The sequence below is a fragment of the Rhodococcus sp. IEGM1339 genome, assembly GCF_050321925.1.
In the GTDB taxonomy this organism is placed as follows: domain Bacteria; phylum Actinomycetota; class Actinomycetes; order Mycobacteriales; family Mycobacteriaceae; genus Rhodococcus; species Rhodococcus pyridinivorans.
In genome coordinates this window covers 341464-399134 of sequence record NZ_JBNQFT010000002.1, presented here as the reverse complement: position 1 = coordinate 399134, position 57671 = coordinate 341464, and the positions used below count along the sequence as shown (strand labels likewise).

Here is a 57671-nt window from a genome sequence, read left to right as displayed (position 1 = left end):
ACCGCCGTGGAGACCGAACCGGCGAGCAGGCCCTTCACCTCGCCGAGGCCGCGCGAGCCGACGACGAGCCGGTCGGCGTGCTCGGCCTGTGCGATGAGCGTGGGAACGACCTTGCCTTCGAGCTGTTCGGTGGTGATCTCGACGTTCCCGTGACGGTTCTCGTCGATGATCTGCCGGGCGAGCACGGCCGCGTTGTCGAGCCGGTCGCGGGCCGTCGCCTTCATCTCCTCGTGGAAGCTCTGCGCGAGGTAGGGCTCGGAGTAGTAGAAGGCGGGGATGTGCACGACGGTGACGATGCGCAACGGCAGGCCGCGGATCGCAGCCGTCCGTGCCGCCCAGTGCACCGCGGTCGTGGACGCGTCGGATCCGTCGACGGCCACGACGATCGGCTTGTTCTCGGTCATCGCACGAGGAACCTTTCTCGGTGGGTCAGCCGCAGATCTGCCGCAGCTGTTCGATCAGTCGCACACGACCTGCGGTGTCGGCCGCGAAGGGGGTGACGTTGAGGGTGGTGACCCCGGCCTCCGCGAAGGCAGCGATTCGCTCCCGCACGAAGCCCTCCGAACCGATCAGGGAGATCGAGCGGAGCAGTTCGACGGGCACCGCCGCGGCCGCCTCCTCCTTCTTGCCGGCCAGGTAGAGCTCCTGGATGGTCTCGGCTTCCTTCGCGTAGCCGTAGCGGATCGCGAGGTCGTTGTAGAAGTTCTTGCCCTTGGCGCCCATGCCGCCGACGTACAGCGCGACCATGGGCCGGACCCAGTCGAACATGTGGTCGACGTCGTCGCCGATGGCGAGCGGGGTCTGCGCGTAGATCTGCAGGTCGCCGAGTGCGGGATCGCGCTTGGCCTTGCCCTTCGCGATCGATTCGCCCCACACGTCGGCGGCCTTCTCCGGGTAATAGAACAGCGGCTGCCAGCCCTCGGCGATCTCGGCGGTCATCTCGACGTTCTTCGGGCCGAGCGACGCGATGATGATCGGGATACGTTCGCGCACAGGCTTGTTGATGATCTTCAGCGGCTTGCCGAGTCCGGTGCCGCGGTCTTCGGGCAGCGGGATCTGGTAGTACTTGCCCTGATGGTCCACCTTCTCGCGGCGCCACACCTGCCGGCAGATGTCGACGATCTCGCGGGTGCGACCCAGCGGCGCGTTGTAGGGAACGCCGTGGAAACCTTCGATGACCTGAGGGCCCGACGCGCCGACACCGAGCACGAATCGGCCGTCGGAGACGAAGTCCAGGCCGGCCGCCGTCATGGCGGTGAGCGTCGGTGTCCGGGTGAACAACTGGAGGATGCCGGAGGCGAGTTCGACCCGGGAGGTCTTCGCCGCCAGATAGCCGAGCTGACTCACCGCATCGAACGAATAGGCCTCGGGTACGAACACGATGTCGAGGCCGGCCTTCTCCAGGTCGGCCACCTCCGCCGCGGTCTCCGCGAAACCTCCGCTGTAGTTCAGTCCCATCCCGATGCGCATGCGCCACCTTCGTCCCTGCTGCACACCCCCGTTCGGGGGCGCGATCGTCCATGTGCCCCGCACACTACCGCCGTCAGGAGGTGACCGGTCGCACCACCATCACCGGGCAGCGCGCCTCGCGCATGAGCGCGTTTCCGGTAGAACCGAGCACCATCCCCTTGAAGCCTCCCCTGCCGCGAGTCCCTACCACGACGAGCTGGGCTTTCTCGCTCCAGGACTGCAGATGGGCGCGGGGGCCGTCGACGTAGACCTTCCGGTGGACCGTCACGTCCGGATAGCGCTCGCCGTAGCCCGCGAGGCACTCGGACAGCAGGGAGTGCTCGTACTCCTCGAACGCGCGGGGATCGAAGTCGAGGGGCGACTCGTCGATCTCCCCGACTTTCAGGTCGCTCCAGACGTGGACGGCGACGAGGTCGACCCTGCGCCAGGATGCCTCCTCGAACGCCAGATCGACCGCTTGGCGGCTCGCGGGGCTGCCGTCCACGCCGACGACGACGGGTCGCTCGTCGGGGACGGGCCCTTCCGGTCCCCGCACCACGACGACCGGGCATTCGGCATGACCGGCGACGGAGACCGGGGTGGAACCGAGGAAGGCCTCCCCCATCTTGGTGCTGCCGGTGGCCCCGAGGACGATCATGCGCGACGTGCGGGACAGTTCGACGAGCCACTTGGCGCTTCCGGTGAGGGCGAGCTCGGCGGTGATCTCGAGGTCCGGCGCCACCGCCTCGGCGGTCTCTGCAGCCTCCTTCAGGAGTGCCTGAGCCTCGGCCTCGCTCCATTCGAAGACCTGCGAGGGGCGGAAGAAGGGAAGTTTCGTCCAACCCGACGGTGCGAAGTCCACCGCGTGGACGAGATGCAGTGGGATCTTCCGGCCGGCCGCGGTGGCGGCAGCCCACCTCACCGCCCGCTCGGAGGCCGGGGAACCGTCGGCACCGACGGTTACGTGGTTGTGGTCGCGGGGTGCTTCACCGAGAGGTTTCACGTCCGTGAGGCTAGTCGGATCCGGTACGTCCAGATACGGACTTTGGTCATCACATCGGGATTCCTTCGGTGGCAATGCATTCCATCGACAGCGATGTGCGTCACATAAAATTGTCATCGCGAATGCGAATTTACTAGCGTAGGGCCATGCAACTCACCAGGTTCACCGATCTCGGACTGAGAGTTGTGATGCATCTCGTCGCCGGCCCGGCGGGGAGTACGCCCGGTACCAGAACGATTGCAAACCAGCTCGATCTGTCGTACGCACATACGACGAAGGTCGTCGCCCGACTCGGCGAGCTCGGGGTGGTGGCCACCCGCCGCGGACGCGGCGGAGGCCTGACCGTCACCGAACTCGGCCGCACGGCGAGCCTCGGATGGCTCACCCGAGCCCTCGAAGGTGAAGAAGAAGTCGTCGAGTGCGAAGGAGCGAAGCCGTGCCCCCTGCGTCACGGCTGCACCCTGCGCTCGAAGCTGCGTACCGCACAGGACGCCTTCTACGCCGCTCTCGACGACGTCACGATCGCCGACCTGGCGACCCCTGACGCCGGTCCGGTCCTGCTCACCCTCGAACCACCCACCGGCCGCTGACCCACGGCGAGGCTGCCGGTGCAGCCCGTCACGACACACACGAGGAGACATACCATGCCGCTCTCACCCGAATCCAAGGACGTCATCGCCGCGACCCTCCCGGCGGTGGGAGCCGCCATCGGCGACATCACCCCGTTGTTCTATAGCAAGATGTTCGCCGCCCATCCCGAGCTCGAACGCGATCTGTTCAACCGCGGCAACCAGAAGCAGGGCGAGCAGCAGAAGGCACTCGCCGGATCGATCGCGGCCTTCGCGACGCTCCAGCTCGATCCCGATCCCGCCCGTGTCGAGGCGATCCTGTCCCGCATCGCCCACAAGCACGCCTCGCTCGGCATCAAGCCCGACGAGTACTGGATCGTCCACAAGCACCTCTTCGAGGCGATCGTCGAAATCCTCGGAGAGGCAGTGACTCCGGAAGTCGCGAAGGCGTGGGACGAGCTGTACTGGCTGATGGCCAATACCCTCATCTCGATGGAGGCCGATCTGTACCGGGCCGCAGGTGTCGAGGCCGGCGACGTCTGGCGCACCGTCCGCGTCGCCGACCGCGTCCACCAGTCCGCCGACACCGTCTCGTTCGTGCTCACCTCGCTCGACGGTTCCCCGCTGCCCACCTTCCGTCCGGGCCAGTACCTCTCGGTCGGCGTCCGCCTCCCCGACGGCGCCCGCCAGATCCGTCAGTACAGCCTGTCGAGCGCACCCGCGAAGGGCGACTGGCGTATCACCGTCAAGCGGGTCCTGGAGACCACCGCACCCGACGGCACCGTGCTTCCCGCCGGTGAGGTGTCGAACTTCCTGTACAACAACGTCTTCGAGGGCGACGAGCTGGAAGTCACCACTCCCTTCGGCGATCTCGTACTCACCGAGGACGACACCCCGATCCTGTTGGCGTCCGCCGGCATCGGATGCACCCCGATGATCGGCATGCTCGATCATCTCGCCGGCGTCGGCGACGAGCGTCCCGTCGCGGTCCTGCACGCCGACCGGTCGGTCGCGGCGCACGCCCACCGCCGCGAGCTCGAGACCCTTGCCGAGAAGATCCCGTCGGCCCAGCTGTACCGCTGGTACGAGGACCTCGGCAACCGCCGGCCGCTCGAGACGGTCCGCGTCGGACGTGCCGACATCTCCGATCTGCCGCTCGATCCGAAGACCCAGGCCTACCTGTGCGGCCCGCTACCGTTCATGCTCTCGCTGCGCGAGGCCCTGATCGAGCGCAACGTCCCGGCCGAGAACATCCACTACGAGGTGTTCGGACCCGACAGCTGGGCGCCTGCCTCCTGATCCGACCCGATCCGATCGCGGTGCCCCGGCCGAGTCTGCCGGGGCACCGCTGCATTCGCGGCTAGGCTGCACCCATGGACTCCGCCGCGGCTGTTCGCCACCCGGCCCCGTCCCCGCGTAGCCGATTCCAGGCACTGGGTAGCAGTGTCCTCGCGCTGATCGGAGTCCTTCTCATGGCGGGCCTCGTTGCGCTGTTCCCCGGGTCCGACGAGCCGCTCGGAACCGATGCACCCGCCGATGTCTTCAGCGCCGCCCGCGCCGGTGAACACATCGACGCGATCGCCACCGGCCCACGACCGCCCGGGTCGACCGCCCACGCCGCCGCCCGCGACCATCTCGTCGCCGTCCTCGAGGATCTCGGGTGGTCCACCCGCGTCGACTCCGGCGTGGGATGGATGGCGCGGTCCGGTGAGGCGACCCAGCGCGGTGCCCGCGTGCAGAACATCGTGGCGACCCGAGCCGGTACCGATCCCACCGGCACCGTCGTGCTCGCCGCGCACTACGACACGGTCCGGGGCTCCCCCGGCGCGAGCGACGACGGGATCGGCGTCGGCACGGTCCTCGAGGTCGCCCGTGCCATCGAGTCCGGTCCTCCCTCGCGGAACGACGTCGTCGTCCTGCTCACCGACGGTGAGGAGAACGGTCTGCTCGGCGCCCACCGGTTCGTGGGCACGGAGTCCGTGCGGGCCGGTCCGGTCGTCGTGCTCAACCACGAGGCGCGCGGGAACGCCGGTACGCCGACGACCTTCCGGACCACCTCACCGAACGGCGTCCTGATCGACAGTCTGGCGGGGGCACCGGGCGCGAACGCGGACTCCCTCACCGAACTGATCTTCGAGGCGCTGCCGAACGACACCGATTACCGCCGCTTCGCCGAGCACGGCCACCACGCCCTCGACACCGCGATCTCCGCGGGCTCGGCGTACTACCACAGCCCTCTCGACACCCCCGACCGTCTCAGCCGGACGTCGCTGCAGCACATGGGCGACACCTCCCTCGCGACGGCCCGCACCCTCGCCGGATCCGATCTCGCGACCGTCGGCGACGGCGGCGACCAGGTCGTGACGACCGCGCCCTGGGGACTGCTCCACGCGCCGCGGTGGGCCGAGGTCGTCGGGGCGATCGTGCTGGCAGGCGTCGTGGGGGCGATCGTCGTGCTGTGGGTGCGCCGCGGCCAGACGTCGGCCTGGCAGGCCGGCGCTGCCGTGGCCGTGTCGTTGCTCGCCGCCGTCCTCGCGGCGGGCGCAGCGTGGCTGCCGTGGTGGATCGTGCAGACCGTCGATCCGGGCATGGCCGCGCCGGTCGCCGACGAACCCTACCGGCCGGGTGTCTTCCAGTTCGCGGCGGTCGTCGCGGCCCTCGGTGTACTGCTGGTCGCGCGATCGTGGTGGGGTCGCGGCTGTCCGGCCGCCGCGCTCACGTGCGGAGCGTTCACGCTCGTCGCGGTGCTCGCTCTCGCCGGTATCCCCTTCGCCGGTGTGCCGCTGACAATGCTCGTACTCGTCCTGCCGACGGCGCTGGGTCTGCTGGTGGCGCTGCTTCTCCCACAGGACGACACGGTGTGGCCGCTCGTCGCGATCGCCCTCGGCGCGCTCGGCTCGCTGATCTTCGGCCTGCCCGCCGTGCTGGTGTCGTTCGACGCCGGACTCCTCTACGGGGCACCGGTGGCCGGTCTGTTCGTCACATTCACGTTCGCCGCGGTACTCCCGCTGTGCGAGCCGTTCGCGTCGACCAGCCGCGGGCTCGTCGTCTCCGCGACCGGCACGATCGCGATCGTCGTGGTGGGCACGCTGCTCGCCGGCTACCTCAACCGGGACGGGGCGACCGATCCCCGGCAGGAATATCTCTGGTACTCGCTCGACGCCGATCGGGGTGCCGCGGTGTGGGGATCGCCGGACGGCCCGAGATCCGACTGGAGCGAAGGGCTGCTCACCACCGGTCCCGAATCGCTCCCCACCGCCTTCCCGTGGCGGGAGCACCGGCCGATGTACCACGGGCCCGCTCCGGTCGCCGACCTCGAGGCGCCCGAGGTCGAGATCCTCGAGGACACGACCGGCGGAAGCGCCCGGAAGATACGACTGCGGTTGAGCTCACCGAGGAACGCCCAGGCTGTCGGGTTGTGGATCGACAGCACCACCGCCCACGTCCACGGCGCGACGGTGGACGGCTTCCGCGCCGAACCGTCCGACGACTTCGGTTTCCTGTTCTGGGCTCCCGGCGCCGACGGGATCGAGGTCGAGCTGACGTTGAGCATGCTCGAGAGCCGCCTAGGCGTCCGCGTCGCCGATCTCGGTGACGATCTCGGCGAAGTAGCCGGCTTCGAGCCACCCGCGGATCGCGTCGTCGTCCAGCCGACGGTGGCCGTGACGCGGACCCTACAACTGTAGGGCCGTCACTCCCACTCGTGAGCGGGAGTACCCGAGGCCATGTTCTGCACGTAGTCCTTCATCATCCCGAGCAGGGCGGTGCGACGGTTCTCGCCGGCAGCCTCGCGTCGGGCCACCTGCCGTCGTTGCCACGCCGCCCCGGTCTGCCGAGTCAGTGCACGCCCCTCGACGATGCCGAGATAGCGGTCGCGGACCGCCGCCGACAGTCCGTATGCCTCGAGGCCCTGGTGCGCAAGCGGCAACAGGCACCGCAGCACGAGTTCGTCGGCGCCGACCCATCCGGTGCGCGGCCAGTACAGCTTCGCGTCGAGACCGAACTTCGCACCGAGCACGAGGTTCCGCTCGGCGGCGTCGAAGCTGAGGTCGCGCCAGAGCGGCTCGTCGGCGTCGGTGAGGGCGCGCAGCGTCCCGTAGTAGAAGGCGGCGTTGGCCATGGTGTCGAGGACGGTCGGTCCTGCAGGGAGCACACGGTTCTCGACGCGCAGGTGCGGATGGCCGTCGCTGATGTCGTAGACGGGCCGGTTCCACCGGTAGATGGTGCCATTGTGCATCTGCAGTTCGCGCAGTTCGGGAATCCGGCCGGCGTCGAGTTCGGCCATCGGATCGACGTCCGAGACCTCCGGAAGGAGAGCCGTGAAGTAGTGGGAATTCTCCTCGAACAGGTCGAGGACGGAGTCGATCCACCGCTCACCGAACCACACGCGGGGACGGACACCCTGGTTCCGCAGTTCGAGCGGACGCGTGTCAGTGGCCTGCGCGAACAACGGGATCCGGCTCTCGTGCCACAGCGCCTTGCCGGCGAGGAAGGGCGAGTTCGCCGCGAGCGCGACCTGCGCTCCGGCCAGGCACTGGGCGGCGTTCCAGTGCGTCGCGAAATCTTCGGGGGCGATCCGCAGGTGCAACTGCAGGGACGTGCAGGCAGCCTCGGGGACCACCGAATTCATGTCTGCACGAAGGGTTTCCACGACATCGCTGCCGGGCAACGGCACACCGTCGAGATCGAGTTCGATGTCCTCGCCGCGCGCCGCGAAGATCTGCTCGTTGAGCGCTTCGTACCGTGGATTGGCGGTGATCCGGCCCCGTTCGAGATCGCCGAGTTCGAGCGTGGGCAGTATGCCGATCATGACCAGCTGCGCGTCGTGCAGGTGCATCCGCTCGTCGGCGCGCCGCAGCGACGACCGCAGCGACTCTTCGAGTTCGAAGGGTTCGTCGCCGGTGAGACGTCGCGGCTCGACGTTCATCTCGACGTTGAACTGGCCGAGTTCGGTCTGGAAGACCGCGTGATCGTCGATCGCCTGGAGCACCTCGAGGTTCGACATCGCGGGCGACATGTCGTCGCGGACGAGGTTGAACTCGATCTCCATGCCGAGATGCGGTTCGGGTGACGAGTGCACGTCGACGAAGACGTCCTCTCGAAGCATCCGCTCGAGCGCCTTCATGCAGTCGCGAACCTTGCTCCGGAACATCCGCCGGTCTTCCCCGGTGAACGAACGTGCGGATATCTCAGCTCCCAATGGAACCCCCGGGTCGGCGCGCGGTCTGTCGAGCCAAGCCTAGCGCGCGCTCATGCTGGCGGTGGGATCGACGGCGTGCCGTCGGGTGGGATCGAACACTGCGGCGGGATCGAACACTGCGGTGGGATCAGACGGCGCGGTAGCCGCCCCAGTCGGTGACGACGCCGCGATCGCTGAGCCACGCGTTGGGGTTGATCTTGGTGCCTTCGGTGTCCCAGACCTCGAAGTGCAGGTGCGGTCCGGTGGACCAGCCCTCGTTGCCGACGGTGGCGATCTGCTGGCCGGCGTTGACACGCTGACCGGCCGAGACCTGGTAGGTGCTCACGTGACCGTAGACGGCGGTGGTGCCGTCGTCGTTGAGGACGCGGACCCACTGGCCGAAGCCGGAAGCCGGTCCGGCGTCGAGGACCGTGCCGTTGGCCGCGGACTTGATGGGCGTTCCGATCGGGGCTGCGATGTCGATGCCGCCGTGGTGGGCGCCCCAGCGCGGACCCCAGTCGGAGGTGAGGGTGCCGGAGACGGGCTGGACGGCGGAGGGAGCAGCGGGGTTGAGCTGGTCGAGCCAGCTGGGACCCGAGAACTGATCGAGGAAGCCGGTGACCTCGGCCGGAAGCTCGGGTGCGCCCTGCTCGGCCGGGGTGGTGATGCCGGGGATGGCCGGGATCTCGACACCCTCGGGCAGCAGGCCCGCGGGGAGCTCGAAGGGCAGGCTGGGCGCGGGGGCCTCGGCCTGGACGTGGTCGTGGCCGGGATGCGCGGCAGCGGTGCCGGCGCCGATCTGCGAGCCGACCGCGAAGAAGGCACCCGTGGCAGCGGCGACGGTGGCGGCCTTGACCGGAGCGGACGTACCGGTGGGCTCGACGCGGTGACGGCCCTTGCCGGAGGACGGCACGCGAATCGTCTCGAGGTCGAATGCTTCGTCTTCGCGTGTGCGCTGATGGCGTCCCACAGTGTGCCCCTTGTTTCGTCCCGACTTCGACCGGGTATCCCCCCGGCCGCTCCTGGCGACCCAAGGTAACAAAACGGTATAGGGAAAGGCCAGTGTTACCTTTCCTTGATCTCAATCGGCGGGAACCTGCAGGTCGTACGCCCGGCCTCGAGAGCCTCGAGAACGGGCGCTTGGTTACGGCACGCGCCCGGCGGCTACACTCACAACGCGCCAAGGTCGGCTTCGCCCGGCCGGACGCCTCCGTAGCTCAGGGGATAGAGCACCGCTCTCCTAAAGCGGGTGTCGCAGGTTCGAATCCTGCCGGGGGCACACATCGGGTCCGCCGGCTCCGCGAGCACTCCCGGACCCCACCCCCGGAACGTCACGGGCACCGTCCCGTCCACGCATCACGGTTCGATCTAGTCAGCCCTCCACCGTTCGCGCGACAGTTAGCATCCACAACGATGCCGCTCGACGACGACGGAAATCGAGGACCCCGCATGGATATTCGGCCTCGTGCCCGACATCTCGCCGTGATCGTCTCGGCGGCGGTCCTCGGATTGTTCGTCACTCCCGCTCCCGCAGGAGCCGGGGGAGTCTCCGGCCTGGTCGAAGGACCCGCTCATCCCGTCGGGGCGGGCAACGCCCGCACATACGTCACCGTCGACGAGGCGGGCACGCCGGCCACCATCGGGGTGCGACTCGATGCGGCGGCCCTCGACGACCTGCCCGGTGCGCTGCTGCCGGTCACCGAGGCCTACGTGCTCGAGTTGCCCGAAGAGGCGGCCGCCACCGCGTTCGACCACGTCACGGTCGACTGGAACTCGCACGGCCACGACCCCCAGCACGGCTTCGACGTCCCGCACTTCGACGTCCACTTCTATCTCCTGGATCGGCCCACGGCGGAGTCGATCCATCCCTTCGCCCCCGGCTACATCCCGGCCGCGGCCCGCGTGCCCGACCCGCGTTACGTGCCGGAGGGGTACGCACCGTCCGGGGATCCGCTGACGTCGACCGTCGCGGGCATGGGACTGCACTGGGTGGACACCACCGAGGCGGAGCACGATCCGGCAGCGGGACACCACCTCACCGAGACCGTGCTCTACGGCACGTGGGACGGACGGCAGGCGTTCATCGAACCCATGCTGAGCCGCGAGTGGCTCGCGACGCGGCCCGCGCACCACGAGGAACTCCGTCTGCCCGAGGCGTACCAACGCGAGGGCCTCTACCCCACCACCTACTCCGTGTGGTGGGACGAGGCGTCGCAGACGTACACGGTCGAACTCGGTGGGCTCACGATGCGCGAGGCGTCGTAGGCCGGTCGGTCGAGCGGAGGCTCAATCCAGCGGGGAGGCGCGGATGAGGTTCCCGTCCGGGTCCGAGACCACGAACGTCCGCCCGAACACCTCGTCGTGCGGCGCCTCCACGACCGTCACCCCCTTACCGGCCCACTCGTCGTGGATCGCATCGACGGCGGCGGTCGAGCCCGGCACCATCACGCCCACCTCGGAGAACCGCGGAGCGGTCGCATCCACGGTCTCCGCGCGACCCGACCACAGTGCGAACAGCACTCCCGGCGCCACTTCGAAGGAGACGTAGCGCGGGGTCGTCATCTGCGGGGTCATGGCGAACAGGTCGCTGTAGAAGCGGGTCGCGCGTTCGACGTCGGTCACGCAGATCAGGAACAGGTTGGGCGACGACACGGTCATCGGTCCCTCCTTCCGGTAGGCGGTGAAGGCTTCGAGGACTACCGTGACACTGAAACCCGACAGTTCCTGTCGTGTTTTCGAAAGGAGATCGCGCATCCGATGAACCGGCCGCAGCGGTTGCTGAGCATGCTGGTCGTCCTGCGGGCCCGCAGCCGGGTCACGGCCGCCGAACTCGCGGAGGAGTTCGGCGTCTCCGAGCGCACCGTGTTGCGCGATGTGGAAACGCTTGCTGCTGCGGACCTTCCGGTGGTCGCCGAACGCGGCAGATACGGCGGCATCGTGATGCTCCCCGGCCGGCAGACCGACCTGAACCGGCTCAACGCGTCCGAGGTGGATGTCGTGCGCGCCCTGGGTGTCGACATGGGCCGGGCCCGCCAACTCGGTGTCGACGCCGCCGCGCGGGACGCCGTCCACAAGCTCACCGCACGCGCCCGGCGCACGCCCTCCACCGCACGCGAGAACGACCTGCTGCCACTGACCGAGGTGGTCACCGTCGACAATCGGGGATGGTTCGCCACCGAGGACCGGGCCGACGTCGCTGCCCTCACCCGCGACCTGCGGCGCGGACGGCAACTCGCCATCACGTACCGGTCGAGCGGGCACCGCGGCGAACGCGAGATCGTCGTCGATCCCTACGGTGTGCTCTCCCGCGCCGGCCGTTGGTATCTCGTGGCGGACGACGAGGGGCGACCACGACTGTTCGCACTGACCCGCCTGAGTGCGTGGACAGTGCTCGACCGGCCGCGCCGCCTGTCCCCCGGCCGCACCCTGCCCGCGCTGGCACGCGAACTCGGCGACGCACTCGAACGACGCGAGGACGTCGTCGTCACCGCCGATCTCGCGGCGAACCGCCTCGATCTCGCCCGGCGCATCCTCGGTGCCCGCCTGCGCGGGAGCACCGCAGGGCCGCGACCGGACGTCTCGCGGATCACGGTGGCCTACGACTCGATCGACGGTGTGCGGCAACTGCTGCAGTTCGGTGAGCACATCGAGATCGTCGGGCCACCCGAGGCACGGAACCTCGTGGCGGAACTGGCCGAATCCCTCCTCCGCCGTCACACCGCGCATCGCCGCCGCGAGTGAACTCCCGCTGATCCGAACCCTGTTCCGCTCGGACCGGGCTTCCTATCGTGGGGAGATGTTCGACGCCCACCTGCACATCATCGATCCGCGTTTCCCGCTCGTCGAGAACGACGGCTATCTGCCCGAACCGTTCACCGTCGACGACTATCTCGCGCGGGTCGCGCATCTGGGTGTCACCGGAGGCACGGTGGTGTCAGGGTCGTTCCAGGCTTTCGACCACGGCTATCTCCTCGACGCGCTCGACCGGCTCGGGCCCACTTTCGTCGGCTGGCACGCCGAGTTGTACATCGATTCGCGCGATCTGGCCGAGCTGCACACCACGATCGCGGCACTGCCCGCCGTCTCCGTCGACCACCTGGGACTGCCGCAGGACGGCTTGCCGTCACTGTTGCGGCTGGTGGAGAGCGGTATCCACGTGAAGGCAACAGGGTTCGGACGCGTCGACCTGCCTGTGGCCGACACGCTGCGCGCCGTTGCCGATGTGAATCCCGGTGCACTCGTGTTCGGCACCGACCTGCCGTCGACACGGGCACCGCGACCGTTCCGGGACAGCGACATCACCCTCGTCGAGGACGTCCTCGGCGACGAACTCGCCGACGCGGTACTGCGCCGCAATGCTTCCGAGCTGTATCGGATCGAGACCGAAACCGCTCCTGGGTCTTCGGTGTCTCGATAGACTCACGCACGTCATCGGTGCGCGGGACGCGCCGCGGTATTCCTCGCTGCGGTCGGCTCCCGGACGTGACCTTCCCTTTCCGAGGAGCAGCACCATGCCTGCACTGCGAATTCCACGTCGAGTTCTCGCCTTGGCGGCACCCGTCGCCGCCGCAATCGCATTCACCGGTGTGGCCACCGCTGCACCCCCTCAGCCTCTGGGCACGGCGATCACCATCGGCTGCATCAACCAGGGCAGCCTGGCGTCGTTCACCTCGGTCACGGCGCAACCCGGACCGGACGAGGGCATCCCCGGTGGCCACGTCCTGTTCTCCACACGGGAGGCCCTGTGGCCGGTCCCGGCAGCGGGGCAGGTCAGCGTCGCATGGCTCAACCGCAACAACGGCCGCACCGGCATCGTCGATCTGGTCGGTACGTATCCGAACCTGTCGACCCTGGTCGACACCGGTCCGGGCGAGGTCGTGGCGACGGTCTTCGGTTCGGTGAATCTCGGCAGTGGACCGCTGTGCAACTCGACTCCCGCAGTCGGCGGCGTCGTGGTGCCGTCACCTGGGTGAATACATGATGATGGCGACGCCGGCGAGGCACACCAGCGCGCCCGCGACATCCCATCGGTCCGGCCGGAAGCCGTCCATCACCATGCCCCACACCAGGGAACCCGCCACGAACACACCGCCGTACGCGGCGAGGATGCGACCGAAGTTCGCGTCGGGCTGGAGTGTGGCGACGAAACCGTAAGCGCCGAGAGCGATCACGCCCAGCCCCATCCAGATCCAGCCGCGGTGTTCGCGCACGCCCTGCCACACCAGCCACGCACCACCGATCTCGAACAGGGCGGCAACGGCGAACAGCAGCAACGACTTCAGCACGGTCACGAGAGGTGACTCTAACCCTGCGACGCCTTGCCGAGCTCGATGCGGCGCACGGAGTCCCCGCGCACGAGGATCGTCACGAGGGCCCGGCGTCCTGGGGGCAGGACCCGCACCGTGACGGAACCGTGTGACACCGAGTCGAGTTCGTCGGCGACCGCACGGCGGAGGCGGGCCTGTTCGTCGGGGGGCACCCCGTCCAGGCCGTGATCGTCGAGCATCACCACGTCCACGCCTCGTCGGCGCGCGGCGTCGGCCGCCTCGACGACCTGGGGATCCTGCAGGGCCGGTGCTCGAAGCCCGTCCCGCAGACGTGCTTCGAGCAGCACACCGGCGCGTCGCTCCCCCGCCTCGAGTACCTCTCCGGTCGCGATGCGTTCGAGGAGGGGCCGGGCCAGGGAGTCGAGCCGGTCGAGCTGCGCGTCGCGTTCCTCGAGCGCTGCAGCCGAGGCCGCCTGTTCGGCGCTGCGCTGCAACGACATCGCACGCAGCAGGTAGATGGATCCGGCGAGGGGTCGCAGGGTGAAGGCGAAGAAGGTGGACATGAGGACCGGGGCGGCGTTGACGAGCGACAGCGACAGGCCGGGGCCGATCCCCTGTCCGGTGGCGTAGGTCCAGAAGGTCGCGGTCGCGATCATGCAGGCCAACCCGATCCACGCCGCGAGGGTGCGACCGCGCACGCACATGAAGGTGAAGACGACCGTGGACATCCCGAGCGGCCAGGTCGCGATGCCTCCCGGAGACGGCACCGGCAGCACCGAGAACACGAGCGCCGACGAGACCGTCCCGGTGGCGGCGAGCAGGATCGTCGCCGGCATCGGCAGCGGCGCACGTGCGGCCGTGGTGCGCATCCCCAGCAGGTCGCGCACGTCGCGGGTGGGTTCGGCGGTCACGGCGCGCGACGCTCGGCCGGATCGCACCAGTGCAGCGTCACCGTCGTGCCCGCGGGACCCGAGGTGATCTCCGAGTCGCCCCCGGCCATGCCGCGCATGCGTCCGTGGATGCTCGCGCGAATGCCCATCCGGTAGGGGTCGATCTGGGCGGGGTCGAATCCGTGGCCGTCGTCGCGGACGACCACACGGACCGATCCGGGCCCGAGGTCGCAGGCTTCTGCGCCGGGGAATGTTCGAGCATCGTCGTCGTAGCGCGTCCCTACCGAGATGAATACATGGGATCGAACCGAGTCCCCCGACGAACTCCGTTTCGAGTGCCTACAACTCAACGGTTGAAACCGACAACTACCCAGACAGATTTTTCTCTGCCCAAGAAAATATGGGCATCGGTGTTTCGCCTAATTACCGGTGCGCCGGCCGTCGTGCCCGATCTCGATTCGGCGCACATCCTCGCCCTTCACGAGCATCGTCACCATCGCCGCGCGGGCCGGCGGCAACACACGCACGGTCACCGACCCTTCTCTCACCGAATCGAGCGCGTCCACCACCTCCCGGTAGACGGCGCGCCGAACCTCGGGAGATGCCGAGTCCATGGCGTGGTCGTCGAGCATAACGATCTCGACGCCGCGCCGGCGGGCCGTAGCGGCGGCCCGGTCGACCTCGGGTACCTGGAGTACGGGCGCACGCAGACCGTCGCGCAGTCGTGCCTCGACGAGTCCGCACTCGATCCGTTCGTTCTCGTCGAGGGGTTCGCCCGAGACGATCCGCTCGAGCAACGGACGCGCCGACGCGTCGAGGCTTCCGAGGCGGACGTCGCGTTCCTCCAGAGCCGCGGCGGCCGCGGACTCCGCCGCGATCCGCTGCATCGACCGGGCGCGCAGCAGGTAGATCGACCGCGCGAGCGGGCGGATCGTGTAGGCGCAGACGGTGCCCATGAGCACCGGTCCCGCACTCGTGATCGTCAGGCCGAGCCAGTAGCCCATCCCGGGGCCCGTGAGATGCGACCACAGCGCGGCGACGACGAGCATGAGGAGCATCCCGCACCAGGCGTACGCCGTGCGTCCCCGCACGCACATGAACACGAGGATCGTCGTGGACATCCCGAACGGCCACAACTCGATGGGGTGCGGTGCCGGATCGGCGGGCACCACCCACAGCACCGACGCCGACGCGATCGCGCCCGAGAACGTCATCGCCAGTGCGGGTCGCACCGGTAGTGGGTCCCCCTCGACTGCGACGAGCGCGTAGGCGGCGGCCACACACACGATCACGGCGATCGCGAGGGGCCAGCGGACCTCCGCATGGGGCGCGGTGTTCAGGGCGAGCACCACGCAGGTCACCGCGTACAGGACGGCGAAGGCCCGCGCGGGCCTGCTGTGCATCCGCAGCAGATCGGAGACGGTCGAGTTCGCAGTGTTCATGCGGCCGGATCCCGCCAGTACAACAACACCCGGGGTCCCGGCGCCGGGAGCGGACTGCACGACCGCCCGGCCCCCGGACACCCGGCGCATACGTCCTCGGATGCTCACTTCCAGACCGAGCCGGTGCGGGTCGACGGCCTCGGGTTCGAAGCCTCTGCCGTCGTCCACGACCTGCACGGAGATCCATCTCGGTGCCACGTCGACCTCGACCGTGCGGGACGCGTCCTTTCCGGCATGCCGCACGCTGTTGCGTACCGCCTCGGCGAGGGCAGCGGCGGTCGCGCGCGCGGGTTCGGGTGGGAACGCAACGTCGCCGGATCCCGGGGCGACACGGCCGGTGAAGACGACATCCTCGTCGGCCTCGGTCGCCGCCGATCGGAGCCGCGCCACGACCGCGGCGGCGTCGAGCGCCGACTCCCGATCGGTGCCGCGCCGCAACTCGTCGAGTTCGGCGACCGCTCGTTCGGCCTGCTCGACGAGCGACTCTCGGGGTGCGTTGCGTGACACCGCCAGCAGGGTGGACATCACGCGGTCGTGGACCAGGGCATCGAACCGTGCGCGCTCGGCGTTCCGTGCTTCCGCTGCGGCCGCTGCGGCCGCCGTGGCCTGGGTGGCAGCGATGGTCTCGTCGAGGGTGCGGCCGGTGCCGAGTCCCACCACCGCGGCCGCGAGGAAGACCGTGCAGAAGACGAACGCGAACGCCAGGTCGGGTGCCAGGAAGTATCCCAAGGGGGCGTCGCGGGCGAGGTGATTCGCGCACTGCGCGAGCAGAACCACGAGGATCATGTGGACGAACGCCCGCCCGGGTCTCCACGCGACCGCCGCCGCGAGCGACGCGAGGCCGGGAAAGGCGGTGAACCACAACGACTGGTCCTGCGGGATCTGCGTCCCGTTCCACGCCACGAACCACAATGCGACCATCACGACGTAGGCGAGCGCATTGACGGTCGCGGTCCGCTGCATCCACACCGTGCCGCGGAACAAGGCGAAGCCGAGCGCGACCCCGGATCCGAACATGAGGACGGCCGCGGTGGGAGTCCACCACCACGCGACGAGTGCCGACACTTCGAGGATCTCCGGCACGAGCAACGCGAAGTAGCAGAGATATCCGATCGCGACGAATCGCGCGAACATCCGGAGAAGTCGGTCGGCAGCCGCCGTGCTGCGATCGTGCGACTTCTCCCCGGTGTCCCCGGCCGGCTCGTCAGCGACGGCGGACATCCGACCGTTCGGGCATCGGCAGCCACCCGTCCTCGACGGCACGTTTGTACAGATCCGTCTTCGTGGGTGCGGGACGACCTGCCTCCGCGTACTTCTGGCGGATCCGCTGCAGGTAGTCGTTGACGGTCTGCGGAGCGAGACCCGTCAGCCGGGCGACCCGGTCGAGCTTCTCCCCCGACGCATACAGTTCGAGCACTTCGAGCGGTCGCGGACTCAGGCCGACATCGTCGAGTTCGGGATCACCGTCGATCGCCGCGGCCCACTCGGTGCTGGCGACCTGCCCTCCGGCGGCGGCCACGCGGATCGCCTCGATCACCACGGCCGCGGGCTCGGATTTCCGCACCACCCCGAGTACACCGGCGCGGGCGGCCGAACGCAGCAGATACGGGTTCTCGGCGCCGGTGAAGACCAGGGTCTCGAGGCCCGCCGCGCGCAGCTGCTCGACGTTGCTCTTCGGGGAGGATCCGTCGGACAGGCGCAGGTCGAGAACGGCGAGGTCGCGGTCGGTGACCTGCTCGAGCAGACCCGAGACGGTGGTGGCAGTACCTGCGAGCTCGAGATCGGGTTGATCGGCGAGCATCGCTGCGAACCCGAGCGCGACCGACTCGTGATCCTCGACCAAACCGATCCGACGGACGACGCCATGCGAGCCCTCGGCTATTGATGCCTCCCCTAATGCCCGATCACCCGACTTCGAACGAACGTTAGCAGTCAGCGCCTGTTTCCTCTTCTCGCACCACACTCGACGCGTCCACATCGTCGCGCAGACCACGCCAGCTCGCGTGCCGCACCCGGTCTCCTTCCGTCCATCCTCCGAACCGCACCTCCCCCACGAGTTCGGGCCGCAACCACACCGCATCGCGGCGTTCGGCGGCCGGCACTTCGTTCGCGAACGGGTTCGTGCGGCTCGTGCGCCCTTTCACAGCCTTCGCCACCGACAGGAGCGTCTCGTCGTCGAAACCGGTGCCGACCTTGCCGACGTACACGAACTCACCGTCGTCGTCGTAGACGCCGAGCAGCAGGGAGCCGAAGGTCGAGGCACGGTTGCCGTTGCCACGGCGGTATCCGCCGATCACGACGGTCTGGGTGAGCCAGTTCTTCGATTTGATCCATCCGGCGCCGCGCTTGCCCGGCAGATACACGGAGTCCCGGCGTTTGGCGACCACGCCCTCCCAGTTCTTCGCGCGGCTGCGCGCGAGAGCCTTCGAGCCGTCACCCGAGAGCAGATCCGGGACGATCAGTCCGTCCGTGGCAGCGGCGAGCGCCTCGAGGACCCGTCGGCGATCGTCGTAGGTCTTGCGCAGCAGCGACACCCCGTCGAGATACAGCACGTCGAACACGCGGTACTCGTAGTTCACGCCCCGCTGCAGCATCGAGAAGCTCGTCACCCCGGAGCGGTCGACGGCGACGATCTCCCCGTCGAGCACCGCCCGGTGGCCGTCGAGGATCGTCGCGAGTTCGACGAGCTTCCGGTAGTCGCCGGTGACATCGCGACCGGATCGGCTGCGGAGCCTGACGGTGCCGTCCTCGATCTCCGCGATGGCGCGGTATCCGTCCCATTTGCCTTCGAACGCCCAGTCTTCGGCGTCGAGACCCGAGACGTCACCGGAGGACGCGAGCATGGGCGCGAGATCGCGCGGGAAGGCCTTGGACCCCGACGATCCGACGAGGGAGGCCGGATCGGCATCGGACGACTCGGTGCTCGGCGACGACTGGTCCTTCATGCGGTGCGCCAGCCACTGGTTCTTCTCGGTGCGGATCAGCGCGTACCGTCCCTCGATCCGGTCGCCGTGGAACCGCACGATCACCTCGTCGTCCCGCCACTTCTCGGTCTCGTAGGTGCCGGTGTCCCACACGGTCATGCTGCCGGCGCCGTATTCGCCCTTCGGGATCGTCCCGTGGAAGGTCAGGTACTCGATCGGGTGGTCCTCGGTCCGTACCGCGAGATTGTTGCGCCCCGAGGTGTCCGGCAGGTTCTTCGGTACGGCCCACGACGCCAGCACACCGTCGCGTTCGAGCCTCAGGTCGTAGTGCAGGCGACGCGCGTGGTGCTCCTGGATGACGAACCTGTTGCCGGGACCGTCGTCGGGGACGCGGTCGGGTACCGGTTCCGGGGTGCGCGACGCGTCGCGCTTGCTGCGGTAGGTGTCCAGGGCGTCTCCGCCGGACACGGTCTTGCCGCCGGACCCGGCCTTGTCTCCGGACACGGCCTTGTCTCCGGACACAGCCTTGCCGAGGGGCGGGTCGAGACCGGCGAGCAGGTCCCCGAACTCCTCGATGCGGGCGAGGACCTCCCGGAACTGCAGTTGCGCGAGGTCGGGGTCGTCGAGTTCGTCCCAGCTGCGCGGCGCCGCCACCCACGGCTCGTCGCGACCGCGCAGCGAGTACGGCGCGACCGTCGTCTTGGAACTGTTGTTCTGGCTCCAGTCGACGAAGACCTTGCCCTCGCGCGCCGATTTCGCCATCGTCGCGGTCACCAGGTCGGGAAGGGTGGTCTCGAGATTGCGCGCGACCTGCTTCGCGACCTTCGACGCCCCCGACGACGACAGCATCCGATCGAGCGGGACGTACAGGTGGATGCCCTTGCTGCCGCTGGTGACCGGATAGGCCGACCACCCGAGTTCGGCGACGGTGTCGCGCACGTGGCGCGCGACCTCCCCGCACTCGGCCAGGCCCACGCCGGGCCCCGGGTCGAGGTCGAAGACGATGCGGGTCGCGGGTCCGGCCTTCTCTCCGTCGAAACGCCACTGGTGCACGTGGAGTTCGAGGGCTGCCTGTTGCCCGAGCCAGACGAGCCCGGCGGCGGAATCGAACAGCGGGTAGGTGACCCGCCGGTCCTTGTGATGCAGGGTGCGACGGTCGAGCCAGGCCGGTGCGTGGTCGGGGAGGTTCTTCTCGAAGAAGGACTGTTCGCCGACACCGTTCGGCCACCGATTACGGGTCGCTGCCCGGCCGACGACGTGGGGAAGCATCGCCTCGGCGACGGCTTCGTAGTACTCGACGACCTCGCCCTTCGTCGTCCCGGTGCTCGGATACAGCACCTTGTCGAGGTTGGTCAGGGTGATGCGGTGACCATCGATCGTCCGGGTCGGCATACTCCGGATTCTGCCAATCCGGGCACGTTCCGGTGGGATGTCGCACCGAGCGGTCGGGATGGTACGTCCACGAACGTCGATGCTCGGGAGCGGGTAGCGTCGAGGCATCGGAAGATGCACGAGGGTGCGTTCGGGCAGGAGGTGGGATATGACGGAGTCGCATGATCCGACTCCCGATGCATGGGCCCTGCGCGACCGGACCTGATCGCTACTGCCAAAGGAATCGTGATGCTGCGCGAGAACATCGATGCCGATCGTGCTGTGCAGCGATTGCTCGAATTGTCTACACAGCGGCGCATCACCGTACAGGAGTTGGCAGCGGAGATAGTCGCGTCGACCTACAACGAAACAGTTTGAGGTCGCAATGCACTTTCTCCCCGACGGGGACACCGTCACAGATTCCTCGCTGCGCTCCGTGACGCCGGACTGGGTGTGGAGGAGTTGTGGCTGCGCTACTTCGCCCTTGGGGGCGAAGTGGGAAGGGTCGAGATCGAGGCGTATCTGAACGGATTGTTGCCGCTTCCCTGTCTGCAGCACGATCTGATCGCCCATGCGATCAACGAACGTCTCGACGAGATCGCCCCACCGCGTGCACCGTATTCGGCCGAACTCCCCGTGTCTCTTCCCGAAGGAAACGGAGTACACGGGAAGGACGATCCTGAAGGCGTCGATTCTCACGCTTCGGGGGAAATCGATTCTCCCGGCGCGAACGACGAGGTCGATGCGGAAGCCTCGGGAAACGACGTCGACGAGGAGCCCGGGAGATCACAGGACCCGGAGCCGGATTCCGACATATAACGTACTGCCAGTAGATCGCGAATTCCGTTACCGACGAGATCTTCACGCGCGTCGACGTCGCAGGACTGACGACCGACGCTCTCGTTGCTCTCACCGATGCCGTTCCGGCCACGGAGAACGCGCCGCGCGTCGACCGCGCCGTCGAGGGACTGGCACCGGTGATCACGGGGCAGGCACGAAACTTCGTCAACGAGACGGTGTTGTCGCTCGTGCAGAGCGAGCAGTTCGAGGACCTGTGGATCCAGGCCCACCGCGGCGCCCACAACGCATTGGTCGCGGTCGTGACCGGGAACGTCGGACCATCGTCGGTGACGGTCGACGATTCGGGCACGGTGAGCATCTCGCTCGGCACGGTGATCGACAACGTGAAGGGACGTCTTCTCGACCGCGGTTTCACGTTCGCCGAGAAGATCCCGAGTGTCGACAAGCAGTTGGTCCTGTTCCGATCACCGGAACTGGTCCGGGCGCAGCGGGCGGTGAACACTCTCGACAACGTTTCGGATGTGCTGCCCTGGATCACTCTCGCCGCTGCTGCCGGCGCAGTCGCCGTCGCGCCGCCGGGCCGTCGCCTACGCGCACTCGCCTTCGTCGGCCTCGCACTGGTCGTAGGAATGTTCGTTCTGGCGGTCGCGCTCATCATCGCTCGATCGCTGTATCTCGACGATGTCCCGCCCGACGTCCTATCGCCGGAGGCGGCAGCAGCCATCATCGATGCCGTGCTGATGCCGCTGCGGACCAGCCTTCGGGCGGTCGCGGTACTCGGACTGGTGATCGCTCTCGGTGCCTACCTCACCGGTGGCTCGTCCTCCGCCCTGACGGTCCGTCGCGGGTTCGGCCGCGGCCTCGATGCCGTCCAGCGGCTACGTCGGCCCCGCCCGCCGAATGCGTTCGAAGAAGCGGCCTTCCGTGCCCGCGTCGCGATCCGGGCGGTCGTCATCGGAGCGGCCGCACTGCTCGTGATGTTCTGGCGTTATCCCACCGGACTCGTGGTCACGCTCATCGTGCTGGGTGCGGTACTGGCACTGCTCGCTCTGGAACTGGTGATCAGGCCCGCGCGCAACCCTGGGAACCAACCGACGACCTGATCGTTGCCGCATTCGGCGGGAGCGACGTCTGTAGCGGGGAATTCGTCGTGATCACATCGAGCGCACGGGTGAGATCGGCGCGAACGGCCGGAACTCCTGATCGCTCCCCCGAACGACACCCGCGCTCGACTCGGGAACCTCCAGCCAAGCCCCTTCGAGATCGCGGAGGGGTTCGGACACCACGAAGCGGGTGTCGTCCCCCAGCTGGTACAGCACTTCCACTTCAGGATGCTGCGCCCGTATCGCCTTGATGTCGGCCGAGTAGAACAACGAGCGTGTCTTCCGCTCCGTCGAATACCGGAACACCCAGACGCAGCTGCCGTCGGTGGTGGCGATCGTTCCCTGCATGGGATTCTCGATGCCCATGAGTGCTCCGATGTCCTCCACGAAACCGACGGCCTTCGCCACGCCGGTGAACGGGTCGTCGGCGAGGCCGAAGGTGAGCGCGAGGTAGAACAGCATCTCGGAATCCGTCGATCCCCGGATCGCGTCGTAGAGACCCGGATCTACGGCCATCGCCAGGTCCCGTTTCATGAGGTGGAATCCGTGCACCGCCCCGTTGTGCATCCACAACCTGTTGTCGTAGCGGAAGGGGTGGCAATTGGTGCGCTGCACCGGAGTTCCCGTCGAGGCGCGGACATGCGCGAACATCAACGGCGTACGGATCTGCGTGGCGAGCTCGCGGAGGTTGCTCTCGTTCCAGGCGGGTTCGATGCACTTGAACAATGCCGGCCTCGGGCCTTCTCCGTACCAGCCGATGCCGAAGCCGTCCCCGTTCGTGGTAGTTGCGCCCATCTTGGAATGCAGGCTCTGGTCGATCAGGGAGTGCACCGGCCGGAAGAGCAGGTCGTCCATCAGGACGGGATCACCGGTATACGCCATCCATCTGCACATCCCTTCATTGAAGTCGTGGGATACGCCGGAATGTGAGATCCGAAGAGTTCAATTCGGCCACAATATCTTCCGCAATCGGGCGGAATCGAGGCGCGGGGGGCACACGCACTCCCGGACGGTTGCGGGGAACACGAACTCGTAGCGCTCCGGTGGAGATCGTGCATCGTACCGGTGTCGACAGCATCACCGACTCGCCGTCGACTCCGACCGGAATTTCCGGTACGTCCGCATCGACTACCACTTCTGTCGCCGTGCGCTGCAACAGTCCTCGGTCGTGGGTGCGGCGGAACAGGCCGACCGCCTGGCGTGCGTTCGAGACCGAGATCGCGACGACACCGAGCCGGCCGCTGTCCAGGCGGGGCCGTCGGCCCATTCCTGCCAGGTCGTCGAAGGCGTACGGACCGTTGCTGACCAACACCGCCTGAGGTCCCTCGACGGTCTCGGTGTCGATGTGCGCCCGCAGGCCCGGCCTACCCTGCTCACCGAGCAGATCGGGCAGCATCTGCAGCACCGTCGCCGTCTTGTCGGCACGGTACTGCGGACTCCGGACCACCTCCGCGTAGACACCGAAGGACGCATTGTTGACGAACGGCCACCCGTTGATCCGGCCGAGATCGACGCGCAGTTCGACCCCGTCACGGAGGGCGTCGAGACCCGCCGCGGGATCTTCCCGGTCCAGCCCGAGATCGAGAGCGAAATGGTTCCGGGTTCCGGCGCTGATCACCACGAACGGAAGTCGATGTTCTGCTGCGACCGCCGCGACCAGAGCCTGGGTTCCGTCGCCACCCGCAACACCGAGCAGGTCCGCCCCGCGCTCGACGGCCCTCTCCGCCAGTTCGGTGACATCGAGTTGCTGCGGTCCACTCAACAACACCACTTCAGCCCCGAGTTCCTCGGCTTTGCGCTGCAGATCGAAACGGACGACCTTGCCGCCGCCGGAGCGTGGATTCATGACGAAGAAGGGATGCCGAACGGGTACGGCCGGAAAGACCGGCTGCGGCGCCGGTCGAGCATGTCGTAGAGCGCGGCGCCCACACGCGACCGCCACCGCGACCAGCAGCAGTGCGACGACGCCACGCAGACCCGCCTCCGCGAGCGGCACCACGATCGCCGCGGTCACGGCGAGACAGGCCGCCCACGCCCACCACCGCGATTCGGCGGCATGCCCGCCGCTACCCGGGTCGTGATCCTCGGACATGGGCGTCGACCTCGCATTCGCGTCGAGTACCGAGCACTCGGCGACGGATCCGATCCGCGGGCGGGCCGCGGTTGTCCTTACGGGTCTACGCCTTTCCCGGGGACGTGTCCAGAGGCGTCAGTTCCCGCCGTAGCGGCGTGCGAAGGTGTCGAGCGACGACTGCAGGTCGCCGTGCAGGGCGCGCGCAACCCCCGATCCGATCGGACCGAACAGGGGCGCACCGCCGAGGTCGATCTTCATCGACAGCGTCGAACCGTCCCCGCGAGCTGCGACGGCGAGTCGCAGGGAGAACTTCGTGCCTCCCTTGCCGGTCCCCTTCAACACCACGTGGTGCGGCGCGTCCAGCTCGACGATGGTCCACGTGACGCGGTTGCGCATGCCCTTGACCGACACCACCGACTGCAGCGTGGTGCCCTCGGCAAGGGCGTCGGGAAGGTCGCTGCGCCAGCCGTCGTGGATGCTCAGCCACTCCCCGAACGACTCGAGGCGGGAAGCGTGCTCCCAGGCAGCCTGTGGATCGAGCGGAAGATCGTTGGACACTTCGAGTTTCGCCATGAGCCGCAACAGTAGACGCTCGGTTCCCGGGACGGGGACCGGAGACACGGCGGTGGCCCGCCCCCGATCGGGAGCGGGCCACTGCGGCACGAAGGATCAGTGGGAGACGGCCTTCTCCACACCGACACCGGTGAGCGAGCGGACCTCCATCTCCGCCTGCTTGTACCGGTCCTCCTGCTTGCGGCGTCCGACGAAGGTGCCGACGATCCCGAGGACGAACGCGAGCGGGATGGACACGATGCCCGGGTTCGACAGAGGGAACCAGGAGAAGTCCACGTTCGGGAACATCGCCGAGGGTGCACCGGACACCGCCGGGGAGAACACGATGAGCACGAGGCAGCTGATCAGACCACCGTAGATGCTGAACAGGGCGCCGGTCGTGTTGAACTTTCGCCAGAACAGCGAGTACAGCAGGGTGGGCAGGTTCGCCGAGGCGGCGACCGCGAAGGCCAGCGCCACGAGGAAGGCGATGTTCTGCCCCATGGCGAGGATGCCGAGGACGATCGACACCAGACCGATCACGACGACCGTGATCCGCGAGACCCGAACCTGTTCGTCCTCCGTGGCGTTGCCACGCTTGATGACGCTGGCGTAGATGTCGTGCGCGAAGGACGCCGAGGCGGTGATCGCCAGGCCGGCGACGACCGCGAGGATCGTGGCGAAGGCGACCGCCGAGATGATCGCAAGGAACAGCGTTCCGCCGAGTTCGAAGGCCAGCAGCGGGGCCGCCGCGTTCTCCTTGCCGGGAGCACCGAGGATCGCGTCGGGGCCGACCATCTTCGCGGCACCGTAACCGAGGACCAGGGTGAACAGGTAGAAGGCGCCGATGAGCGCGATGGCCCAGGTGACCGAGCGACGAGCTTCCTTGGCGGTGGGCACGGTGTAGAAGCGCATCAGCACGTGCGGGAGACCCGCGGTACCCAAAACCAGCGCGAGGCCGAGCGAGAGGAAGTCGATCTGCGACATGTTGCTGATGCCGTACTTGGCGCCAGGGGCGAGCACGTCACGCTGCGCAACCGCTTCGTTCGACGAGCTCGACACCATCGCCTGCGCGTCGGCGAGCAGCTGCGAGAAGTTGCCGCGCACGGCGAACAGAACGAGCACGAACATCAAGCCTGCGCCGGCGATGAGCAGCACGGCCTTGACCATCTGCACGTAGGTCGTGCCCTTCATGCCGCCGATGAGCACGTACACGATCATGAGCACACCGACGACCGCGACGACGATGCCCTGGCCGACCTTGCCCTCGATGTCGAGCAGCAGCGCCACCAGTCCGCCGGCGCCGGCCATCTGCGCGAGCAGGTAGAACAGCGACACCGCGAGGGTCGAGAGCGCCGCCGCCATACGCACGGGACGTTCCTTGAGCCGGAAACTCAGCACGTCGGCCATCGTGAACCGGCCCGTGTTGCGGAGCAGTTCGGCGACGAGCAGCAGGGCGACGAGCCATGCGACCAGGAAGCCGATCGAGTACAGGAAGCCGTCGTAACCGTAGACGGCGATCGCCCCGGCGATACCGAGGAACGACGCGGCCGACAGATAGTCACCTGCGATGGCGAAACCGTTCTGCGGGCCGGAGAACTGGCCGCCGCCGGTGTAGAAGTCGGAAGCCTTCTTCGTCGTGCGGCTGGCCTTGATGACCAGGCCCATCGTGACGACGACGAACGCGACGAAGATGGCGATGTTGAGGATCGGGTTACCGACGTCGGTCCCACCCTGCGCAAGAACGGTCACTGCTGCGGCCCTTCCAGTTCCTCGCGGATCGCGGCGGAACGCGGATCCAGCTCACGGCCGGCGAACTTCACGTACACGGCGGTGATCACGAAGGTCGTGACGAACTGACCGAGACCCAGGATCAGCCCGACGTTGACGTTGCCGATGACCTTCGTCGCCATGAACTCGTCGGCGTAGGTCGCCAGCAGGACGTACAGGGCGTACCAGGCCAGGAAGAACGCCGTCACCGGGAACACGAAACGGCGCAGACGGCTGCGCAGTTCCTGGAACTCCGGGCTCTCCTGCATCGTGACGAACTCCTGCGGCGTCGGTATCCGCCGCTGCTGGGGTACGCCACTCTCGCTGAGTGGTGCTGTGGTCACTGCCGACTCCTTGGTAGTCGTGTGAGGTGAGGATGATCACAACGTTAATGAGACGGCAGTCACACGGACAGAGTCCGGAACGGGCGGAACGACGAGGGGTGCGCTCGTGCGACGAACGGTCGCATCACGGCGACGAACGGCGCCTCTCCCCGGGTCCCCGTCCACGGTCGCCGAACGCACCGAGTTCGCGGTCGCGGCCCATGCCGAGCCGCTCGGGCACGTGCATGCGAGAGAACGTCCGGCCCACGTCGCGAGGGATCTGCCGACGCGTCAGCACGCTCACCGCGATCATCGTGACGAACGCAAGCGGCACGCTCAACGCCGCCGGATAGGCAGAGAGCACCGTCGGCCACCCTGCGGCCACCGACGGATCGATCGGCAGCAGCACGGTGGCCAGGGCGGCGCCCCCCGCAACGAGACCACCGACGACCATCCCTGCCGCGGCACCGATCGCGGTGAGGCCGCGCCACCAGATCCCCAGGACCAGCAGCGGACACAGCGTCGACGCAGCGATCGCGAAGACCTGTCCCACCGAACGCGACAGGTCGAGCGAGGTCACCGACAGCGCCAGCACGAGCGGCACCACGCCCGCGAGCACCGCGGCGATCCGGAAGTCGCGCACCCGTCCGCGCAGCACGTCCGTGGACAGCACGCCCGCGACACTGACCAGCAACCCGGAGGAGGTCGACAGGAAGGCCGCGATCGCGCCCGAGGCTACGAGGGCCGCGAGCAACTGCCCTCCCCAGCCGGACAGCACCGATCCCGGCAGCAAGAGCACCGCGGCGTCCGACCGTCCCGTGATGAGCAACTGCGGGACGTACAGGCGCGCGAACACTCCGAGCAGCGTCGGGAACAGATAGAACAGCCCGAGCAGCCCGATCACGGCAAAGGACGTCATGCGCGCCGCGCGACCGTCCGGGTTCGTGTAGAAGCGCACCAGCACGTGCGGCAGACCCATGGTTCCGAGGAAGGTCGCAAGCATCAGCGAGTAGACCTGGAACAACGGATGTTCGCTGCTCGCCCCCAATCCGGCCCCCGGCGACGCCCAGCTGTCGTTGTCGGTCGGCGCACCGGCCACCACCGGCACCGGAGAACCGGCATCGAGGACGAGTTCGGTGCCTGCCCCGAGGACGTGCTCTCCCGGCTCGAGTTCGAAGTCACCTGCGACCGATCGGCCGTCGATCTCCCCGGTCACCACGACCGGCAACGGCTCGGCGACCTGCACGACCACGTCGATCGTCACGTCGACGGTCGTGATCTCCGCGACGGTGGGCGGCACGGGTTCGTCGACGGCCCGGTGGTCGCCGACGAAGTGCAACGTGAGGACCAGTGCGGGCAGGGCGACCGCGGTGAGCTTGAGCCAGTACTGGAAGGCCTGCACGAACGTGATCGAGCGCATCCCACCGCCGACCACGTTGGCCACGACAATCACCCCGACCACGGCGACGCCCACCCAGTCGGGCACTCCCAGAAGGATGTTGAGCGTGAGTCCCGCGCCCTGGAACTGCGGCACCAGATACAGGATGCAGATGATCGCCACGACCATCATCGACAGCGTGCGCAGCCACTTCTCCCCCAGCCGGAACTCCGCGAAGTCCGGGACGGTGTAGGCACCCGAACGTCGCAGCGGCGCAGCGACGAACAGCAGCAGACCCAGATAGCCCGCCGTGAAACCGACGGGATACCACAGGGCATCGGCACCGAACTTCGCGACGAGCCCGGCCACCCCGAGAAAGGATGCCGCCGAGAGGTATTCACCGGAGATGGCTGCGGCGTTCCAGCGTGGCCCGACGCTGCGGGAGGCGACGAGGAAGTCCGAGGTGGTGCGCGCCATCCGCACGCCGTACACACCGATCGCGACGGTGGCGATCGCCGCGGCGACGAGACCGACGACGGTGACGACGGGAATCGATCCGCTCACGGGGTCGTCAATCGTCGGTGAGGTCGGTGAAATCCTGCTCGTTGCGTTCGGCGAGGCGCAGATACACCCACGCGATACCGAGCAGGATCGGATAACCGACCACACCGAGCAACACCCACGGCAGGCGGATCCCGAGGACCGTCACCACGGCGAGACCGGGAGCGACATGGAACAGCACCGGAATGCTGCCCAGCAGGCACACGGTGAACAGCGCGACCCGCAGGGCGAGCCCGAGCTGTGCCCGGACCAGCCCGCGGACCATCGCGTCGCCCACCTCGGTCTGTTGCTGCACCTCGACCCGGGTGCGGACCATGCGCGCCCCGCGCCGTTCGGCGAGGACAACACGCTGCCGCTGCGGGGGCGATCCGCCGGTGGTGCTCATCGCGACGTCCACGACTGCATCGGACCGCGGATGAGCCGGTCCTTGAGTTCCCGCGTGTGCCGGCGGCTGACCGGCAGTTCGACGGGCGGGGAGTTGCTGTCGCTGCGCAGGCACACGACGAGACCCGAACCCACACTGCGGATACCGGTGACGAGCGGCAGCGCCACGAGAAAGGAGCGGTGCACGCGCAGGAAGCCGGCATCGGCCCAGCGGCTCTCGAGCGTCGATATCGGGATCCGCACCAGGTGCGAACCGGTCGCGGTGTGCAGTCGCGCGTAGTCGCCCTCGGCTTCGACCCAGTGGACCGACGAGCGCGGCACGAGCGTGGTGACACCCCCGAGCTCGACCGGGATCACGTCGTCGCTCTGGCCGGTGTCGGATGCGGCCTGCGCCGCGGGTCGGCTGCGTTCGGCGATCCGCCGGACCGCTTCGGCGAGTCGTTCCTCCCGCAGCGGCTTGAGGACGTAATCGACGGCGCCGAGGTCGAACGCCGAGACCGCGCGATCGTCGTGCGCGGTCACGAACACCACGGCCGGGGACACCGCGAAATTGCGCAGGATGCCTGCGAGTTCCAGCCCGTCGAGTCCGGGCATGTTGATGTCGAGGAAAACCGCGTCGACGCCTCCGTCGCGCAGCACGCGCAGAGCGGTCGTCGCGTCTCCCGCGGTGTGGACGACGCCGATCTCCTCCTGCGCGCGCAGCAGGTAGGCCAGCTCGTCGAGGGCGGGCGGTTCGTCGTCGACCGCCAGCACGGTCAGGTTGTCTGTGATCTCGTTCACGGCGAATCCATCGTGCCATGCCCGGTGTTCCTCACGGCCTGATACCCGCCCTGAACTTCGGCACGCGCATACTCACCCGGGTGCCGGCCCCCGGCGCGGTCTCGACGACGAGGCCGTAGTCGTTACCGAAGGCCGCACGCAGCCGGTCGTCGACGTTGGCGAGGCCCACGTGCGCGGACTCGCGGACACCGCTGCCGTGCTCGCTCTCGGCGATCGCGTCGAGCGTGCCCGATCGCAGCAGCTCCGGGTCCATGCCGATCCCGTCGTCCTCGACGCTGATGACGCAGTCGGCGCCCTCGTCCGCCGCGGTGATGGTGATCGTGCCCGTGCGAGTTTCCTTGCCCGCGATCCCGTGCCGCACGGCGTTCTCGACGAGCGGCTGCAGAGCGAGGAAGGGCAGCGTCACGTTGAGCACCTCGGGCGCGATCTGCAGGCGCACCTCGAGGGCATTGCCGAAGCGGGCACGTTCGAGCGTCAGGTACCGGTCGATGTTGCGCAGTTCGTCGGCGAGCAGGGTGTACTCACCGGCCGCGCGGAACGAGTAGCGGGTGAAGTCGGCGAAATCCAGCAGCAGTTCGCGGGCCCGGTCCGGGTCGGTCCGGACGAACGACGCCACAGTGTTGAGCGCGTTGTAGATGAAGTGCGGACTGATCTGGGCGCGCAGCGCGCGGACCTCCGCGCGGTCGAGCCGGGCACGGGAGGCATCGAGTTCGGCCAGCTCGATCTGACTGCACGCGTACCGCGCCACCTCGGTGATCGCGCCGAGCAGCGCCGGGCCGGGTTCGACGGTCGTCACGACGCCGAACACCCCCGCCACACCCATGTCCTCCACGACGAGCGGCTGGGCGATCAGTGCGCGGGCCGCGAGGTCGCCGTGGTCTCGTCGCAGGTCGTGGTGCCCGACGAGCACGCGACGCTTGTCGGCGACGGCACGGCCCGCGGCGGTGATCATCGCGTCCGTCAGTTCCTCGAACGGGCCGTCCCAGGCGAGCAGGGCGCCGTTCTCGTCCAGCAGCGCCACCGCGCGCGCTTCGGCCAGCAGCATCCGCAGGTGCGGAGCGGCCTCCTTCGCGGACGACGCGTCGAGCCCGGCGCGCAGGGGGCGCGCCGCGAGGGACGCCGTGTGCAGGGTCGCGTGGACCGCGCGTTCGGCGGGTGTGGTGACCACCCGCCGGGTCCACAGCACCACCGAGACCACGACCAGCACCAGGAGCAGTACCACCGCGGCGAGCTCGATCGCGATCATGCGCTCACGTTACGTCGAATCGATCGCCGTCGAGTTGCGCCTCGACAACGGCAGCCTGCTCCCGGGAGGCGCAGTCAGTTCTCCCCACCGAGTCGGCCGGACAACCGGTGGAGGCGTTCTAGGCTCGCGCCGTCCAGTCCGACGATGGTGACCGTCTTGCCTTTGGCCGCGTACTTCTGCTGGATCGCATCGAAGGTCGCGACGGTGGACGCGTCCCAGATGTCGGCGGCGGTGAGGTCGACGACGACGTTCTCCGGGTCGCCGATGTAGTCGAACTGGAAGACGAGATCGTTGCTCGACGCCCAGAACAGTTCCCCCGTGACCCGGTAGGTGCACGTGTCGTCGCTCGTGAGGGTCCTCTCGACCGTGGTCATGTGCGCGACCCGGCGGGCGAACAGCACCATCGCGGTGAGCACTCCGAGCGACACCCCGATCGCGAGGTTGCCGGTGCTCACCGTGGCCACGACGGTGACGACCATGACGACGGTCTCGCTGAGCGGCATCAACCGCAGCGTCCGCGGGTGGACGCTGTGCCAGTCGACCGTCGCGATCGACACCATGATCATCACGGCGACGAGGGCGGCCATCGGAACCAGACCGACGATGTCGCCGAGCGCGACCACGAGGATCAGCAGGAACACGCCGGCCGCCAGGGTGGACAGACGGGTCCGTGCCCCGGAGACCTTGACGTTCATCATGGTTTGGCCGACGACGGCGCAGCCGCCCATGCCACCGAAGAATCCGGTCACGATGTTGGCGACGCCCTGGCCCCAGCCCTCGCGGGTCTTGTCCGACCGGGTGTCGGTGATGTCGTCGACGAGCTTGGCCGTCATCAGCGATTCCATCAGGCCGACGAGGGCCATCGCGAGCGCATACGGCGCGAGGATCCGGAGGGTCTCGAAGGTCAGCGGCACGTCCGGGAAGAAGAGCGAGGGCAGGCTCTCGGGAAGTTCACCCTGGTCCGCGACATCCGGCACGTTCAGCGAGAAGGCCACGGTCACGGCGGTGAGAAGCACGATCGTGACGAGCGGAGCCGGCACGGCCTCGGTGATCTTCGGGAGGAACACCAGCACCAGCAGACCTGCCGCCACCAGCGGATAGACCATCCACGGCACGTCCACGAGGTGCGGGATCTGGGCGACGAAGACGAGGATCGCGAGCGAGTTGACGAAGCCGACCATGACGCTGCGCGGCACGAAACGCATGAGCTTGGCGACGCCGAGGAAGCTGAGCAGCACCTGGAAGATGCCGCCGAGGATCACGGTCGCGATGAGATGGTCCACACCGTACTGCTCGGACACCGGAGCGATCACGAGCGCCACCGCCGCGGTCGCTGCCGAGATCATCGCGGGCCGTCCCCCGACGATCGCGATGGTGATGGCCATGGTCACCGAGGCGAACAACCCGACCCGGGGGTCGACGCCGGCGATCACGGAGAAGGCGATGGCTTCCGGGATCAGGGCGAGCGCCACGACCAGGCCGGCCAGGAGTTCGGTCTTCAGCCGAGCAGGTGACCGGAGAGCGAAGCGGACGGAGACGTCGGTGCGGGGATCGTGCGGCACCTGTTCCGGGCCGTGCGGGGTGTTCACTTGCGGAAAGTCTACCGTTGCGCGCTGTCGTCCTACTGTTGTGCACTGCCGTCCTGACGGCGGCGGCGGATGCGTTCCTCGACGGCTGCCTCGTCGACATCGAGACTCTCCAGCACGTCGCGGAGAATCTCGTCGTCGAGTTCCCCGCGATCACGTGCGTCGATGAGATCCTGTCGTCGCGCCCGCAGGGACGCTCGCCGGATGTCGTCGAACAGCGCGGCAAGTCGCGCTCCCGCGTCTGCAGCCGCGTCCTCAACGGTCTCTGCCTCCTGCCGCGACCGCAGCGACGTGCGTGCTTTGGCCAGCAGCCTGTCGTAGATCTCCGGATCCACACCGTCGGGCGGCTGCGCGGCGAGTTCGGTGAGAACCCGGTCGCTCGACTCGGCCGAGATCCTGCGGGCCACGGTCATCTGTTCCTCGGTCCGCAGCCGCTCGTAGGGGTCGGTGACGGCGAGTCTGCGGATGAGCCACGGCATCGTCGCGCCCTGGATGAGGAGTGTGCCGATGGCGACGACCAGCGCGGAGATCTGGATCATCTCGCGGCCGGGGAAGGCAGCACCCGATGCGATCACCACGGGCACCCCACCGGCTGCGGCGAGGGTGACGACCCCACGCATGCCCGCCCACGACACCACGACATGTTCCCGGAAATTCAGTTGGTCGCGTCCGAGGCGTTCGGATCCGGCGCGCCGCACGAGCGCGCGTCGCCCCCAGTGCAGCAGACCCCATGCGGGTCGCACGATCATGACGACGAGCAGGATCACGACCGCGCCCAGCAACGCGACATGCAGGTCGGTACCGCTGTCGCGGACGTCGTCGAGGACGAACCGGAATTGCAGACCCATATAGGCGAAGACGAAGGTCTCGAGCACCACGTCGACGCTCTTCCACACCGCGCGTTCCTGCAGCCGCGTGCTCACCGAGACCTCGGTGGCGCGGTGCCCGAGGAACAGTCCGGCGGCGACGACGGCGAGCACTCCCGAGGCGTGGACCTCCTCGGCGGCGAGATAGGCCGCGAACGGCAGCACCAGCCCCAGCACGGTCTCGAGCGGCGAGTCGTACATCCGGGCGCGGATCAGGTGGACGATATACGCGAGCGCCAGACCGACAGCGACCCCGCCCGCGACCTCGTAGAGGAAGAACAGTACCGGCGAATCAGCGAGGATGTGTGTGCCGGTGACGGCCGAGATCGCAACGGTGAACAGGGTCAGGGCGGTGGCGTCGTTGACCAGACCTTCCCCGGTCAGCACCGCGATGACCCGTTTCGGCAGTCCGAGCCGTTGCCCCACGGCGACGGCGCTGACCGCGTCGGTCGGTGCGACGACCGCGCCGAGAGCGAGCGCCGCACCGAAGGTCAGCGTCGCCATCATCGCGGACGCCGTCCACGCCACGACGAACGCCGTGACGAGCACGGTGTAGATGCCGAGCCGCAGGATCGACGGCAGGTACTGCCGGAAGGTGGGAACCGAGAACCGCAGGGCCGACGAATACAGCAGCGGCGGCAGGACGACCCCGAGGATGATGTCCGGATCCAGTTCGAGCCGCGGCAGACCCGGTGCGAACGACACCAGTGCTCCGACGGTGACGAGCACGAGCGGAGCCTGCAGGTCGCGTCGCGACGCGACGGCCGTCACCGCGATCCCGGCGATGACGACCAGCAGGATCCACGCGCCGTTCATCGCGACGGCACCGTGCCAGGTGTCCGGTTCACGGTGTGATGGTGACACAGCCGGCGGCCGCCCGAAGGGAACCCGCGTCCGGGTGCCGGCTCCGTGGTTACGCCTGTTCGGCCACCCCTGCGATGACGGCGCGCGTCGCGGCGATCAGCCGAGTGAGGCCGGGCTCCTCGATCGGCCAGTGCCCGCAGTTCTCGAGCAGGACGGCCTGCCTCGGCCCGGAGATGCGGTCGAGGAACCGCAGGCTGGTTTCCGGTGGGGTCCAGCGGTCCGCGGCGGGATGCACGAGCGTCACCGGGACTGCGGTGAAGTCCTCGGGTGCGGTGTGCGGGTAGGTGAACCAGTCGGCCAGAAATCCCAGCGGGATCCGGACCCCTCCCCCGAGAGAATCGGACTCGCACATGCGTGTGAGGTCACGGTCGTTGCTCATCCGGTTCATCCGCACGAGCCATCTGATCGGCAACCGGAGATCACCCGCCACCCGGGCCACGGGCGGCAGAACCGAGGGTGCCATCCTTCCGGCGAAGCCCCATCGGGCTGCAGCCGCCCGGGCTTCGGCATCGCCGGGGTCCAGGAGGCAGGTCGCGATCACCGCGGCCACCTGCCCGGTGCGAGCCGCGACCTCGTAGGCCATCATCCCGCCCATACTCGCGCCGAAGAGGACCAGCGGCCGGGGATCGTCGACGCGTTCGGCTGCGACGAGGTCGCAGAGCAGGTCGATCCAATCGCAGTACCGGACCTGCGAGGGACGGGGTTCGACGGTCCGTCCGTAGACGGGCATGTCGGGGAAGAGGATGTCCACGTCGTCGTCCGCGGCCAGCGAGGCGAACGACCAGAGCGCCGCGGAATGGCCGCCCGCGCCGTGGATTCCCATCACGCGCACCGGAGCATCGGGGCGAGGGTTGCGGGCGATGTGGACGCGGCGACCGCGCCAGTCCCACCAGGTGGACTCCGGTTCTCGACAGGCCGATCGGTAGTTCTCGGGCAGGAACTCGGCATAGGCCGCTGCGGTCATCGTCCGATCCCTTCGTCGTCGCACGACGGGTGATGTCTGCACCACGTATACGGCGCACGATAGCTGCACGCCCTTACCTGCACAATGTCGAGAAGATGTGAAAAATTCGCTGTGGCACAACGAATCCCGATACGCGGCGGCCACGTCTTCTTCTTCGGCCACCCTGCCGGATGCCGTTCGCCCCGCCCCTCCTGCTTCCACGACGCGCCCGCACACCCGATCTCGCAGCGAGACCGGCAGGTCGTTTGCCCCGACGCAGCCGGGGTATGCAACCGATCGACCGCCGTGTACCCGGCCCCAGCGAGGAGTGCGTGTGATCCCAGCCCGCGACGACGACGGCTATGCGGACCTGCGCACCTATGCCGCGCTGGGTGACGGTGACACCGTCGCCCTCGTCGCCGAGGACGGTTCGGTGGACTGGTATCCGGTTCCGCTCCTCGATTCGCACCCGGTCTTCGCACGACTGCTCGATGCACCGGCGGGCGGTTCCGTCGAGTTGCAGCCTGTCGCCGAGTTCACCGTAGAACGCGCATACGTGACGGGTACGAACGTGCTGAGCACCGTCTTCACCACCTCACACGGCCGGGTCCGGGTGACCGATTCGATCCACACGGGTGTCGCCGGGCGGTTGCCCTGGGGTGAGCTCGCCCGCCGCTCGATCGGCGGCGGCTTCGTCCGTTCCGGAAAGCCCGGACGGCGAGAAGAACTGGGACTACCGTTTCGCCTGGGTGCGCGACGCCGCCTACACCCTGCACGCGCTGATCCGTCTCGGCGATCGCGAGGAGGTGCACGCCGCGATGAGCTGGTTGCTCCGCGTGGTGCGCGATCAGGGCGCCGACGCGAAGGTGTTCGCCCGGGCCTGTACTCGGAGATGATTGCCGAGGACGGCATCTTCCTCGGCAATCTCCCCCAGGGACTGAGCCATCTCGCACTCATGACGGCTGCACTGACCCTCATCGAGAAGTACTGATCGCCGATCGACCGGAGGAGCGGACAGGTATGACGCTGATAGGTTTTCACGCCTCACACGAACAGGCGTCCCCATCCCGCCTGCTCGAGGACGTCCGGCTCGCGGAAGCGGCCGGTTTCGGGGCGGCCATGTGCTCGGACCACATCGAACCGTGGTCGCGTCGCCAGGGACACTCGGGGTTCGCGTGGTCGTGGCTCGGAGCGGCCCTGGCCACCACGGACCTACGTTTCGGTGTCGTCACCGCGACCGGCTTCCGCTACCACCCGGTCGTCACCGCCCAGGCCACCGCCACTCTGGCATCGATGTTCCCGCAGCGCTTCTGGTTCGCACTCGGCAGCGGCGAGCACTGCAACGAACGCATGTCCGGAGTCGCCTGGCCGCCCAAGGAGGAACGGCAGCAACTGCTCGGCGAGAACCTCGACATCGTGCGACGCCTGCACGCGGGCGAAGTCGTCGACCACGACGGCGCGGTGAAGGTCGACCGCGGACGGATCTGGGACCGGCCGGAGACTCCTCCCGACATTCTGCTTCCCGCACTGACTCCCGAGACGGCCGGTCGTTTCGCCGACCGGGTCGACGGTCTCGTCACCGTGAACGCCCCGCTCGAGGACCTGCGGCGGATCCTCGGCGCCTACCGCGACGGGGGCGGACGCGGACGGACCGTGCTGCAGGTCCATCTGAGTTGGGCGCCCACGCGGGAACGCGCTCGGGAGATCGCGCGGGAACAGTGGGCGACGAACGCCTTACCGCCGGAACTCATGGCAGAACTCGCCACGCCCGAGGAATTCGAGGCCCACGCCGCCGAACTCGACGACGGCGCTCTCGAGGGCGCGGTGATCGTGTCCGACGATCCCGCCGAACACGTCGACCGCTTGTGCGAATTCGCCGAACTCGGTTTCGACGAGATCTATCTGCACCATGTGGGGCCGGATCAGCGTCCGTTCCTCGACACCTTCGGCGACACCGTACTGCCGTACCTGCCGTGAACGGGGCTGCCGCCCCTGCCTCGATCAGGGCTGACGCGGTCCCGGCTGCGCTTCGGGCCCGGGGCCGCCCTCGGGACCCGGTTGCCCGCCCGGCTCCGGCTGCGCGCCCGGAGCGGGATTACCGGTAGTACCCAGATGTCTGCGGGCGGCGTCCTGCGCCTTGTCGACGTGCTGGGTGTACTTCCCGCCGGTACGTCCGTCCACCTGGTCTCCGACCTTCTCGATGAACTGATCGGCCTTGTCGGGGTTCTTCGAGGCGTAGTCCTTGCCCTTGTTCACAAGGCCCTTCACCGAATCCATGAAACCCATCGTTCGGTCCTTCCCTCGTCGGATCGCTGTGAGGTTCGGGCGCACCGATCCGTGCGCTGCGGGTCAGTGTACGCCCGGGAGCAGATCGCCGGAGGCGGCGAACAGGCGGCGATGCTCCCCGTGGAGACGTCCCGACACCCACCACAGGGCCTCGACGAGGACGACTCCGATCAGCCCACACGTCACCGCGATCGTCGAGTACGCGACGTTCGACGGATCGAGCGCGAAGAACTCCCGGGTGAACGGCACGGAGAACAGGATCACGTAACCGAGCACCGAACCGGCGAGCAGCACGATCTTCCACCACTGGTACGGGCGGGCGACCACGGCGAGCACCCACAGCGCGATGATCAGCAGGGTGATCAGGGCCGAGGTGCCGGCCTGGATCTTCTGCTGCTCGGTCTGCTCCGGGCCGCCGTAGACGAGCACGTAACAGACGAAGGTCGCCACACCGACGACCACGCCCGAGGGGATCGCCAGTCGCATCACGCGGGAGACGAAGCCCGAGCGTGCCCGCTCGTTGTTCGGTGCCAGCGACAGCAGGAAGGCGGGGATGCCGATGGTGAACCACGCCGCGATCGTCACGTGCCGGGGCAGGAACGGATAGGGCAACGGCTCGAAGTCGAACACCTGCGACAGCACACCCGACACGCCCACCAGGAAGGCGAGCAGCACCGAGTACACCGTCTTGGTGAGGAACAGGTTGGAGACGCGTTCGATGTTGCCGATGACCCGGCGACCCTCGGCCACCACGTAGGGCAGCGTCGCGAACTTGTTGTCGAGAAGGACGATCTGTGCGACCGCGCGGGTCGCGGGACTGCCCGACCCCATCGCGACTCCGATGTCGGCGTCCTTGAGGGCGAGCACGTCGTTGACGCCGTCGCCGGTCATCGCGACGGTGTGACCGCGCGACTGTAGCGCGCCGACCATCGAGCGCTTCTGATCGGGACGGACCCGGCCGAAGGTCGTCGAGCCTTCGACGACGTCGGCGAGTTCGTTCTCGCCCTCCGGCAGGGAACGCGCGTCGATGGGGGACGCGCTGCCCGGCAGGCCGAGCGACGAGGCGACCGCACCGACGGCGATCGCGTTGTCGCCGGAGATGACCTTGACGTCGACCTGCTGGCCGGCGAAGTACTCGAGGGTCGGCTTCGCGTCCGGGCGCACCCGCTGTTCGAGGACGACGAGCGCGGCGGGCGTGACCGTGCCGGGGGCGAGTTCGTCGTCGACCGGGCGGTCGCTGCATGCGAGGAGCAGCACCCGCAGCCCGCTCGAGCCGAGTTCCTCGGCGCGTCGCGCCGCCTCGGTGCCGGGGTCGAGCAGCACGTCGGGTGCGCCGAGCAGCCAGTTGCCGTGGGTGCCGTACGACTGGCCGCTCCACTTCTTCGCCGACGAGAACGGCGCGACCGCCGTCGGCTCGCCCCAGCCGGGGGCGGTGGGGAACGCCTCGGCGATCGCGAGGACGCTGGCGTTCGGACGCGGGTCGTCGGCCGCGAGCGCGGCCAGGGCGGCGCGGGCCTCGTCGAGGCCGCTGCCGTCGAGGGACTCGAGATCGGACAGGCGCATGCCGTTCTCGGTGAGCGTGCCGGTCTTGTCGGCACACACCACGTCGACGCGCGCGAGGCCTTCGATCGCCGGCAGCTCCTGCACGAGGCACTGACGACGTCCGAGGCGGACGACTCCGACCGCGAACGCGATGGACGTCATGAGCACGAGACCCTCGGGCACCATCGGCACGAGGGCGGCGACCATGCCGCTCAGCGCGGGGCCGAGCGACTCGCCGCTGGAGAAGAGCTGGTTGTAGATGATGAGCAGACCTGCCGGGATCATCAGGTAGGTGATGAAACGCAGGATCTTGTTGATGCCCGCGTTCAGCTCCGACTTCACGAGCGTGAACTTGCTCGCCTCTTCCGCGAGTCGCGCCGCGTAGGCGTCGCGGCCGACCTTCGTCGCACGGTAGGAGCCGGAGCCGGAGGCGACGAAGCTGCCCGACATCACCGTCGAGCCGGGCACCTTGTGCACGGCATCCGACTCACCCGTCAGCAGCGACTCGTCGAGTTCGAGCCCCTGGGCCTCGACCACCTCGCCGTCGACGACCAGCTGGTCGCCGGGGCCGAGCTCGATGATGTCGTCGAGCACCACCTCGCGCGGAGCGATCGGTGCGGCGATGCCGTCCCGGCGCACGACGGGTTTCGTCTGGCTGACGATGGCCAGCTTGTCGAGGGTGCGCTTGGCACGCACCTCCTGGATGATGCCGATGCCGCTGTTCGCGATGATCAGCAGACCGAACATGCCGTCGATGATCGAGCCGGTGGCCAGCACGATCAGCAGCAGCACCCCGAGGATCGCGTTGATCCGGGTGAACACGTTGGCCCGGACGATGTCCTTGACCGATCGGGACGCGCGGTCGGGGACATCGTTGGTGAGGCCACGTGCCACACGCTCGGCGACCTGCTCGGTGGACAGCCCCGTGGCTGCATGGTCGGATGCGAGGACCGGCGCCTCGCCCGTTCCCACCACCGTCGTGGGCTCTTCTACTGCCATGACGAACCAGATTAGGGCACGAAAGCGAACAACCGGTGCCGTGGCAGGGGGATCAGCTCGACGTGAGCCACCACGGATCGACCGCGACGGACTTCGACGCATCGGACTTCGACACGTCGATCCGCTGACCCGGCATCGGCACCGCGGTGGTCACCTCCGACTCCCGCGCGGCGGGCAGCAGCCGGGTGATGGGCTCCGACCAGGCGTGGAAGGCGAGGTCGAAGGTTCCCCAGTGCACGGGGACCAACAGACTGTCGTGACGGTCGACGCCACCGAGGTCGAGATGCGTGCGCACCGCCTCCTCGGGGTTCATGTGCACGTCGGGCCATCGCTTGTCGTAGGCGCCCACGGGCAGCAATGTCAGGTCGAACGGGCCGTAGGCCTCGCCGACGTCGGCGAACCGCGGGGTGTACCCGCTGTCGCCGCCGAAGAACACCCGGCGCGTCGGCCCGGTGAACACCCACGACGACCACAACGTGATGTTGCGCTGCAGGCCGCGCCCGGAGAAGTGCCGGGCCTCGGTGCACGTGATGCGCAGGCCGTCCACCTCGACGTGTTCGTCCCAGTCGAGTTCGACGATGCGTTCCTCGGCGATCCGCCAGCGGCGCAGGTGCGCGCCCACCCCGAGCGGCACGACGAACCGGACGGTCGGCTGCAGCACGGCGAGGCTCTCGACCGTGAATCGGTCGAGATGGTCGTAGTGGTCGTGCGAGATCACCACCGTGTCGAGGCGCGGCAGGGTCTGCAGTTCGACCGGCGCCGGATGCAGACGTGCCGGGCCGACAGTCGGTGAGGGTGACACGCGCTCGCTCCACACCGGGTCGCACAGCACCCGGTAGCCGTCGACCTCGACGAGGGCGGTCGAGTGCCCGAACCACGTCACGGCGAGTTCCGCCGCGTCGACCGGCGCGAGATAGGTCGACAACGGCACCTCGGTGCGAGGTCTCCCCCGCGACCCGCGGGTGAGCAGGTCTTTCGCGAAACCGCCCGCCGCCTCGGCGCCGAGCACGGACGCAGGGTCGGTGTTGTGGAAACGACCGTCGCGGTAGCGGGGCGACGCGGCGGCGTAGGGACGGATGTCGGAGACCGAGGCGCCGATGGAACCGGGCAGGCCGTTCACGGCGCGCGCGACCCACAGCGTGCCTGCTCCGGCGAGCGCTGCCGAGACGGCGGACCGGATGTTCATCGTCCGCGGAAGGTCGGGTCGCGGCGCTCGGCACGAGCGAGCCTGGCCTCCTGGGCGTCCTCGCTGAGCCACGCCGCGGCGAGTGCGGCGGTCTGCTCGGGTGTGGCCTCGTCGCGGGTGCCGTCGTCGTTGAGGAACAACTTCATCGCGTTCAGCGACAGCGGCGCGAGCTTCGCGATCTCGTGCGCCCAGGCCTGCGCGTCGGCGAGGTCGCCGATGCGATTGGCGAGCCCACGCGCGAGAGCTTCCTCGGCGGGGACGGGTTCGGCGGCGAGGAAGACCGCGCGTGCGGGACCGCCGCCGATGAGTGAGGCGAGTCGCCGGACCGTCCAGCGGTCCACCGAGATGCCCAGGCGCGCAGCAGGAACCGCGAAACGCGCAGTGGGCGCCACGACCCTCAGATCCGCCGCGAGCGTCAGTTGGGTGCCGGCACCGATGGCCGGGCCGTTGACGGCCGCGATCACCGGGATCGGGGCGTCCACGATGGTGCGCAGCATCTCGGCGAGGCTGTCGGTGAATCCTTCGGCGTAGACGTCGCCGGAGAGATCGGCCCCGGCGCAGAAGCTCGTGCCCCGCCCGGTGATCACCACGACACGCGCGTCGTCCGCCACGGCCTTGTCCACCGCTTCGCGGATCTCCACGCACAGCTGCGTGTTGAGCGCGTTACGACGCTCTTCGCGTTGCAGTTCCACGGTCACGACGTCGCCGTCGCGGCTGATCCCGATCATGTGTCGCCCCATCCCTTCGTCACCGAACACCACGCATCATTCCACCAGGGCGGCCGACGTGTTCCGATGGCGACCGGATGCGTGCGGATCCGAAGCGGAACCGGAGGTCAGAGGGCCACCTGAACGCTGGGCCGCCCTGACTGCGACGCCAGGATCGAACGATGGATCGCGCGGATATCCGAGCCCGGTTCGACTCCGAATCCGTCACTCAGGTCTTCGCGCAACTTGCTGTACACCTCGAGAGCCTCGATCTGGCGACCCGACCGGAACAGTGCCCGCATCAACTGCCCGTGGAGAGTCTCGTGCACCGGGTATTCGAATACCAGGGCCTGAAGCTCCGAGACCACCGTGTGCAACTCACCCATATCGAGCATCACTTCGTTCCGCAGTTCGATGAGCGCCAGCTCGACTTCCTCCATCTTCTGCACGAAGGCGCCGAGCTTCGTACCCCCCTGCGCACCGCCGAGGATCGGCTTGTGGAAATCGGCGGCAGCCTTGTCGAGGGCTGCGATCGACTCCGGAAGACTGCTCTTCCGGTGGAGTTCGCGCGCCGTGTCGTATTCCACGAGGACCCGACACCAGTCCACCACGTGACGGTCCACCGCCAACCGGTAACCACGGTTCTTCGTTTCGATCAGACCCGGATCCACTCCGCACCTCTGCGCGAACATACGCAGCTGCGAGATGTACACATGTATCGATTCGCGGGCGCGACGTGGCGGCTCGGATCCCCAGACCGCGTCGATGAGAACATCGACCGGTACGGTCCGTTGCGGTTCCAGCACGAGGCACACCCACAGGGCACGTATCCGGTTCCCCGAGGGCAACTCGTGACGCGCCCCGCCCACGGTGATCTCCAGTTCACCGACCACGGCCACATCGCTCACCCGATCCGACGCAACAGCCACAACAGTCCCCCCGTCCCGGCACAATGTCATACCACTCGAATGCTTTATGGCCGAATGCAATACGGCACACAGGGGCAGATGCCCACGCGGGAGAACTCTACAGCCGGACATACGGCGGGAAAACCGGCGATCGCGACTGTGAGCGGATTCACAGGCGTAACAGATCCCAGCTTGGACGGGGTTCCGAACCGTACCGAATTCTACACCAGGACTTCATCTTCAGGAAATCAAAGGGTCAAACCGATGTGTGCCACTCACCGCTTTCGATGCGCGACCCGGCCTGTGACCGGATCACCTCCCACAGCCCCAACGGGGTATCGCACCGACCGTCGAACAACGCCTCGTCGGGTACCGTCACCGCGTAATGCGCCTCGACCGTTCCGAGGAGATGGACCAGCGCGAGCGAATCGATGCCGAGCGCCTGCAGCGTCTCGTGCGGCGTGATCTCGGCTGCCGCGTCGAGCCTCGGCAGTACCGAACGGAGCATCGTCTCGTAGTGTTCGTCCCAATTCCGCACCTTCTCCTGGTCCGACTTGTTCTCCTGCACGAAAGACACTTCCTCCCTGGCGAATACAACACGTGATGCAGCAACGACCCGCTGGCCACGGGTGACGACCTCGACCGGCGCCGGGCGCGAGAGAAAACCCATGAGACTGGCGGACAGGCCGTACGCCCCCACATTGGGGACGGAGATGATCCGACCCGGTGCGATGTCGCCGAATTCGATATGACGATTCAGGACGTCGGCCGGGGTACACAACGGACCGACGACAGCACCGGCCGCCGGGGCTCCATCGGAGGCCGAAGGGCCGAGCGCCGCGCTCGCACGCATCGGCAGCACACGTCCGATTCCGGACAAACCGCCCACGTGGTGGATACCGGTGTCCGTCACCACGAAATCCTTGTCACGGCTACGTTTCACGTCGAGCACACGCGCCACGAGCGTACCGCTGTCACACGTGAGATACCGACCGGACTCGAAGACCACCTTCGGATTGCCCTCACGCCATCCGGGTAGGCGACGGTCGAGTTCGAACTCGACGGACTCCCGCAGGGAGGGATACAGCGGGCGGGAGCCCTCCACTCCGTACGGGGCGGCGAAGCCACCGCCGAGATCCAGGACTTCGAGCGGGATCTCCCACCTCTCCGACAGTTCCACCGCGTACCGGATGCTGTTGACGATTTCCTCGATCAGGGCGTCCTCGTCGGTGGCGTTGCTCATCGGATAGAAATGGAAACCGTGAACGCGTGCGCCCGCGATCACGAGGTCCATGGGGAGCACCTCCACACTGTCGAGGTCGATCCCGAACTGCGAGGGGGTTCCCGTCATCCGCATCGCACCCTGCCCCGGGGCCGACGGTGCGTTCACGCGCAGAAGGCAGTCGGCCACGGAACTTCTCCGTTCCGCGGCAGAGGCGACACGACGCAAGTCGCGCACGGATTCGCAGGAGAAATTACGTACGCCGGCATCGAGCGCGGTACCGATCTCGCCTTCCGTCTTACCCGGGCCCGTATACAGCGCTTCTGCAGGATCGAAACCCGCCGCGAGCGCCGCCGCGAGTTCGCCGACGGAGCTGATCTCCGCCCGGCAACCGGCCGCTCTCAGTATCGCTCCGACATCGCTGTTGGGATTCGCCTTGAGCGAGAAGTAGATCTCGCTTCCGCCGGGAAGAGCCGCACGCAGGTCGGCTACCGCCTGCTCGATCGACTCTGCACGGAAGATGTACACCGGCGTCCCGAACTCGGCCGCGATGCCTTCGTACAGGTCGCCGGTACTCGTCGAGTGGTTTGTCACTGGTTCTCCTCGAATTCGCGGATCACACGCCGTGTGTCGATCTTTCCGTTGGCAGTCAGAGGCATTCGGTCGACAACGACACACAGTCCCGGAACTTTCTGGGGCTCGAGCCTTCGGTGCAGGTCGTCGACAACGTCACTCGCGGATACGCTTCCGGTCACCACGACCGCCAGTTCACGATCGCCGCGCGGTGGGATCACGACGACCTCGCGTATCCCGGGAACCCGCTCCACTGCAGCGGCGATCTCGGTGACGCTGGCACGCACACCCTTCGTCTTGAAAATGTCGTCACGCCGCCCTCGGAAGTACAGGTAACCGTCGTCGTCGACATATCCGTAGTCACCGGTGCGAAGGAATGCGGTGCCGTCCGGCCACCGTCCGAACCTCTCCGTTGTCATCTCGGGCTGCTCCCAGTACCCGTCCATCACGTTCGGTCCGGACACGACGATCTGTCCGACCGAACCGGGTTCGACGGGCCTGCCGTTCTCGTCCAGGATCGTCACCGCGGTACCGGGCAGGGGGCGACCGACGCTTCCGGGACGGATCCGGTCGAGATCCGGTTCGGCCACGGTCACCCGCTTGCACTCGGTAATGCCGTACATGGCCACGATCGCGGCGCACGGCAACACCTCCCGTAACTCGGCGATACGGGACTCCGACAGGTCGGCTCCGGTACTGGTGACCATGCGAACCGAGCATGCGGGACCGGACCGTCGTAGCAATGCGTACAACATGTGGGCGACCGGCGGTACGACGGGCAGAACCGTGACGTCGATGCGTCGGATCACGGCGAGCATCTCGGTGGCGCGCGCAGCATCGGCGAGCACGACCTGCGCGCCTACCGAGAATGCGAGCAAGAGCTGGTACAGCCCGTAGTCGAACGACAGCGGCGACAGCAGGGCGATCGTGTCGTCGGCACGATAGTTCAGCCGCTGTTGTATCGCGTGCACGCCGAACTCCATCGCGGACGCCGGGCACCGCACTCCTTTGGGCGCAGCCGTACTTCCGGAGGTGTATATCAATGCGGCGAGTGCCGACGGCTCGTGCGCCACGAGGTGCGGTGGATCGAGTGGGTCCGACGGATCGGTGAGGGCGCCGTCCACCACCAGTACCGGTCGGCAGTCCTCGACGATTCCTTCCAACTGGGTGTCGGTCAGTTGTGGGTGGAGCGGCACATAGGTCGCTCCCAGCCCCCACACTGCGAACGCAACGGCGACGGCATCGGGGGTGGCGGACATGCGCACAACGACCCGTTCTCCAGGGCCGACCCCGAGACGCGCCAGTTGGGCCGCGACCTCGACCGTGCGGTCCCACAGCCGGTCGTAGGAGAACATTGTGCCGTCCACCGTGCGAAGAGCGACAGCGTCGGGTGTTTCGGTACGGGCAACGGCGAGTAGTGCGAACGGGCCGCGGAAAGCGACCGCGGCGGTTGCACTCAGGTCTGTCATGGCAGTCCTCTCATGTCGTACTCGGGTTGATGGTGCGACGGGGCGGAAGAAGGCGGAATGCGACCACGGCTCCGATCCCGACGACGAGCGCTGCTGCGGAGAACGCCCATTGTGTGGCCGTCCGGAACTCCGCAACGGCCTCGGCGAGAGCGACCGCATCGCCTGCCGCGCGAGCGTCGACGATGACGAGACCCGCCGCAGCAGCGTCCCCCGAACCGGTCCCGGCGAATCGGTACGCCAGGGCGAGGGCTCCCCCGACCACGGCCACCCCGGCGGAGAATCCGATCTCCTGCATCGTGTCGTTCACCGCGGCGGCGTCCCCCACTCGAGAAGGTGGTGCACTCGCCACCATCGACTCGGTCACCAGAGGCAGAGCGACACCCACACCCGTTCCTGCGACGGTCACCGCCGCGATCGTGACGCCCACGGGTGCGGCGGGTAGGAGCGCGATCGACAGCGCCGCCGACGCAACGACGAGCAACCCGCCGACCGCGCCTGCACGGACCCCCCAGGCGCTCGCCAGCGGTCCGGACAGGATCGTTCCGACGATCATGGCGATGGTGACCGGTGTGACCGCCAGGCCGGCTGCGAAGGGCGAGAACCCGAAGGCGTACTGCAACAGCTGCGTGAGCACGAACAGCGAGCCTGCAACGGCGAAGAACATCAGCATGTTCGCCACCGATGCACCGAGGAAGCTTCTCGTCTCCCATCCGGCCGGCGCCGACCCCCCATGAGGACGTCGTCGCCGCCGCCACGCGAGGGTCACCCAGGCGGAGGCCGACACCACGACACACACCAGCGCGATGACGGGAAGATCGGACAGGACCGTGAGGGCGACGAGAAGCGGTGCTGTGCCGAGTATCCGGAGGAACGTGGTGAATACTGCGAATCCGTCCGTGCGTTGTGGCGCGAGAGGCGGAACACCGACCGTCACCGTCACCGCCACCGCGGCGGCACTGCAGGTGACGGCGACAAAGATCGACACCCATCCGAAGGTATCCACCAGTGCACCGCCGAGAACCGGCCCTCCCGCGGCGCCGGCCACCGACACCGCCGTCCAGACCGCGATGGCCCGCGATCGACGCTCCGGTGGCGACGTCTCGACCGCGACCGCGAGAGTTGCAGGCATGACGAACGCCGCGCCCGCCCCGATGAGGGTGCGACCGGCGATCACCCCGATCTCGGTGGGGACGGCCCAGGCCGCACAGGCGCCGAGTGACGCCACCCACAGCCCCGTCACGAGGGCCCGGCGCGCACCCCACCGTCCGCACACATATCCTGCCGGGAGCAGCAATGCTGCGAACGTCACGGAGTAGGAGACCACGACGAGCCGCATCGCGGCATCGGACAGGGTCAATTCCGCAGCCATCGCGGGCAGGGCGACATTCACGGCCGTGTTGTTGAAGATGACGACGGTGACCGCGAGTGATACCAGTACGAGCACGGAGGTGTTCGCCCGGGGGCGCCCGGGAAGATGAACGTCTGCCGAAGCGGTCACCGCATTGCCTCTTCTCCGTGACGGCGATCGGTGCGGCCCACGCAGAACATCGCCACCCCGCCCACGACGATGGTGAGACCCGCGAACCGGAAAAGAGATCCGTAGGAACCCGTCGATTCCAGCAGACGGACCGCGGCCAACGGCGCCACGAGCTGGGGTAGCACCACGGCCATGTTGAAAATGCCGAGATCCCTTCCGTGACGCCGAGGGGAGCGCAAACGTGCTGTGATGACCCCGAATCCGGCGCCGAGGCAGATTCCGAGGCCGGTACCGAAGCCGATGGCCGCAACGAACGTCCATGACAACGAAGTCGTGGCGTCGAAGGCGAACAACGCGACTCCGGCGCACAGTGCCCCCGCCAAAGACACCGCCCGACCGTCACCGAGCCGTGCCGCGACTCGTCCGGACATCACCGAACACAACGCCGAGGTCACCACGAATCCGAGGGTGAGTACGAGCACTGCACGGTCCGGGCGGTCCGCCCCGAGGTGGTCGGTCACGAAGTAGAGGAGGAACTGCGTCACGCAACCGAGTCCGAACATCACGCACAATCGCCCCACCCAGGCGAGGACGAGATCGACCCGGACTCCGCTCGCATCCTCTCCGGCCTCGTCCGGATCCGGCCCGGACCCCGTGTACTCCGCATGCTCCGCTGAGACGGAACCCGCGTTCCCGAAAAACGGGCCCACTGTGAGCACGGTGGCCGCTGCGACGAGGAGGTAGCCGGTGGAGGCGTCGGGCGCGGCCGTTGCGATGACCGATCCGATCAATGCCCCGCCCATCTGCGCAGCGGAGAGCACGCCCGCCATCCGAGATCGGCGCGAAGGGTGGGTCCTGTCGGCGAACGTCGCTTCGATACTGCACTGCAGGGCGCCCAGCCCCACATGTGCACAGGCCCAGGCGAGCACGAGGGCGGCGGGGTCCCGAACCATCGAACACCAGATCAGGGCACCCACCGAAACACCGGTACCGATGATCGCGAACGGTCTTCTCCCCCATCGGTATCGGAACCTGTCCGACACGACACCCCAAGCCGGGTACGCACACAGGAGAACGAGACTTCCCACCGCCGTGACCGTTCCGAACAACCGCGCCTTCGAGTCCGGAGCGATCTCTGCGGCCGTCAGCGCCAGGAGCACCTGCGTCGGCGCGAAGAATGCGAGCCAGAAGCCGACGGCAGCCACGACGAGTGCACGTTGCCCCCGCGGGTCATGCCGGATGTCGTCGCGGGTGCCGGACGGGAATCGTTCGACAGTGCTCACAGCACACCCACCCGGGTACGGTCGACGACCGCGGCTACCAACGCGGTCACTTCCGAACGATTCTCCGTCACGAGGAAATGGCCGGCGCCGTCGAGGATCGAGAGGGAGAAGTCCCGACCGGCGTGGAGGCGCCAGGTCGCCAGTCGCTCCGGGGGCGCGAGCCGGTCACGGCTTCCCCCGATCACGTGGAGCGACACCGGCAGCGGCGCCAGCTCGGCATCACCGACCACTCGCGCGCTACGACACAACCGCAGATCGTCCTTGACCGGGCGCATGAGCGGCCCGAGCCATTCGGGCCTCTCGAGCAGTATCGGCGGGATACCACCGAGTTCGGTGAGCGAACGCGCGATCTCGAGATCGGTCATCTCGTCGAGTGGGAGACCCGCGGGCTGCAGATGCGGCGGATTCGACGCCACCACGATCATCGCGAGCGGCAACCGGGCGTTGCGGCGCATTCGCCGCAACGCCAACTCGTAAGCGATCGTCCCACCCATGCTGTGCCCGAAGAGGACATGCTCGGTGGCGAGTAGCTCACCGAGCTCGTCGTCGAGTTGCTCGACCAGCGAGTCCATGGACGTCGGCGACGGTTCGTTCCGCCGTCCGTCCCGCCCGGGCAGGCACACCGCATGGATACGGAGGTCGTGCTCGGATCCCCAGTCCCGGTATGCGGCAGCGCTTCCTCCGGCGTGATGGAAACACACCACCGTCGGGGTCATGCCGGCACCCTCCTGCCCAGATCGACGGGCGATACGAGCGAAACCCGTTCACCTGCCATCAGCACTGCAGACAACGTCCGGGCAGACAGGGAGCCGGGACGGATCATCTCGAGCAGCGCGGACAACGAGCGCATCCTCACCGCGTCGGCGTGATGGGGCGATCCGTGCACATCGTCGAAATCGACGACCGCTGCCCGAGCGAGATGGGCGATCAGCACATTCGCGTCCGCTGTCGGCACGATCTCGTCCCGCAGACTTCGGATGTAGTGGACCGGAATCATCAAACGGCCGAGGTGCTGCCGATCGAGCGCAAGTTCCGGCAACAGCGACGGGAGGTCCTGTGCGCCGGTGACCGACTCGAGCGTACGACGGGTGATCGCCGGCATCGCCTTCTGCACCCAGGGATCGACGAAGGTGTACTGCGTGGGAGATCCGACCGCAACAACCCCTCGGATTCTCGGGTCGGCCGCCGCCGCACGAAGCATCACCGTGCCCCCGAAACTCATGGCCAGGCCGTAGACACCGGACAGTCGCATGCGGGTCGCCGCGGCATCGACGACAGCCGAAACGTAGCCTTCGGAGTCCGGTCCGTAGAGCGCGCTCCGGTGTGCGCCCACCCCCGGCAGATCGATCACGACGGCTGCGATGCCGAGTTTCCGGAAATGAGGAAGCAATCGCCCCCACTGCTCTTTGGGACTGACGATGCCCCCGAGTACGACCACCAGAGGGGCCGGTCCGTCGGTGTCCACGGAGCCGAACCATGCGGTCGTCCGGGAGCCGTTGTACTCCACCGCGAGGTTCTCCGCGACCCCGGACGAACGTGCCCATTTCCCGAACTCGAATACTGCACGGGCCGATGCGTTCTCCTGCATTTCCGTCGCTGCGAACGGAAATCGTGCCAGATTGTCGCGAGCGATCGCATCCAGCGCACGTCCCCGCTCACGATACTTCGAGGCCTCGGCCGTCCACCGTGATGCCCAGCCGTGTTCATCGTCCTCGAGCGTTCGGATCGTACCGAGGACCCTGCGACATTCCACCGCATCGATACCCTGCGCGCGACCGTGGAGCAGGACGTGCGTTTTCACTTCGTCGAGGTAATTCATCATCACACTTCCGATCGGGTGTGGGAGGCGGGTACCGTGCACCGCTCCAAATGCCGAACGAGGTCTCCCAGAATGTCGGCCGCGAGCGCGCCGTCGATGACCCTGTGATCGAAGGTCATCGACAGTGGAAGAACGCTCCGAATCTCGATGCTGTCGTCCTGCACGGTGGGACGCCGATGCGCATGCCCCACCCCCACGGTCACTGTCGTGCCACCATCAGAGAAGAACGTACCGACGCGACGGTGTGCCAGCGACGTCACCGCAATCGTGCCCAGGAAACGATGTCGCACAGGCGCAATCGTCATCGACGCGAACACACTGCGGCCGACGGACCTCGGTAGGGCCGACAGGAGGCGTGTACGCCCACGGCCGTTCTGCATCCGACTGCGCGTGTGCTGCATCCATTCGTGGATCTCGCTCGGCGTCCGCCGATCGGCTCGCATCAGCACGTCGGACTGCACTGTCCGCACACCGTCGACCTCCACGTCGAATGCGACCTTCACCGAGACGTCGCGAGGGCGCGACAGCATGGGGAACGGCAGCCGGTGGAATGTGCAGTTGGCGTCCGGATGCTGCGCCACGGTCTCGGCGATCGCTCGTATCACGTGCGCGGTCGCCGAAGCGGCAGGACGGCGACCGGACCGGTCGAGCAGTCCGCTCACGTCGGCTTCTGTTCCGAGGTGAACGAGAGGCCGCCCTGCCATGGCGGTCGAGAAGTATTCGGTGTGCCTGCGCGGTTTCGGAAAAGGCAGGAGATCCACGCTGTTCATGCGCCCACGAGGTTTCGCAGCTGCCCCAGTGATGCGCATTCGAGCGCGTCCGCCACGTTCAACGAACGACCGGTGCGCGCCTCGACAGCAGTCGCAACCGTGAGCAGATACATCGAGTCCCAGGCAGGAAGGGCGTCGAACGGCAGATCGAGATGATCCGTGCCGACGTGCATTCCGGTTTGTGCGCATACGAGTTCGACGAATTCTTCGGCGTTCATGACGGACTGTCCTCTCGCGTCAGACGGACGTAGGGGGAAGGGGGGACGGAGTCGCCGGCCGTCAGCACGAAGTGCTGCCGGCCCTCGGCATCGGCATCGGCCGAGCAGAACCCGTTCTCGGAGTACAACGTCGCCACGATGCCGTTCTTCGGGGAGGGTCGATACCATCCGACAACGCTGTGCGCGCCCTCCGACCATGCCGCGTCCACCACGGATCCGAGAATCGCCGTTTCGACACCTCGGGCGAGCACCCGGCACGACAATGCGAAGTTGCGGATGTGCAGCTCCGCTCCGTCGCGCTCGAGGAACAGGCATCCGACCATCCCGTGATCACCGAATCGGTCCGAACACCACACCGCAGCAACAGATGTCGACGGACCGTTCATCCATACCGTCACCGCAGCCTCGTCCATCCGCACCGTGGTCAGGTTGAACTGGTTGGTCCGCTGCGTGATCTGGGAAACCCGCGGGATCTCCGTGATGCGCGGCGCCCTGACGACCACGGCGGTGTCGAGCGCAGCGAGGTAGTCCTCGACGCTCCCGGCTGTGGCGCGTAGTTCGTGCCTGCCGATTTCGCGGCGGTACCGGACCGGACGCGCACGGTCTTCCTCGGTCACGTGCGCCGTGGTGAACCAACCGTCGCGGAGTATCCGCGGCACGTGCAGGGCCGGTTCGTCCGCGTCCACCCGAATCACCTCGACCTCCGGTCGGGCGGTACGCATCGACCCGCACTCGGACGCGGAGTCGTCGACGAACACGAACGAATCCGTGCCGATGTTGAGCCGTCCGGCCAATTCACCGAGGTTGAGAGGCTTCGGATCCCAGTTCGCGATTATCGCAACGAAGTCGTCCTCCGTCAGACCCATGGCGTCGTTCGTGGCGAACACTTCGCGGACCGCCGCGTCGTCGTTCTTGCTCAGCGCCGCAACGAGGACGCCCTGGGCAGCCAACTGTCGCACCACGTCGTGGACGGCGTTGAAGGCCGCTCCGCGAGGCCCGTCGCGCAGCACGATGCCGTGTGGTCCCGCCTCGGCGAGAATGCCACCCCAGAGAGTGCCGTCGAGGTCGAGGGCGAGGCACTTTCGCGTCATGCCCCGGGTGCTTCGTACGATGTGCCCGACCTGCCGGGCGACCTCCGCAAGGAACGCGTCACCGAGTTCGACCCGGGCATAGGCTGCCATGCGCTCGTCGGACAACGGACCAGTGACACACAGGATCGACTCCGAATCGACGACGTGCAGTCGAGACCTGTCGAGAGCGAGTTCCGCGAGTGCGGTGTTGAAGCGACGCCATGCCGCGGCCGCACGTCCCCGCGACTCGAGATCGACCAGCATCGCGAGGATTCGTGGTGGGAGCGGCACCGTGTTGACGACCAGAGTCCGGGCGTCGCCGTGCGTGTCGACAGCGACCACCAGGTCCGCATATGCGTCGTCGAGGGCCTCGAGGAGATCGTCGACCGTCCACGGTGCCCGGAGCCGATCGGTGACGATCGACGCGTCCAACAGGCACAGAGTCAGGTGCGGGCCGTGCTCGAAGACCGTTGCGGAGGGATCGCGCAGTTCGAGGCTCCAGCGGCCGAATCCTCCCACCCTCACCGCGGGAACCAGGCCATGGCGGAGCATTTCTGCCGTCAAGGCTCCCGTCACGCCGCGGACCGTCGTACTGCCGAGCACTGCGACACCGACGACGCGGTGCGCCGAGCCTGCGTCGACGGATCGGCCCTCGAACGACGACAACAACCGAGATGCGGCCGGACGGTCGGTCTCAGGAAGAGCCGCGAGGACGGACTGCAGTTCGACGACCTCACTCTCGAGCCGTCCGTCGCGCTTCAGTTCGACAATGCGCTCGAGGCCCGATACATCCGGCGAGGATGGTCGGATGTCGCCGTTCACGTTCTCGTCGGCGATCGGTGTCGACACCAGGTCGGTCACGGATTGACTCCTTCCACTGCGAAGCCACCCTTGATCCAGCGACTCGATTCGATCGCGACCGCAATTGCGCGCTGCCCGGGTTCGATGCACCGGGCGAGACGGTCGAGCTGAAGGAAGGAGAGGGCGTTGCCGCTGTTGCCCGTCTCGGCCACGCAGCTGATCTCTGTTGCACGATCGGCACCCAGCGCAGCCCGGATACGAGGGGACATCTTCCCCGAGAGTTGCGGGGGCAGAACGTAGTCGACCTCTTCGACCTTCCACCTCGCGAGGCGCAGCAGATCGGTGAACATCTCGCCGGCCATGTGCGGCACATACAGTTCGATTGCCTTGTAGTCCTCGGTGACGGCCTGCCGGTCCGTACCTGTCTCGGTGCGAATCCACCGAGACAGGTCCGCATCGCCGAACCACTCGATGACCTGACCGGGCAGACGGTTCCGTCCCTCGAATCGGGAGACGACCCGCCCCAGTCGCATGAGCGCGCCGTCCGGGTCGGCCGAGATGACCACGGCGCCGGCCCCGTCGCCGAAGAGCATGTAGTTGACCAGTTTCGAAGGCGGCATGGCTCCGGCCCCACGATCGAGGACCATGTGCTTGGCACACACATCGGCCCCGATGACGAGACCTGTTCGATGATCGTCGTCGAGCAACCGGCGCCCCACGTCCAACGCCTGGACTGCGCCGGCGCAACCGGATTGCACCTGGTATGCGGGGATGAGGTCGAGACCGAGCCGATCGGCGACCCCGGTGGCGGCGGTCGGCATGAGCGTGTCGGGCGTGGCCGTCGCAAGAACGATGAAGTCCAGATCCACCCGGTCGATCCCGGCCGCACCGATCGCAGCCTCCGCTGCCTCGGTACCGAGGTCGACGACACCGTGGGTCTGCTCACCGGAGTCGAGATCGACACCGAAGTAGCGGGTCCGTGTACCCACGAAATGGTCGACCCACTGCGCATTGATCCCGAAGGTCTCGTGGAGGAGAGTGTTGTCGACGGGATCGTTCGGGAGCGCCGTGCCGGTTCCGAGTATGAACGTATTCATCGTTTCCCTTCCGACCGGCGAACCGCGAACTCGATGAGGGTGTCGACGGTGACCAGACTTTCGACGAACTCGGTGATCTCGGGCGGTTCGTCGAATCGCACACGCTCCGCCAGCCGATCGGCGAGCTGCATCGCGAGGATCGAGTCGAATCCGAGATCCTCGCGCAGTCGCGCGCCCTCCTCGATCACGCTCGTCGCGTATCCGCTGATCTCCCCGATGGTTTCGCGCACGATCAGCGCAATGTCGCGGGTGTCGATCGATACGACACCGACCGGTTCCGGAGAGTCGTCACGAGAGATCCCGGTGGCGGACGGTGGGACTACCTGTTCCACCGAAGTGTCCCGAGCGGAACGATCGTCCTCGGACACCTCCGGTCCGCGGGACTGCGGCAACCGGCCCCCGGGGTAGAGCGGCAGAACGTGCTGGTCGTGGTCGAACTCGTAGACGGGCATGCGCACCGGCACCACATCTTCGGGCCGGTACAGGCCGTCCCATCGAACATCTGCGCCGTCCTCGTAGAGACGTGCAACCGAGTAAGCGAATTCGATGCCGGTCGATCGTTCTCCGTCCAGCGGTGCCAGTCGGGTGATTCTCGCACCGCCTTGTTCGGCGGCAAGCGATGTCAGCACGGCCCGTGGCCCGATCTCGAGCAGATGGGTGGGCTCTGTCGCAAGCAGTTCCGCGAGCGCGGTCCGGAATTGCACCGGCGCGGAGATCTGCTCGCTCCAGTACACGAGGTCGAGTGCCTCCGCGATCTTCGCACCCCGCAACGTCGAGAAGAACGGAATCCCCGGAACCCCTCGGCCGATCCTTCCTTCCATGGAGCGAGCGAACGCAGCCCCTGCCCCCGCCACGAGAGGCGAGTGGAACGCATGGGTGACCGCGAGCCGCCTCGGCGACCTGCCGTCCAGTGCGCGTTCGGCCTCTTCGATCGCGGCCCCCGTCCCGGCCAGCACGACCCGAGCGGGACCGTTGTCTGCGGCGATCACGACGTCGGTGCGCGAACCGATCCACTCCCGGGCGGCATCGACCGACATCTCGACGCTCGACATCGCCCCGGTTTCGGGCAGGTCACGCATCGCGCGTCCGCGGGCCAGGACCAATTCCGCTGCGGCCTCCGGGGGGAGGGCGCCGGTGATCGTCGCGGCGGCGATCTCTCCGATGCTGTGCCCGAGCACAGCGGCGGGCCGGATCCCGAGATCCGAGTACGCCCCGGTCAGGGCATACTGCAGAACGAACATCGCCGGCTGGCTCGACGCGGAATCCGTCTCGACGACACGAACGGTCTCCTCCGTGGGCGGACCGAGGAGAAGTTGCTCGACGGTCGCTGCAACGTCGTCGGGGAACAAGGTCAGTGCTCGGTCCACATGCGTGCGGACGGCGGGAATCGACGATGCGAGGCGCCGGGCGACCCCTGCGGTGAGCGACCCCTGGCCGGTGAACAGGAAGGCGACGCGGGGACGCACCCGATTCGGTGGAAGGCCGGACGCCACATGGTCTCTGAGCCGGGTCCGAAGCTGCGCGACCGCCGTCCGCCGATCCGGAGCAGCCACCGCGAGCCGCACGCGGCGATCCGACTTGACGAGATTCGTGCCTCGGGAAACACGCGCGAAGTCGCTGTCCGACACCCCGTCGAGGTACTCCGCGACACGCGCGATATTCACGGACAGCGCGGCGGGGGTGGCGGCGGAGACGGTGACCACCCCTATCGACGACCCACTCGGTCGTAGTCGCGGGGTGGGCACCCCCCGCAACAGCATGTGCACATCGGTGCCGCCCATGCCGAAGCTGCTCACACCGGCGATCGCACGTGCAGGCAGCCGGGTGGGGCCGGTGGCAAGCGAGAGGCCTTTGTCGGCAAGCCCCAACTTCGGATTCTCGTCGACGGCGAACAGGGACGGGGGCAGAATCCGATGCTCGAGGGCGAGACACGCCTTGATGGCGCCGGCGATGCCGGCGGCGCCTTCGAGGTGCCCCACGTTGCCTTTGACCGAACCCATGAGGCAGGGGGCCGCTCTGCCGGAGAACACTTCGCCCAAGGCATTGGCCTCGATCATGTCACCGAGCGTCGTTCCGGTACCGTGCGCTTCCAGGAAGTCCACGTCGCCTGCACAAACGTCTCCGGCGTCGAGTGCACGACGGAGAACATCGACCTGCGCCCACTTGCTGGGGGCCGTCAGACCGTTGCTGCGACCGTCGTGGCCGACCCGGCCTCCGAGTACTTCCGCATACACCGTCCCGGAGGCCTCGACCTGGTCGTCGAGGACACGGAGCACGACGACACCCACTCCCTCCCCGCGCCCGATCCCGTTCGCGCCGGCCGAGAACGGTTTCGATCGCCCGTCCGGTGCCGACAATCCGGTAGAGCTGTAGAAGGCGGGGAGTGCGGGCGACAGCATGACGTTGACCCCGGCCACCAACGCGACGTCGCAGTCGCCCGCCCGGATCGCCTGCGCGGCCAGGTAGAAGGCCACGAGCGAGGACGAGCACGCGGTATCGACGGACATGCTGGGCCCGCGCAGATCCAGGTGGTAGGACACCCGGTTCGCGATCATGCACTGCCCGCTTCCCGCGCCGAGATGCGGTGACATCGCGGCGGGATCCGCGACGTTCAGGGCCGTCCAATCACTGGACATCACACCGGCATACACGCCGGTGGAGGTTCCGGCGAGACTCGCCGGAGCGATCCCGGCATCCTCGCACGCGCGCCACGCTGCTTCGAGAACGAGTCGCTGCTGCACATCCATTCCCGAAGCTTCGGTGGGGTTGATTCCGAAGAACGAGCAATCGAATCCGGCCGGATCGTCGATGTAACCCGCAGGCGGCACGCTGCCGGGTGCGTCCGGCACCAGCCAGCGCGTGGAGGGGATCTCGGAGATACCGTGTTCGCCTCGGACGAGCAACTCCCAGAACTGTTCC

General features: G+C 67.8%; 51 protein-coding genes, 1 tRNA gene and 1 pseudogene (2 of these 53 only partly in view). 13 read left to right on the top strand and 40 right to left on the bottom strand.

Annotation, left to right across the window (positions count from 1 at the left end; genetic code table 11):
- The 3 genes from ACQR3U_RS04620 to ACQR3U_RS04610 form a co-directional block, all read right to left on the bottom strand.
- Window positions 1-404, bottom strand: the start of a protein-coding gene (locus tag ACQR3U_RS04620; protein WP_217580103.1) for a universal stress protein. Its footprint begins 508 nt before the window's first position; the window shows 404 of its 912 coding nt (coding positions 1-404); its start codon is at window positions 402-404; the stop codon falls past the left edge of the window.
- A gap of 25 nt (window positions 405-429) precedes the next feature.
- Complete coding sequence (locus ACQR3U_RS04615; protein WP_230809806.1) at window positions 430-1470, bottom strand: LLM class F420-dependent oxidoreductase; 1041 nt, start codon at window positions 1468-1470, stop codon at window positions 430-432.
- A 73-nt stretch (window positions 1471-1543) separates the two neighbouring features.
- Window positions 1544-2452, bottom strand: a complete 909-nt coding sequence (locus ACQR3U_RS04610; RefSeq protein WP_006551569.1) for a universal stress protein — start codon at window positions 2450-2452, stop codon at window positions 1544-1546.
- Between the two features lie 146 nt (window positions 2453-2598).
- Here ACQR3U_RS04610 and ACQR3U_RS04605 point away from each other — a divergent pair, with 146 nt between their 5' ends.
- The 3 genes from ACQR3U_RS04605 (at window position 2599) to ACQR3U_RS04595 (ending at window position 6707) form a co-directional block, all read left to right on the top strand.
- Entirely contained in the window at window positions 2599-3042 is a 444-nt protein-coding gene (locus ACQR3U_RS04605) for an RrF2 family transcriptional regulator (RefSeq protein WP_230809805.1), read from the top strand.
- A 54-nt stretch (window positions 3043-3096) separates the two neighbouring features.
- Complete coding sequence (locus tag ACQR3U_RS04600; RefSeq protein WP_230809804.1) at window positions 3097-4320, top strand: globin domain-containing protein; 1224 nt, start codon at window positions 3097-3099, stop codon at window positions 4318-4320.
- Window positions 4321-4394: 74 nt separating this feature from the next.
- Window positions 4395-6707 carry a M28 family peptidase gene (locus tag ACQR3U_RS04595; RefSeq protein WP_230809803.1) on the top strand — a complete coding sequence of 771 codons (2313 nt, stop codon included), beginning with the start codon at window positions 4395-4397 and terminating at the stop codon, window positions 6705-6707.
- Between the two features lie 5 nt (window positions 6708-6712).
- On the opposite strand, the gene ACQR3U_RS04590 is transcribed toward ACQR3U_RS04595, so the two are convergent.
- Both ACQR3U_RS04590 and ACQR3U_RS04585 read right to left on the bottom strand, forming a co-directional pair.
- Window positions 6713-8221: a glutamate-cysteine ligase family protein gene (locus tag ACQR3U_RS04590; protein ID WP_230809802.1), complete on the bottom strand. Its 1509-nt coding sequence runs from the start codon at window positions 8219-8221 to the stop codon at window positions 6713-6715.
- A gap of 127 nt (window positions 8222-8348) precedes the next feature.
- Window positions 8349-9170, bottom strand: coding sequence for a M23 family metallopeptidase (locus ACQR3U_RS04585; RefSeq protein ID WP_230809801.1), 822 nt, complete (start codon window positions 9168-9170; stop codon window positions 8349-8351).
- A gap of 236 nt (window positions 9171-9406) precedes the next feature.
- On the opposite strand from ACQR3U_RS04585, the gene ACQR3U_RS04580 reads away from it, so the two are divergent.
- Both ACQR3U_RS04580 and ACQR3U_RS04575 read left to right on the top strand, forming a co-directional pair.
- Window positions 9407-9479 (top strand) — tRNA-Arg (locus ACQR3U_RS04580).
- Window positions 9480-9649: 170 nt separating this feature from the next.
- The gene (locus tag ACQR3U_RS04575; protein WP_230809800.1) at window positions 9650-10465 is read left to right on the top strand and encodes a DUF5602 domain-containing protein; all 816 of its coding nucleotides are present in this window, start codon (window positions 9650-9652) and stop codon (window positions 10463-10465) included.
- A 21-nt stretch (window positions 10466-10486) separates the two neighbouring features.
- Here ACQR3U_RS04575 and ACQR3U_RS04570 read toward each other — a convergent pair whose 3' ends face one another.
- The gene (locus tag ACQR3U_RS04570) at window positions 10487-10858 is read right to left on the bottom strand and encodes a VOC family protein (protein ID WP_230809799.1); all 372 of its coding nucleotides are present in this window, start codon (window positions 10856-10858) and stop codon (window positions 10487-10489) included.
- Window positions 10859-10957: 99 nt separating this feature from the next.
- Between ACQR3U_RS04570 and ACQR3U_RS04565 the strand changes: the two genes are divergently transcribed.
- The 3 genes from ACQR3U_RS04565 (at window position 10958) to ACQR3U_RS04555 (ending at window position 13173) form a co-directional block, all read left to right on the top strand.
- Window positions 10958-11941 carry a helix-turn-helix transcriptional regulator gene (locus ACQR3U_RS04565; RefSeq protein ID WP_230809798.1) on the top strand — a complete coding sequence of 328 codons (984 nt, stop codon included), beginning with the start codon at window positions 10958-10960 and terminating at the stop codon, window positions 11939-11941.
- Between the two features lie 55 nt (window positions 11942-11996).
- Complete coding sequence (locus ACQR3U_RS04560; protein WP_230809797.1) at window positions 11997-12617, top strand: amidohydrolase family protein; 621 nt, start codon at window positions 11997-11999, stop codon at window positions 12615-12617.
- Between the two features lie 94 nt (window positions 12618-12711).
- On the top strand, window positions 12712-13173 hold the full coding sequence (locus tag ACQR3U_RS04555; protein ID WP_230809796.1) for a hypothetical protein: 462 nt from the start codon (window positions 12712-12714) through the stop codon (window positions 13171-13173).
- Here ACQR3U_RS04555 and ACQR3U_RS04550 read toward each other — a convergent pair.
- From ACQR3U_RS04550 to ACQR3U_RS04525, 6 genes are all read right to left on the bottom strand, one after another.
- The gene (locus ACQR3U_RS04550) at window positions 13162-13491 is read right to left on the bottom strand and encodes a YnfA family protein (RefSeq protein WP_006551592.1); all 330 of its coding nucleotides are present in this window, start codon (window positions 13489-13491) and stop codon (window positions 13162-13164) included. The two genes, ACQR3U_RS04555 and ACQR3U_RS04550, sit on opposite strands and share 12 nt — an antisense overlap.
- An 11-nt stretch (window positions 13492-13502) precedes the next feature.
- Window positions 13503-14378 (bottom strand): hypothetical protein, encoded by an 876-nt coding sequence (locus ACQR3U_RS04545; protein WP_230809795.1) that lies wholly within the window; start codon window positions 14376-14378, stop codon window positions 13503-13505.
- A complete protein-coding gene (locus ACQR3U_RS04540) occupies window positions 14375-14563 on the bottom strand; it encodes a hypothetical protein (protein ID WP_230809794.1) in 189 nt (62 codons plus the stop codon). Before ACQR3U_RS04540 ends, ACQR3U_RS04545 begins: the two co-directional genes overlap by 4 nt.
- Before the next feature lie 213 nt (window positions 14564-14776).
- Window positions 14777-17020: an ATP-binding protein gene (locus ACQR3U_RS04535; RefSeq protein WP_230809793.1), complete on the bottom strand. Its 2244-nt coding sequence runs from the start codon at window positions 17018-17020 to the stop codon at window positions 14777-14779.
- Window positions 17004-17681 (bottom strand): response regulator transcription factor, encoded by a 678-nt coding sequence (locus tag ACQR3U_RS04530; RefSeq protein ID WP_230809825.1) that lies wholly within the window; start codon window positions 17679-17681, stop codon window positions 17004-17006. The genes ACQR3U_RS04535 and ACQR3U_RS04530 overlap by 17 nt, the downstream gene beginning before the upstream one ends.
- Window positions 17682-17724: 43 nt before the next feature.
- Complete coding sequence (locus tag ACQR3U_RS04525) at window positions 17725-20115, bottom strand: ATP-dependent DNA ligase (protein WP_230809792.1); 2391 nt, start codon at window positions 20113-20115, stop codon at window positions 17725-17727.
- A gap of 180 nt (window positions 20116-20295) precedes the next feature.
- Here ACQR3U_RS04525 and ACQR3U_RS04520 point away from each other — a divergent pair, with 180 nt between their 5' ends.
- From ACQR3U_RS04520 to ACQR3U_RS04510, 3 genes and pseudogenes are all read left to right on the top strand, one after another.
- Entirely contained in the window at window positions 20296-20472 is a 177-nt protein-coding gene (locus tag ACQR3U_RS04520; protein WP_269065283.1) for an ANTAR domain-containing protein, read from the top strand.
- A 75-nt stretch (window positions 20473-20547) separates the two neighbouring features.
- Window positions 20548-20913, top strand: a complete 366-nt coding sequence (locus ACQR3U_RS04515) for a hypothetical protein (protein ID WP_230809791.1) — start codon at window positions 20548-20550, stop codon at window positions 20911-20913.
- 14 nt (window positions 20914-20927) lie between these two features.
- Window positions 20928-21998, top strand: a pseudogene (locus ACQR3U_RS04510) (hypothetical protein); the annotation flags it as partial.
- Window positions 21999-22049: 51 nt separating this feature from the next.
- Here the strand turns inward: ACQR3U_RS04510 and ACQR3U_RS04505 are convergent.
- The 12 genes from ACQR3U_RS04505 to ACQR3U_RS04450 all read right to left on the bottom strand — a co-directional run bounded on the left by ACQR3U_RS04505 (window position 22050) and on the right by ACQR3U_RS04450 (window position 35346).
- Window positions 22050-22880, bottom strand: coding sequence for a class II glutamine amidotransferase (locus ACQR3U_RS04505; protein WP_230809790.1), 831 nt, complete (start codon window positions 22878-22880; stop codon window positions 22050-22052).
- Between the two features lie 16 nt (window positions 22881-22896).
- Window positions 22897-24090, bottom strand: coding sequence for a diacylglycerol/lipid kinase family protein (locus tag ACQR3U_RS04500; protein ID WP_230809789.1), 1194 nt, complete (start codon window positions 24088-24090; stop codon window positions 22897-22899).
- A gap of 117 nt (window positions 24091-24207) precedes the next feature.
- Window positions 24208-24645 carry a type II toxin-antitoxin system Rv0910 family toxin gene (locus ACQR3U_RS04495; protein WP_230809788.1) on the bottom strand — a complete coding sequence of 146 codons (438 nt, stop codon included), beginning with the start codon at window positions 24643-24645 and terminating at the stop codon, window positions 24208-24210.
- Between the two features lie 96 nt (window positions 24646-24741).
- Window positions 24742-26376, bottom strand: a complete 1635-nt coding sequence (locus ACQR3U_RS04490; RefSeq protein ID WP_230809787.1) for a solute symporter family protein — start codon at window positions 26374-26376, stop codon at window positions 24742-24744.
- Window positions 26373-26738 (bottom strand): DUF485 domain-containing protein, encoded by a 366-nt coding sequence (locus tag ACQR3U_RS04485; RefSeq protein WP_060652036.1) that lies wholly within the window; start codon window positions 26736-26738, stop codon window positions 26373-26375. Before ACQR3U_RS04485 ends, ACQR3U_RS04490 begins: the two co-directional genes overlap by 4 nt.
- A gap of 124 nt (window positions 26739-26862) precedes the next feature.
- Complete coding sequence (locus ACQR3U_RS04480) at window positions 26863-28659, bottom strand: cation acetate symporter (protein ID WP_006551610.1); 1797 nt, start codon at window positions 28657-28659, stop codon at window positions 26863-26865.
- A gap of 7 nt (window positions 28660-28666) precedes the next feature.
- Window positions 28667-29041, bottom strand: a complete 375-nt coding sequence (locus ACQR3U_RS04475; protein WP_033096946.1) for a hypothetical protein — start codon at window positions 29039-29041, stop codon at window positions 28667-28669.
- Entirely contained in the window at window positions 29038-29820 is a 783-nt protein-coding gene (locus tag ACQR3U_RS04470; RefSeq protein WP_230809786.1) for a LytR/AlgR family response regulator transcription factor, read from the bottom strand. The genes ACQR3U_RS04475 and ACQR3U_RS04470 overlap by 4 nt, the downstream gene beginning before the upstream one ends.
- Window positions 29821-29851: 31 nt before the next feature.
- Window positions 29852-31066 carry a sensor histidine kinase gene (locus tag ACQR3U_RS04465; RefSeq protein WP_230809785.1) on the bottom strand — a complete coding sequence of 405 codons (1215 nt, stop codon included), beginning with the start codon at window positions 31064-31066 and terminating at the stop codon, window positions 29852-29854.
- A gap of 74 nt (window positions 31067-31140) precedes the next feature.
- The gene (locus ACQR3U_RS04460) at window positions 31141-32655 is read right to left on the bottom strand and encodes a SulP family inorganic anion transporter (protein ID WP_230809784.1); all 1515 of its coding nucleotides are present in this window, start codon (window positions 32653-32655) and stop codon (window positions 31141-31143) included.
- Window positions 32656-32687: 32 nt separating this feature from the next.
- The gene (locus ACQR3U_RS04455) at window positions 32688-34334 is read right to left on the bottom strand and encodes a Na+/H+ antiporter (protein ID WP_230809783.1); all 1647 of its coding nucleotides are present in this window, start codon (window positions 34332-34334) and stop codon (window positions 32688-32690) included.
- Window positions 34335-34431: 97 nt separating this feature from the next.
- A complete protein-coding gene (locus tag ACQR3U_RS04450; RefSeq protein WP_230809782.1) occupies window positions 34432-35346 on the bottom strand; it encodes an alpha/beta hydrolase in 915 nt (304 codons plus the stop codon).
- Window positions 35347-35659: 313 nt separating this feature from the next.
- On the opposite strand from ACQR3U_RS04450, the gene ACQR3U_RS04445 reads away from it, so the two are divergent.
- Together ACQR3U_RS04445 and ACQR3U_RS04440 are read left to right on the top strand one after the other, a co-directional pair.
- Window positions 35660-36316: a trehalase-like domain-containing protein gene (locus ACQR3U_RS04445; protein ID WP_428692115.1), complete on the top strand. Its 657-nt coding sequence runs from the start codon at window positions 35660-35662 to the stop codon at window positions 36314-36316.
- 29 nt (window positions 36317-36345) lie between these two features.
- Window positions 36346-37302 (top strand): TIGR03885 family FMN-dependent LLM class oxidoreductase, encoded by a 957-nt coding sequence (locus tag ACQR3U_RS04440; protein ID WP_230809781.1) that lies wholly within the window; start codon window positions 36346-36348, stop codon window positions 37300-37302.
- A 24-nt stretch (window positions 37303-37326) separates the two neighbouring features.
- On the opposite strand, the gene ACQR3U_RS04435 is transcribed toward ACQR3U_RS04440, so the two are convergent.
- The 16 genes from ACQR3U_RS04435 to ACQR3U_RS04360 form a co-directional block, all read right to left on the bottom strand.
- Window positions 37327-37611 carry an antitoxin gene (locus ACQR3U_RS04435; protein ID WP_230809780.1) on the bottom strand — a complete coding sequence of 95 codons (285 nt, stop codon included), beginning with the start codon at window positions 37609-37611 and terminating at the stop codon, window positions 37327-37329.
- Between the two features lie 63 nt (window positions 37612-37674).
- Window positions 37675-40152, bottom strand: a complete 2478-nt coding sequence (locus ACQR3U_RS04430) for an HAD-IC family P-type ATPase (protein ID WP_230809779.1) — start codon at window positions 40150-40152, stop codon at window positions 37675-37677.
- A 52-nt stretch (window positions 40153-40204) separates the two neighbouring features.
- Window positions 40205-41338 carry an MBL fold metallo-hydrolase gene (locus ACQR3U_RS04425; RefSeq protein ID WP_024103115.1) on the bottom strand — a complete coding sequence of 378 codons (1134 nt, stop codon included), beginning with the start codon at window positions 41336-41338 and terminating at the stop codon, window positions 40205-40207.
- The gene (locus ACQR3U_RS04420) at window positions 41335-42066 is read right to left on the bottom strand and encodes an enoyl-CoA hydratase (RefSeq protein ID WP_064852131.1); all 732 of its coding nucleotides are present in this window, start codon (window positions 42064-42066) and stop codon (window positions 41335-41337) included. The genes ACQR3U_RS04425 and ACQR3U_RS04420 overlap by 4 nt, the downstream gene beginning before the upstream one ends.
- A 107-nt stretch (window positions 42067-42173) precedes the next feature.
- Window positions 42174-42953 (bottom strand): AfsR/SARP family transcriptional regulator, encoded by a 780-nt coding sequence (locus tag ACQR3U_RS04415; RefSeq protein ID WP_230809778.1) that lies wholly within the window; start codon window positions 42951-42953, stop codon window positions 42174-42176.
- A gap of 256 nt (window positions 42954-43209) precedes the next feature.
- A complete protein-coding gene (locus tag ACQR3U_RS04410; RefSeq protein WP_082937633.1) occupies window positions 43210-44769 on the bottom strand; it encodes a phosphopantetheine-binding protein in 1560 nt (519 codons plus the stop codon).
- Entirely contained in the window at window positions 44766-46217 is a 1452-nt protein-coding gene (locus ACQR3U_RS04405) for a class I adenylate-forming enzyme family protein (protein ID WP_230809777.1), read from the bottom strand. Before ACQR3U_RS04405 ends, ACQR3U_RS04410 begins: the two co-directional genes overlap by 4 nt.
- 10 nt (window positions 46218-46227) lie before the next feature.
- Window positions 46228-47715 carry an MFS transporter gene (locus ACQR3U_RS04400; protein WP_064852097.1) on the bottom strand — a complete coding sequence of 496 codons (1488 nt, stop codon included), beginning with the start codon at window positions 47713-47715 and terminating at the stop codon, window positions 46228-46230.
- Window positions 47712-48977 (bottom strand): MFS transporter, encoded by a 1266-nt coding sequence (locus tag ACQR3U_RS04395; RefSeq protein ID WP_230809776.1) that lies wholly within the window; start codon window positions 48975-48977, stop codon window positions 47712-47714. Before ACQR3U_RS04395 ends, ACQR3U_RS04400 begins: the two co-directional genes overlap by 4 nt.
- Window positions 48974-49693, bottom strand: coding sequence for a thioesterase II family protein (locus ACQR3U_RS04390; RefSeq protein WP_083543557.1), 720 nt, complete (start codon window positions 49691-49693; stop codon window positions 48974-48976). Before ACQR3U_RS04390 ends, ACQR3U_RS04395 begins: the two co-directional genes overlap by 4 nt.
- Window positions 49690-50565: an alpha/beta fold hydrolase gene (locus ACQR3U_RS04385; protein WP_218959119.1), complete on the bottom strand. Its 876-nt coding sequence runs from the start codon at window positions 50563-50565 to the stop codon at window positions 49690-49692. Before ACQR3U_RS04385 ends, ACQR3U_RS04390 begins: the two co-directional genes overlap by 4 nt.
- A 233-nt stretch (window positions 50566-50798) precedes the next feature.
- Window positions 50799-51257, bottom strand: a complete 459-nt coding sequence (locus ACQR3U_RS04380) for a 2-oxo acid dehydrogenase subunit E2 (RefSeq protein WP_197483265.1) — start codon at window positions 51255-51257, stop codon at window positions 50799-50801.
- A 305-nt stretch (window positions 51258-51562) separates the two neighbouring features.
- Window positions 51563-51784 carry a phosphopantetheine-binding protein gene (locus ACQR3U_RS04375; RefSeq protein WP_064852729.1) on the bottom strand — a complete coding sequence of 74 codons (222 nt, stop codon included), beginning with the start codon at window positions 51782-51784 and terminating at the stop codon, window positions 51563-51565.
- Window positions 51781-53715, bottom strand: a complete 1935-nt coding sequence (locus ACQR3U_RS04370) for an HAD-IIIC family phosphatase (RefSeq protein ID WP_082937727.1) — start codon at window positions 53713-53715, stop codon at window positions 51781-51783. Before ACQR3U_RS04370 ends, ACQR3U_RS04375 begins: the two co-directional genes overlap by 4 nt.
- Entirely contained in the window at window positions 53712-54752 is a 1041-nt protein-coding gene (locus ACQR3U_RS04365; RefSeq protein WP_064852730.1) for a 3-oxoacyl-ACP synthase III family protein, read from the bottom strand. Before ACQR3U_RS04365 ends, ACQR3U_RS04370 begins: the two co-directional genes overlap by 4 nt.
- On the bottom strand, window positions 54749-57671 hold the 3' portion of the coding sequence (locus ACQR3U_RS04360) for a type I polyketide synthase (protein WP_064852821.1). Its footprint extends 74 nt past the window's final position; the window shows 2923 of its 2997 coding nt (coding positions 75-2997); its start codon lies off the right edge, out of view — the gene reads right to left on this strand; the stop codon is at window positions 54749-54751. Before ACQR3U_RS04360 ends, ACQR3U_RS04365 begins: the two co-directional genes overlap by 4 nt.

Coding starts and splice junctions, on each gene's coding strand:
- ACQR3U_RS04520 (WP_269065283.1), top strand. CDS start 20,296: ATGGGCCCTGCGCGACCGGACCTGATCGCTACTGCCAAAGGAATCGTG.
- ACQR3U_RS04535 (WP_230809793.1), bottom strand. CDS start 17,020: ATGTCCGCCGTCGCTGACGAGCCGGCCGGGGACACCGGGGAGAAGTCG.
- ACQR3U_RS04615 (WP_230809806.1), bottom strand. CDS start 1,470: ATGCGCATCGGGATGGGACTGAACTACAGCGGAGGTTTCGCGGAGACC.
- ACQR3U_RS04465 (WP_230809785.1), bottom strand. CDS start 31,066: ATGATCGCGATCGAGCTCGCCGCGGTGGTACTGCTCCTGGTGCTGGTC.
- ACQR3U_RS04390 (WP_083543557.1), bottom strand. CDS start 49,693: ATGACCCCGACGGTGGTGTGTTTCCATCACGCCGGAGGAAGCGCTGCC.
- ACQR3U_RS04425 (WP_024103115.1), bottom strand. CDS start 41,338: ATGAACATCCGGTCCGCCGTCTCGGCAGCGCTCGCCGGAGCAGGCACG.
- ACQR3U_RS04365 (WP_064852730.1), bottom strand. CDS start 54,752: ATGAATACGTTCATACTCGGAACCGGCACGGCGCTCCCGAACGATCCC.
- ACQR3U_RS04560 (WP_230809797.1), top strand. CDS start 11,997: ATGTTCGACGCCCACCTGCACATCATCGATCCGCGTTTCCCGCTCGTC.
- ACQR3U_RS04430 (WP_230809779.1), bottom strand. CDS start 40,152: ATGGCAGTAGAAGAGCCCACGACGGTGGTGGGAACGGGCGAGGCGCCG.
- ACQR3U_RS04420 (WP_064852131.1), bottom strand. CDS start 42,066: ATGATCGGGATCAGCCGCGACGGCGACGTCGTGACCGTGGAACTGCAA.
- ACQR3U_RS04475 (WP_033096946.1), bottom strand. CDS start 29,041: ATGAGCACCACCGGCGGATCGCCCCCGCAGCGGCAGCGTGTTGTCCTC.
- ACQR3U_RS04605 (WP_230809805.1), top strand. CDS start 2,599: ATGCAACTCACCAGGTTCACCGATCTCGGACTGAGAGTTGTGATGCAT.
- ACQR3U_RS04455 (WP_230809783.1), bottom strand. CDS start 34,334: ATGAACGGCGCGTGGATCCTGCTGGTCGTCATCGCCGGGATCGCGGTG.
- ACQR3U_RS04375 (WP_064852729.1), bottom strand. CDS start 51,784: ATGAACGCCGAAGAATTCGTCGAACTCGTATGCGCACAAACCGGAATG.
- ACQR3U_RS04565 (WP_230809798.1), top strand. CDS start 10,958: ATGAACCGGCCGCAGCGGTTGCTGAGCATGCTGGTCGTCCTGCGGGCC.
- ACQR3U_RS04505 (WP_230809790.1), bottom strand. CDS start 22,880: ATGGCGTATACCGGTGATCCCGTCCTGATGGACGACCTGCTCTTCCGG.
- ACQR3U_RS04405 (WP_230809777.1), bottom strand. CDS start 46,217: ATGACAGACCTGAGTGCAACCGCCGCGGTCGCTTTCCGCGGCCCGTTC.
- ACQR3U_RS04500 (WP_230809789.1), bottom strand. CDS start 24,090: ATGTCCGAGGATCACGACCCGGGTAGCGGCGGGCATGCCGCCGAATCG.
- ACQR3U_RS04450 (WP_230809782.1), bottom strand. CDS start 35,346: ATGACCGCAGCGGCCTATGCCGAGTTCCTGCCCGAGAACTACCGATCG.
- ACQR3U_RS04555 (WP_230809796.1), top strand. CDS start 12,712: ATGCCTGCACTGCGAATTCCACGTCGAGTTCTCGCCTTGGCGGCACCC.
- ACQR3U_RS04595 (WP_230809803.1), top strand. CDS start 4,395: ATGGACTCCGCCGCGGCTGTTCGCCACCCGGCCCCGTCCCCGCGTAGC.
- ACQR3U_RS04495 (WP_230809788.1), bottom strand. CDS start 24,645: ATGGCGAAACTCGAAGTGTCCAACGATCTTCCGCTCGATCCACAGGCT.
- ACQR3U_RS04600 (WP_230809804.1), top strand. CDS start 3,097: ATGCCGCTCTCACCCGAATCCAAGGACGTCATCGCCGCGACCCTCCCG.
- ACQR3U_RS04570 (WP_230809799.1), bottom strand. CDS start 10,858: ATGACCGTGTCGTCGCCCAACCTGTTCCTGATCTGCGTGACCGACGTC.
- ACQR3U_RS04525 (WP_230809792.1), bottom strand. CDS start 20,115: ATGCCGACCCGGACGATCGATGGTCACCGCATCACCCTGACCAACCTC.
- ACQR3U_RS04440 (WP_230809781.1), top strand. CDS start 36,346: ATGACGCTGATAGGTTTTCACGCCTCACACGAACAGGCGTCCCCATCC.
- ACQR3U_RS04435 (WP_230809780.1), bottom strand. CDS start 37,611: ATGGGTTTCATGGATTCGGTGAAGGGCCTTGTGAACAAGGGCAAGGAC.
- ACQR3U_RS04385 (WP_218959119.1), bottom strand. CDS start 50,565: ATGCAGGAGAACGCATCGGCCCGTGCAGTATTCGAGTTCGGGAAATGG.
- ACQR3U_RS04575 (WP_230809800.1), top strand. CDS start 9,650: ATGGATATTCGGCCTCGTGCCCGACATCTCGCCGTGATCGTCTCGGCG.